This is a genomic window from Phyllobacterium bourgognense, assembly GCF_003337575.1.
Classification (GTDB): Bacteria; Pseudomonadota; Alphaproteobacteria; order Rhizobiales; family Rhizobiaceae; genus Phyllobacterium; species Phyllobacterium bourgognense.
In genome coordinates this window covers 1-57671 of record NZ_QPJM01000008.1, presented here as the reverse complement: position 1 = coordinate 57671, position 57671 = coordinate 1, and the positions used below count along the sequence as shown (strand labels likewise).

47 protein-coding genes and 1 pseudogene (1 of these 48 running past the window's edge) are annotated in these 57671 nt (G+C 57.2%); 25 read left to right on the top strand and 23 right to left on the bottom strand.

What is annotated here, in order from left to right; genetic code table 11:
• Window positions 1–627, bottom strand: the 5' portion of a protein-coding gene (locus tag C7476_RS14970; RefSeq protein WP_114430721.1) for an RrF2 family transcriptional regulator. The gene continues 21 nt to the left of window position 1, outside the view; the window shows 627 of its 648 coding nt (coding positions 1–627); it begins with the start codon at window positions 625–627; its stop codon lies beyond the left edge, outside the window.
• 354 nt (window positions 628–981) lie between these two features.
• Between C7476_RS14970 and C7476_RS14965 the strand changes: the two genes are divergently transcribed.
• The 3 genes from C7476_RS14965 (at window position 982) to C7476_RS14955 (ending at window position 3154) form a co-directional block, all read left to right on the top strand.
• Window positions 982–1737: an SDR family oxidoreductase gene (locus C7476_RS14965; protein WP_114430720.1), complete on the top strand. Its 756-nt coding sequence runs from the start codon at window positions 982–984 to the stop codon at window positions 1735–1737.
• 78 nt (window positions 1738–1815) lie between these two features.
• Complete coding sequence (locus tag C7476_RS14960; RefSeq protein WP_425373989.1) at window positions 1816–2253, top strand: cupin domain-containing protein; 438 nt, start codon at window positions 1816–1818, stop codon at window positions 2251–2253.
• Between the two features lie 148 nt (window positions 2254–2401).
• Window positions 2402–3154: an SDR family oxidoreductase gene (locus C7476_RS14955; protein ID WP_114430719.1), complete on the top strand. Its 753-nt coding sequence runs from the start codon at window positions 2402–2404 to the stop codon at window positions 3152–3154.
• Window positions 3155–3450: 296 nt separating this feature from the next.
• Here C7476_RS14955 and C7476_RS14950 read toward each other — a convergent pair whose 3' ends face one another.
• The 4 genes from C7476_RS14950 to C7476_RS14935 all read right to left on the bottom strand — a co-directional run bounded on the left by C7476_RS14950 (window position 3451) and on the right by C7476_RS14935 (window position 8397).
• Window positions 3451–4602: a helix-turn-helix domain-containing protein gene (locus tag C7476_RS14950; RefSeq protein ID WP_114430718.1), complete on the bottom strand. Its 1152-nt coding sequence runs from the start codon at window positions 4600–4602 to the stop codon at window positions 3451–3453.
• Window positions 4603–4868: 266 nt separating this feature from the next.
• Complete coding sequence (locus tag C7476_RS14945) at window positions 4869–5915, bottom strand: AI-2E family transporter (RefSeq protein ID WP_245426363.1); 1047 nt, start codon at window positions 5913–5915, stop codon at window positions 4869–4871.
• Window positions 5916–6091: 176 nt separating this feature from the next.
• Window positions 6092–6583, bottom strand: a complete 492-nt coding sequence (locus tag C7476_RS14940) for a DUF1269 domain-containing protein (RefSeq protein WP_114430716.1) — start codon at window positions 6581–6583, stop codon at window positions 6092–6094.
• A gap of 149 nt (window positions 6584–6732) precedes the next feature.
• Window positions 6733–8397, bottom strand: coding sequence for an alpha/beta hydrolase (locus tag C7476_RS14935; RefSeq protein WP_114430715.1), 1665 nt, complete (start codon window positions 8395–8397; stop codon window positions 6733–6735).
• Window positions 8398–9003: 606 nt separating this feature from the next.
• On the opposite strand from C7476_RS14935, the gene C7476_RS14930 reads away from it, so the two are divergent.
• The 3 genes from C7476_RS14930 (at window position 9004) to C7476_RS14920 (ending at window position 13725) form a co-directional block, all read left to right on the top strand.
• Window positions 9004–10554 (top strand): AbgT family transporter, encoded by a 1551-nt coding sequence (locus C7476_RS14930; RefSeq protein ID WP_114430714.1) that lies wholly within the window; start codon window positions 9004–9006, stop codon window positions 10552–10554.
• Between the two features lie 41 nt (window positions 10555–10595).
• Window positions 10596–11807 carry a M20/M25/M40 family metallo-hydrolase gene (locus C7476_RS14925; RefSeq protein ID WP_114430713.1) on the top strand — a complete coding sequence of 404 codons (1212 nt, stop codon included), beginning with the start codon at window positions 10596–10598 and terminating at the stop codon, window positions 11805–11807.
• Window positions 11808–11892: 85 nt separating this feature from the next.
• On the top strand, window positions 11893–13725 hold the full coding sequence (locus tag C7476_RS14920) for an SLC13 family permease (RefSeq protein ID WP_114430712.1): 1833 nt from the start codon (window positions 11893–11895) through the stop codon (window positions 13723–13725).
• 2 nt (window positions 13726–13727) lie between these two features.
• On the opposite strand, the gene C7476_RS14915 is transcribed toward C7476_RS14920, so the two are convergent.
• Window positions 13728–14411 (bottom strand): GntR family transcriptional regulator, encoded by a 684-nt coding sequence (locus C7476_RS14915; RefSeq protein ID WP_245426362.1) that lies wholly within the window; start codon window positions 14409–14411, stop codon window positions 13728–13730.
• A 180-nt stretch (window positions 14412–14591) separates the two neighbouring features.
• On the opposite strand from C7476_RS14915, the gene C7476_RS14910 reads away from it, so the two are divergent.
• From C7476_RS14910 to C7476_RS14875, 8 genes and pseudogenes are all read left to right on the top strand, one after another.
• Complete coding sequence (locus C7476_RS14910) at window positions 14592–15653, top strand: 4-hydroxythreonine-4-phosphate dehydrogenase PdxA (protein WP_114430710.1); 1062 nt, start codon at window positions 14592–14594, stop codon at window positions 15651–15653.
• 67 nt (window positions 15654–15720) lie between these two features.
• Window positions 15721–16705, top strand: a pseudogene (locus tag C7476_RS14905) (Bug family tripartite tricarboxylate transporter substrate binding protein).
• Between the two features lie 58 nt (window positions 16706–16763).
• Window positions 16764–17264, top strand: a complete 501-nt coding sequence (locus C7476_RS14900; RefSeq protein WP_114430709.1) for a tripartite tricarboxylate transporter TctB family protein — start codon at window positions 16764–16766, stop codon at window positions 17262–17264.
• Window positions 17265–17300: 36 nt separating this feature from the next.
• A complete protein-coding gene (locus C7476_RS14895) occupies window positions 17301–18824 on the top strand; it encodes a tripartite tricarboxylate transporter permease (RefSeq protein ID WP_114430708.1) in 1524 nt (507 codons plus the stop codon).
• 25 nt (window positions 18825–18849) lie between these two features.
• Window positions 18850–20244, top strand: a complete 1395-nt coding sequence (locus C7476_RS14890; protein ID WP_114430707.1) for a flagellar biosynthesis protein FlgA — start codon at window positions 18850–18852, stop codon at window positions 20242–20244.
• Between the two features lie 190 nt (window positions 20245–20434).
• Entirely contained in the window at window positions 20435–20950 is a 516-nt protein-coding gene (locus C7476_RS14885; RefSeq protein WP_114430706.1) for a Holotricin-3 precursor, read from the top strand.
• Between the two features lie 438 nt (window positions 20951–21388).
• Window positions 21389–22780 carry a sensor histidine kinase gene (locus C7476_RS14880; protein WP_114430705.1) on the top strand — a complete coding sequence of 464 codons (1392 nt, stop codon included), beginning with the start codon at window positions 21389–21391 and terminating at the stop codon, window positions 22778–22780.
• Window positions 22780–23436 carry a response regulator gene (locus C7476_RS14875; RefSeq protein WP_114430704.1) on the top strand — a complete coding sequence of 219 codons (657 nt, stop codon included), beginning with the start codon at window positions 22780–22782 and terminating at the stop codon, window positions 23434–23436. The genes C7476_RS14880 and C7476_RS14875 overlap by 1 nt, the downstream gene beginning before the upstream one ends.
• Window positions 23437–23476: 40 nt before the next feature.
• On the opposite strand, the gene C7476_RS28165 is transcribed toward C7476_RS14875, so the two are convergent.
• Window positions 23477–23956 (bottom strand): hypothetical protein, encoded by a 480-nt coding sequence (locus C7476_RS28165; protein WP_181872451.1) that lies wholly within the window; start codon window positions 23954–23956, stop codon window positions 23477–23479.
• 543 nt (window positions 23957–24499) lie between these two features.
• Between C7476_RS28165 and C7476_RS14865 the strand changes: the two genes are divergently transcribed.
• On the top strand, window positions 24500–25159 hold the full coding sequence (locus C7476_RS14865) for a sugar transferase (RefSeq protein WP_114430702.1): 660 nt from the start codon (window positions 24500–24502) through the stop codon (window positions 25157–25159).
• A 92-nt stretch (window positions 25160–25251) separates the two neighbouring features.
• Here C7476_RS14865 and C7476_RS14860 read toward each other — a convergent pair whose 3' ends face one another.
• The 4 genes from C7476_RS14860 to C7476_RS14845 are packed head-to-tail and all read right to left on the bottom strand — an operon-like array spanning window position 25252 to window position 30381.
• Entirely contained in the window at window positions 25252–27039 is a 1788-nt protein-coding gene (locus C7476_RS14860) for an ABC transporter ATP-binding protein (protein ID WP_114430857.1), read from the bottom strand.
• A 4-nt stretch (window positions 27040–27043) separates the two neighbouring features.
• Window positions 27044–28036, bottom strand: coding sequence for a glycosyltransferase family 2 protein (locus tag C7476_RS14855; protein WP_181872458.1), 993 nt, complete (start codon window positions 28034–28036; stop codon window positions 27044–27046).
• Window positions 28037–28084: 48 nt separating this feature from the next.
• Window positions 28085–29194, bottom strand: a complete 1110-nt coding sequence (locus C7476_RS14850; protein WP_114430700.1) for a glycosyltransferase family 2 protein — start codon at window positions 29192–29194, stop codon at window positions 28085–28087.
• Window positions 29191–30381 carry an acyltransferase family protein gene (locus C7476_RS14845; RefSeq protein WP_114430699.1) on the bottom strand — a complete coding sequence of 397 codons (1191 nt, stop codon included), beginning with the start codon at window positions 30379–30381 and terminating at the stop codon, window positions 29191–29193. The genes C7476_RS14850 and C7476_RS14845 overlap by 4 nt, the downstream gene beginning before the upstream one ends.
• A gap of 409 nt (window positions 30382–30790) precedes the next feature.
• On the opposite strand from C7476_RS14845, the gene C7476_RS14840 reads away from it, so the two are divergent.
• Entirely contained in the window at window positions 30791–31039 is a 249-nt protein-coding gene (locus C7476_RS14840; protein WP_114430698.1) for a hypothetical protein, read from the top strand.
• A gap of 62 nt (window positions 31040–31101) precedes the next feature.
• Here the strand turns inward: C7476_RS14840 and C7476_RS14835 are convergent, their stop codons facing one another.
• The 3 genes from C7476_RS14835 to C7476_RS14825 all read right to left on the bottom strand — a co-directional run bounded on the left by C7476_RS14835 (window position 31102) and on the right by C7476_RS14825 (window position 35527).
• The gene (locus C7476_RS14835) at window positions 31102–32454 is read right to left on the bottom strand and encodes an SLC13 family permease (RefSeq protein ID WP_114430697.1); all 1353 of its coding nucleotides are present in this window, start codon (window positions 32452–32454) and stop codon (window positions 31102–31104) included.
• 116 nt (window positions 32455–32570) lie between these two features.
• Entirely contained in the window at window positions 32571–34097 is a 1527-nt protein-coding gene (locus C7476_RS14830) for a malonate--CoA ligase (protein ID WP_114430696.1), read from the bottom strand.
• The gene (locus tag C7476_RS14825; protein ID WP_114430695.1) at window positions 34094–35527 is read right to left on the bottom strand and encodes a malonyl-CoA decarboxylase; all 1434 of its coding nucleotides are present in this window, start codon (window positions 35525–35527) and stop codon (window positions 34094–34096) included. Before C7476_RS14825 ends, C7476_RS14830 begins: the two co-directional genes overlap by 4 nt.
• Window positions 35528–35785: 258 nt before the next feature.
• On the opposite strand from C7476_RS14825, the gene C7476_RS14820 reads away from it, so the two are divergent.
• Window positions 35786–36451 (top strand): GntR family transcriptional regulator, encoded by a 666-nt coding sequence (locus tag C7476_RS14820; RefSeq protein ID WP_114430694.1) that lies wholly within the window; start codon window positions 35786–35788, stop codon window positions 36449–36451.
• A gap of 277 nt (window positions 36452–36728) precedes the next feature.
• Here the strand turns inward: C7476_RS14820 and C7476_RS14810 are convergent, their stop codons facing one another.
• Genes C7476_RS14810 through C7476_RS14800 form a run of 3 tightly spaced genes read right to left on the bottom strand, consistent with a single transcriptional unit; the run spans window position 36729 to window position 39676 of the window.
• The gene (locus C7476_RS14810) at window positions 36729–37484 is read right to left on the bottom strand and encodes an ABC transporter ATP-binding protein (RefSeq protein WP_114430692.1); all 756 of its coding nucleotides are present in this window, start codon (window positions 37482–37484) and stop codon (window positions 36729–36731) included.
• Window positions 37478–38545, bottom strand: a complete 1068-nt coding sequence (locus C7476_RS14805; RefSeq protein ID WP_114430691.1) for a FecCD family ABC transporter permease — start codon at window positions 38543–38545, stop codon at window positions 37478–37480. Before C7476_RS14805 ends, C7476_RS14810 begins: the two co-directional genes overlap by 7 nt.
• Window positions 38546–38548: 3 nt before the next feature.
• The gene (locus tag C7476_RS14800) at window positions 38549–39676 is read right to left on the bottom strand and encodes an ABC transporter substrate-binding protein (RefSeq protein ID WP_425373992.1); all 1128 of its coding nucleotides are present in this window, start codon (window positions 39674–39676) and stop codon (window positions 38549–38551) included.
• Between the two features lie 128 nt (window positions 39677–39804).
• On the opposite strand from C7476_RS14800, the gene C7476_RS14795 reads away from it, so the two are divergent.
• The 8 genes from C7476_RS14795 to C7476_RS14755 all read left to right on the top strand — a co-directional run bounded on the left by C7476_RS14795 (window position 39805) and on the right by C7476_RS14755 (window position 48960).
• Window positions 39805–40611, top strand: coding sequence for a class I SAM-dependent methyltransferase (locus tag C7476_RS14795; RefSeq protein WP_114430690.1), 807 nt, complete (start codon window positions 39805–39807; stop codon window positions 40609–40611).
• A gap of 526 nt (window positions 40612–41137) precedes the next feature.
• On the top strand, window positions 41138–42271 hold the full coding sequence (locus C7476_RS14785; protein ID WP_114430688.1) for a transporter substrate-binding domain-containing protein: 1134 nt from the start codon (window positions 41138–41140) through the stop codon (window positions 42269–42271).
• The gene (locus C7476_RS14780; RefSeq protein WP_114430687.1) at window positions 42268–42849 is read left to right on the top strand and encodes an ANTAR domain-containing response regulator; all 582 of its coding nucleotides are present in this window, start codon (window positions 42268–42270) and stop codon (window positions 42847–42849) included. Before C7476_RS14785 ends, C7476_RS14780 begins: the two co-directional genes overlap by 4 nt.
• Entirely contained in the window at window positions 42849–43697 is an 849-nt protein-coding gene (locus C7476_RS14775) for an ABC transporter permease (RefSeq protein ID WP_114430686.1), read from the top strand. Before C7476_RS14780 ends, C7476_RS14775 begins: the two co-directional genes overlap by 1 nt.
• 1 nt (window position 43698) lies before the next feature.
• Entirely contained in the window at window positions 43699–44619 is a 921-nt protein-coding gene (locus C7476_RS14770) for an ABC transporter permease (protein ID WP_114430685.1), read from the top strand.
• Between the two features lie 27 nt (window positions 44620–44646).
• On the top strand, window positions 44647–46266 hold the full coding sequence (locus C7476_RS14765) for an ABC transporter substrate-binding protein (protein ID WP_114430684.1): 1620 nt from the start codon (window positions 44647–44649) through the stop codon (window positions 46264–46266).
• Window positions 46267–46336: 70 nt separating this feature from the next.
• Window positions 46337–47281 (top strand): acetamidase/formamidase family protein, encoded by a 945-nt coding sequence (locus C7476_RS14760; RefSeq protein WP_114430683.1) that lies wholly within the window; start codon window positions 46337–46339, stop codon window positions 47279–47281.
• Window positions 47278–48960, top strand: coding sequence for an ABC transporter ATP-binding protein (locus C7476_RS14755; RefSeq protein ID WP_114430682.1), 1683 nt, complete (start codon window positions 47278–47280; stop codon window positions 48958–48960). Before C7476_RS14760 ends, C7476_RS14755 begins: the two co-directional genes overlap by 4 nt.
• 51 nt (window positions 48961–49011) lie before the next feature.
• Here C7476_RS14755 and C7476_RS14750 read toward each other — a convergent pair whose 3' ends face one another.
• The 6 genes from C7476_RS14750 to C7476_RS14725 form a co-directional block, all read right to left on the bottom strand.
• The gene (locus C7476_RS14750; protein WP_114430681.1) at window positions 49012–50871 is read right to left on the bottom strand and encodes an ABC transporter ATP-binding protein; all 1860 of its coding nucleotides are present in this window, start codon (window positions 50869–50871) and stop codon (window positions 49012–49014) included.
• A gap of 6 nt (window positions 50872–50877) precedes the next feature.
• The gene (locus C7476_RS14745) at window positions 50878–52665 is read right to left on the bottom strand and encodes a gamma-glutamyltransferase family protein (RefSeq protein WP_114430680.1); all 1788 of its coding nucleotides are present in this window, start codon (window positions 52663–52665) and stop codon (window positions 50878–50880) included.
• Between the two features lie 22 nt (window positions 52666–52687).
• Window positions 52688–53566, bottom strand: a complete 879-nt coding sequence (locus tag C7476_RS14740) for an ABC transporter permease (RefSeq protein WP_114430679.1) — start codon at window positions 53564–53566, stop codon at window positions 52688–52690.
• Window positions 53563–54510 carry an ABC transporter permease gene (locus tag C7476_RS14735; RefSeq protein ID WP_114430678.1) on the bottom strand — a complete coding sequence of 316 codons (948 nt, stop codon included), beginning with the start codon at window positions 54508–54510 and terminating at the stop codon, window positions 53563–53565. Before C7476_RS14735 ends, C7476_RS14740 begins: the two co-directional genes overlap by 4 nt.
• A gap of 74 nt (window positions 54511–54584) precedes the next feature.
• Window positions 54585–56093 (bottom strand): ABC transporter substrate-binding protein, encoded by a 1509-nt coding sequence (locus C7476_RS14730; RefSeq protein ID WP_114430677.1) that lies wholly within the window; start codon window positions 56091–56093, stop codon window positions 54585–54587.
• Window positions 56094–56198: 105 nt separating this feature from the next.
• On the bottom strand, window positions 56199–56930 hold the full coding sequence (locus C7476_RS14725) for a FadR/GntR family transcriptional regulator (protein ID WP_114430855.1): 732 nt from the start codon (window positions 56928–56930) through the stop codon (window positions 56199–56201).
• Window positions 56931–57671: the final 741 nt, after the last annotated feature.

Genomic DNA, 57671 nt, shown 5'->3' with positions numbered 1-57671 from the left:
TTTCTGGCCGCCCCGTACTCTTCTCCTTGAACTGTCCTTGACTGCCGAAATACGCGTAGCTTCGCGGTTCACCGCGCGATTGTCGAGCCACGCACCCACATCTTCTCCAAACGCTGCCGGAGCCCGCCGATCGAAGGCCCCGGAAAGGTCTTCAAGCGTCGTGCGCGCCATTTCCTGGCGCATGCTTTTTTGGGCGCGAAGCATCACAGCGTGAATACCGCAGACGCCGCTGGTCATCCACGTGGGCGCATCACCAGCAAACAGAACGCAATTCTTGCGGACGTCCTTACAGTCGAAAACATTCTTACGGCCATCTATGGCATCGACAATATCGAGCACTGTGATTTTCCGTGGCTCTTTGGCGAGCCTATATCCGCCATTGATGCCGCTGGTCGAAACAACGATTCCGGCCTTTTCAAGCCGTGGCATAATTCTCGCCATCAAGGTAACGGGAACCCCCTGCAATTCGGCAAGATCACGGCTGCTTACAGGCGTTGCGCGCGGCTGGATCAAATACATCATGCAGTGGATGCCATATTCGACCGTGGCCCCATACAGGCTTGGCGGACGGGCGCTGTGCGTCGCTGCATCAACGCGGTCCCTGGGCTTTGTCGCGTTTGTGTTCATAACACCTCATCTACACGTACGCGTTATAAAACGCCAGCGTTTTTTGGGCAACAGATGCGCAGGCTAGCATTGATATCATCGCACACCTGATAAGGACGAACTTCGTGATCAAATCCGATGGCGCCATAGCCCTTTGCCTTATTTGGGACCTGCGCAGACATGTCGCGGCGATCAGCTGATTGCGTCGCTCGGCAATACCCGTGTCACGCGTTCCTAGACTTGAGGATGGGTTGACTAAACCCGGCGATTAGAGCGACCGCCCCCCTGCACAATGGAATGATTTTGTCTCCCCAGCCATTCTCCGAAGCGATAAAGTCATCCGGCCCCAAAGGGCCCACAACGAGGAGACAAATTATGAAAATTGTTATTGTCGGTGGAACCGGGCTCATCGGATCCAAGACCGCCGTACGTCTGCGCAATAAAGGCCACGAGGTTCTTGCCGTATCACCAAACACTGGCGTTAACACCATCACCGGCGAAGGCCTGGCGGAAGCGCTGGTCGGCGCCGAGGTTGTCGTTGACCTTGCAAATGCGCCTGTATGGGAAGACAAGGCTGTGCTCGAATTTTTTGAAACATCGGGCCGCAACCTGCTCGCTGCAGAAGCCAAGGCCGGCGTAAAGCACCACATTGCGCTATCCATCGTCGGAACGGAGCGGTTGCCGGAAAATGGTTACTTCCGGGCCAAACTGGCCCAGGAGCGGCTCATCAAGCAATCGCCGATTCCATACACGATCGTCCATTCCACCCAGTTCATGGAATTTCTGAAAGGCATCGCTGATGAAGCGACAGTCGGCACCGTCGCTCGGCTTTCGCCAGCATCTTTCCAGCCGATCGCATCGGACGATGTTGCCGATGCAATGGCAGATGCCGCTCTGGGCAAGCCGCTCAATGGCACGATCGAGATTGCCGGGCCCGAGCGCGCTCCGATGAACGAGATCGTTGCCCGGTATCTGAAAGCCGCCAACGATCCGCGCACGGTCGAGGCGGATGTCCATGCGCGTTATTTCGGATCTGAACTCAACGACCAGTCGATCGTGCCCGGTGACGGTGCGCGGCTCGGCAAGATCAGCTTCGACGATTGGTTCCGTCAGTCCCAGCAGCCGAAGTGAGCCCCGTGTGGCGAACACCTAGGGCACGTGAGCTGTTGGCCTCAGCGTAGTAGAGGTCGATACGCGTGCACAACGCACATGCATCCAAAACCAAAAGGGATTACAACAATGAAATCTGGATTCTTAACGCTCGTTGTGTCGGCTGCAATTGGCCTGCTTGGCACGTTGCCGGTCATTGCCGCTGAAGATGCTGCAAAGGTTAAGCCCCTCATGCAAAAGGACCTGCCAAATTATCCTGGCAAGGAGGGGCTGATGATATCGGTCGAGTATGAGCCCGGAGGTTCCTCGCCTATCCACAAACACGATGCAAATGCATTCGTCTACGTTTTGGAAGGCTCGATCGTGATGCAGGTCAAGGGAGAAAAAGAAGTCACGTTGTCGCCGGGAGACACCTTCTACGAAAGCCCATCTGACATTCACCTGATCAGCCGCAATGCGAGCACCTCTAAGCCGGCGAAATTTATTGTTGTGCTGCTCAAGAACAAGGACGCTCCGGTCGTCATGCCGGTGGAGTGACAATCCATGCGCCTTGTTCGCCACGGATTGGCATGAGGCTAAGCTTTATCGATGTCGGAGTGCCTATCAGAACACTGCTCCGGCATCATTTGCGATCTGAGCGGCGGATCACGTTGAAGCCACTCAACACGACAGCGGGAGCAAGCTGATGAAAATTACGGTCATCGGAGCGAGCGGACTCATCGGAACGCGACTTGTCGAGAAACTTCGACAGATGGATATCGAAGTGGTCCCGGCATCGATTTCTTTCGGGGTCAACAGTGTCACTGGAGAGGGCCTCACGGCCGCCATTTCTGGAGCTGATGCCGTTATCGACGTCACCAACACCCCGTCATTTGGCGACGATTCCGCCCTGGAGTTTTTCAAGTCTTCCACCCGGAACTTGTTGAATGCATCAGCAGGTGCAGGCGTCAGGCACTACTTGGCGCTTTCCGTTGTGGGAACGCCGCGCCTTGTCGAGAGCGATTATTTCCGCGCGAAAATGGTGCAGGAAAATCTCATCAGGGCATCAAGGAGGCCCTATACTATCCTCCATTCCACTCAATTCTTTGAATTTGTCAGCGGTGTGATTGATTTGGGAGCAGATGGAAATGGTTTTCGGCTTCCATCTGCATCTGTAAAGCCCATAGCTGCCGACAATGTCGCTGAAATGCTGGCCGAACTGGTAGTAGGCGCTGCAAGGAACGACACGGTGGAGATCAGCGGACCCGAGCAGTTCGGCCTCGATGAGATTGCGCGTGTGTATCTCACAGCAAACGAGGATACGCGCCAGGTGATTAGCGACGATAGCGTGCCCTATTATGGTGTCGAACTAAATGATGACACACTGCTTCCACGCAGCGACACGCATGTCGGTTCGATGCGCTACGGCGACTGGCTGTACCGCTCGATGGCCAGTTAGAGCTGCCGTGTTGACCGCGGCACAGATGATTGATGCAGTGGTTTATCCGGTTTCACGAGCGTCGAACCTGACCCTGTCCGACGAGAAGATTTGTCCTGAACGCGCCTCAGCTATCAGAGTATCATGAACGCAAGCATCAACTTCCATGCCACCAGAACCAGGACGATACAAACTATAATAATCGTAGTGCCACGCAACATAACACGACCTTCCGATGAAACTGTTGTTGTCAAGTATAACCAATGACGATTTACCAGGATAGTGCAGGGTCCCAGCGGTTGATCGTGTGTTGCAGATCAACCGTGAAGCTTGCGTAGCAGCAACCCTAGCCGTTCTTCAGGGGCTGCCGTGGCGATCTCGCCCGTCGGCCTGCTCGGCACACCGCTCTTGCGGCCGGCTCTCACTTCGCTTGGCGTATAGCCGAACTCCCGCTTGAATGCCCGGCTGAACTCGGCGCCATCACTGAAACACCGCTGCTCAGCGATCTCGATAATACGACGTTTGTCGTTCGGGTCCGCCAACGCTGCGTGTGCATCGAGGAGACGCTGGTGCTGCAGGTAATGCATAACGCCGCCGAATGGCTCGAACATCCGATAAAGTCCTGTGCGTGAAATCGCAAGGTCGCGCCGCAACGCATGCGCATTGAACGATGGGTCGAACAATCTGGATTGCATTATGCGGCGTGCCTTGTCGAGCAACACGCGGGCGATAGGCGTTTGAGCCGTCTCGATATTGCCTGAAGACGGCAGCAGGCACGCCCGGATCATCGCCTGCGTCGCGCCGACGAGTTCAGGCAGATTGTTTGTCTCGACCGCTGGCAGCCGCTTGGCTAGTCCGATGAAGTAGTCGGACAATAGCCGGCCCATCGCCGTATCGACTGTGGAGAATTCGGAAGCGGCGAGGACATGTGCCAATTCCGGATCGGAGTCTCGGGGAACAAAAAGCATCAGCATTTCGCTATTTGTTACACGCCCTTCAAACCAACGCCCCAAGGAATGGACCTGTACTATACCGGCGCCGCCTTGAAAGCTTCCTGCCGGACCAATGGTGCTGATCGATCCGTCGAGTGGAATGGTCAAAGTCCAGTGATCGAGCGCTTGCCTGCGCGTGTGAGCAGGGACACTTGCGAACTCGAGTGCGCCCGTTCGGATCCGCGAGAACACCAGACGGCCGAGATCCCAGACCGTTTGCTTTCCGTCAAAGCCACGGGACCTGTCCCTGCGTTGGCCAAATTCGAGCATCGACGAGAAGCTTTTGCACCAGGAGTCATACTGTTGATCAACAGGCACGCCGCTGGTGTCAAACGTGAAAGCGGGAATAGAAGATACGCTGGAAGATGTCCGCTTCGGTTGGCAACGAGTGCAGTTGACGGCAGCGGCTGCTGCTGCCCGTTGGAAGTTTTTGTCGAGCGTCGCATCCGCTGGCGCGACCTGATCATGAGCGTTCATGATTTCACCATTCGTCGTACCAGAACGAGGTGCAAACAGGTTGGCGTTGCCCTGCTGCTTGAGCCGGCTATGGCGATACTTCGATCCATTTTTACTGGGGGAAGTACAGGCATGGATGCTCCAATAAAGCCACCGGAAGTGGAAATCACGCAGTATAAATGCTCGTTTTGAAAAGAATGTCACAGGCGCTGCCGTCTGTTCAGTACGTAACTGTTACGAAACGGGTTGCGCAACTGGTGGTGTCTCCACCTGTAGACATTTCGAAACTAGGTAGGAGCTTTGTCGGAGTGGTCAAAAGACGTGGCGGACAGCAACACGGCAATCCATTTCGCCACGGACGATTTCTCGCAGTAGATGATGAACGCGATGAGAATGGGGACGCCAATGAATGCGCCCGGCACACCCCACATGAAGCTCCAGAAGAATACCGAAAAGATGACGGCGAAAGGCGAGATCGCCAAGGATGCGCCCGTTAACAGGGGTTCAAGATAGCTTCCAATCAGGAACTGGATCAGGTTCAGTCCGGCAAACACAGCCAGGGCCATCTGCCAGGAATCAAATTGGCCTATGGCAAAAAGCGTCGGAAGGACAGTCGCTACGAATGGTCCAAGGAACGGTATATAGTTGAGGGCGAAGGCAATTGCGCCCCAGGCGGCAGCCAGTTCGAGGCCGGCGAAGGAGGCGAATGCCCAGACAATCAATCCGGTCGAGATGCTGGCAAACGTACGCACAAGCATGAACCGGCGCAGCTTCCTTGATATTTCGCGATTGGCATTAAGCATGTTCATGCCCTGCGGTTGCAGGGCGGGGGAGCCAAGACGCTTGCCAAAGTCCTCCATTTCCAGGAGGCCGAGCATGACGAAGACAAAGACCAACAATGCGGATCCCGCAAAGCTATTGAGGCGTCCCGCTAGTCCCTGCGTAAGGCCAACCAGCCATGTTACGTCGAAACGGTCGGCGAGTGGACCTGCGATGGCAATGCCGTGTTCTTCCAGCCAGTCGGTCCAGTGGACATAGACATCCTGGAATCTGCGGGCATTGACCAACAGCCATTGGCCAAGCTTGCTCAGGCCCCAAGTCACTGAGGAGCCGACGGCGACGATAAGGAAGATTGTTGCAGAAAGTGTCACGAGCAGAGCAAGGAGTTTCGGTATCCAGCGCTGCAATCTGATCTGGAGCGGCGCGACGAGTGCGATGATGAACAGGGAAAAGGCGAGCGGAACGAAGATTGCGTGTCCGACGCGGAGCAGTCCGAGAACGAGGATACCGGTTGCAAGATAGCCGATCATCGGTTTTGCATCTAGAACTGCCATGTCCTGCTTACCCGCCCCTCTTACCCAATAATCCCGGTCTCGCCGCAAGCGCTGGGCGAAGACTTTTACCCAATGGTTTAAGGCCATTTGCCCGACGGCTCCGCAAACCATCTCGATTTCTAACTGGACGATGGAGCCTGCGGTTTAGAGATGGACTGTGCCCTACTGTTAAAAGGTCACGATGTGGCCTTTTGCAGAGCGTCGCGCAGAACCTGCTCCTTGGTTTCATCCAACGACGTTTTGAGAACGATACCGCCGTAGTGCGAAATATCCTTCAGCACCTTGTCGGCTGTCATCGATTGCACGAGCACGAACAGTACGGCATTTCCGGGCTGAATGTTTGCCGCGAGATCCTTCATGAAGGTGTCGTTGATACCGACGTCGGTCAACGCTCCGCCGAGGGCGCCCGACGCCGCACCCACCGCGGCGCCTATCAGCGGATTGAGAAACAGGACGCCAATCAGCAGGCCCCAGAAGCTGCCGGAAACCGCGCCGGCTGCTGTCGTGCTCACCATCTGGTTGAGCCTGATCTTGCCGGCGTCCGTTTTGGTGGCGATGACAGCATCGCCGAGTGTGATCAGGTACTCTTTCTGGAGTTCGAGCAGGCGATTGCGCACCTCCTCGGCTTTTGGTTCGGTCGGATAGACGATCGCAATCAGGTCAGACATATTGCCTCCATTTCTCCACGGTGTCGAACGCGGGACGCGCTGCAAAAAAACTATATCGTGCCCGGCACGTCGAAGAGATTAGCCCTGAATCCCACGGCTATGCATTGTGTTTCTTTTTCCGTCGGGGCGCTCGTATCTTGGCCAGGTGATCAGTCACTTGGAGGTGGATAGCCGGTGCTTCGCGACCGTTCGAAGAAAAAAGCCTTCAGGCGCGAAATATCCTCTGGCTGTATTCCTTGCGGATCGGTAACGGCAATCCAGCCGTCGATATAGTGCTCAGGGGCATAGACATGGCCATATCCCATCGGCGAGGTCGTGGCGATTGCCATGTCGAACAGCAGCTGCAGCATGGTAACGCCCGGAATCCAGCGCAGACTTGGCGAAACATCCGGGCCACGCGGGTTCATCATCCATTCCGGTTCCCGGTAGAGGGCGTGAAAATCAAAGAACGTCACGGGATCGCTGGCATATTGCAGATAGACTATGCGAATGGGTCCCCAGACGGCATCTGGGATATCCAGGGCGTTGTTCTGATTGGTAAATCGTATGATTGAACCGTCGCGGAAACGCGGCAGCCATGCTGGCGAACCGGGATACCGGTCGGCGGTTATGGAGCTCCAAATGCGGCTCTGAAAGGGTGGGCCGCTCCACAGGGCACCTTGAAAAGGATCGCCGATGATATCGTAGAGATGCGTCGAAAGTTCGGAATTCATCGCTCCGAGGCTCAGACCGTACAGGTATAGCTTGGGACGGCTCTCGCGCGGAAGCGTAACCCAGTGACGGTATACCTCGCGAAACAGCGCTTGACCTGCCTCAGCGCCATAGCCGGGTTCCACAAGCAAGGATAACCAACTGCTGAGATAAGAATATTGCATGGCGACGCTGGTGATGTCGCCGCGATGAAGGTACTCGACGGTGTCGATGCCCTCGGGGTCGACCCATCCTGTTCCCGTCGGAACGATGACAATCAACGCTGATCGTTCAAACCCGCCATCACGCTTCAATTCTTCCAGCGCGAGGCGCGCTCGTTCATCGACGGTTTCCGCGGCATTCAAACCCACATAGACCCGAATGGGATCAAGCGCCTTTGCGTTGAAGAAATTGCCGATCTGCGCACCTGTAGGCCCGGAAGCGATGAAGGCGCGCCCCTGCCGTCCCAGCCCCTGCCAGTCGAGGATCGATCCCGGGCCGCCAGGTTTTGTGGGGTCCAAAGGAGGTGTCGAGCTGTCATCGATCATGGCATCGAGTTCGCGAAAGGATGTGTCGACCATGCGCAAGACGACTTTGAACAAGACACCCTGTGCCACCGACCAGAAGAGTGCCACCGCGAGCATGCCGCCAATGACCTTGGACACACGGCGCGGCACGATCCGGTTCAACCAGCTCGAGAAAATCTGGAACGTCTGCCTGAAGAGGCGGGCGAGCAGAATGACCACTAGAAAAATGCCGAGTGCGATGGCCGCGAGTTCGATAGGTTCCACACTTCCGACCGGCCCAAGCCCCATGAGACTTCGAACGGTGTTTTGCCATGCGGCGGCCCTCCACAGGAAAACCCCGGCGGTTCCGATGCACAGAATGACGGCAATCCATTTGGCGGTTTTCTGAACCCGCGCTCTTGGCACTGGAATTTCCAGATGGTGCCAAAGCCAAACAGTTGCCACGCCCACGCCATAGCCGAGCGCTGCACAAAATCCGGAGAGCGCCCCCTGAACGAGATAGGAGCGTGGCATCAGACTGGGTGTAAGGGATGCGGCAAAGAAAAGAATGCCGAAAAGCAGACCAATGGCGGAGAACGACTTTGCCAGGATCGACATATAAGCTCTCAAATCGCGTTCCCCTCAACCGACGGCGTGGCGCATCGACTCGCTGCCTCGTCGAATAGTGATGTCAATTCCAAGTGGTGTCACGCCGTTATTGAGCATCTATTCGTCCAAACGCTGCGTTTATGCGTTGATGAAGCGATGGCCATTGATCAGACGATCCAAAACAGGCGAGATTCCGTCGATGCGGATCGCTGTATGAACCCTCGGGAAATTTGAACTGAGAGCCTGGTTTTGGGATTCCATGCCTATCACAGATATTTAGAGCACCCCTATATTCACACCATTGCGCTGCGGCGCTTGTCGCACGCCTCGAACGGATAATCTTCACGGAGGGATAGAGGAGGTGTTTCAGTTTCACCTTTCGGCTCGTCGCTCGATGACTGAAAGAGCCAGAATCGGTACCCAATCCGGTCATTGGCGGTTCAATTACCAACGATTGCTAAGATGCTTTGGCGGATGTCGCGGAAGGGCCATTGACCATAATTTTTCGTCTTGGCGACCACAGATTGAGCAGACCGGCCAAGAAACCGCGCCATCAGCACCTTAATGACCTGTGTGCAATTGGCCGCAAACGGTCGGCTTAACGGGAGACTTGAAATGGCCACTGCCAATACTGCGCCAAAGACCGTGATGCAAAGACTGCTGGACGGCGTCGAGAAAGTGGGAAACATGGTTCCCCATCCCGTCATCATCTTCCTGATCCTGATCGGCATCGTGATTGTTTTGTCGGCTGTGCTAGGTGCTTTCGGGGCGGCGGTCAGCTACGATCGCATCAACCCTGACACGCACCAGATCGAAACGGCTTCAACGGAAATACGCAGCCTCCTGAACGTGGAAGGCATCCGCTTCCTCTACGCCTCGCTCATTCCCAACTTCATGAGTTTCACGGCGGTGGGGCTTATGATCGCCGCCATGATCGGTGCGGGTGTAGCCGAGGAATCCGGTCTGGTCACAGCATTGATACGCAAGCTTGTCATTGTTTCGCCGCGCTGGGCGCTGACCTACATTCTGGCGTTCGTGGGTATTCTCGCAAGTATTGCAGCCGATGCAGGTTACCTGGTGCTCATCCCGCTTGCAGGGGTTGCCTATCTGGCGGTCGGGAGACATCCGCTGGCTGGTCTGGCGCTCGGTTTTGCGGCGGTAGCCGGCGCTTTCACCGTCAACATGCTTATCAAACCTCTCGATGCGGTCCTCGTGGAATTCACCAACGATGCGGCACGGCTGGTCGATCCCGCGCGATCGATCGGGCTGGCATCGAATGTCTGGTTTTCCATCGCATCGGTAATTTTCCTGACTTTCATTATCGCATTCATCACGGACCGCATGATTTCGCCACGGCTGGGAGACTACAAGCCGGAGGCAGCGGCCGACGGAAGCATCCCGGATCAAGGAGCCACGCTGTCCGAGCAGGAATCACGCGGTTTAAGGTTTGCGCTCTATGGACTCATAGGCCTTCTGGTGGTGTTCTTGCTGTTGACGCTTCCCAGTGGCGCGCCGTTGCGCAATCCTGAAACCGGCGAACTGATCGGTAATTCCCCATTCATGAATGGGCTGATCGCGCTCATCATGCTCATGTTTCTGGTGACAGGGTGGACTTACGGTATTGGCGCCGGCACTTTGCGGACATTATCGGAGGTGATCGCCGCCATTGAGAAGTCTATCAAGAATATGGGCGGGACAATCTTCCTGTTTTTCGTCCTCAGCCAGTTCGTCTCCTATTTCACTTACACCAACATAGGCACCGTTATGGCACTCAGCCTTTCCGGCGCACTGCAGGCGGCGAATATTGGAGCCCTGCCACTGCTGATCGGCTTTATCGTCGTTGTCGCGATCATCGACCTGTTGCTGACCGGCGCAATCGCAAAGTGGGCAATCTTCGCGCCCGTCTTCGTGCCGCTGCTGATGAAGCTTGGCGTCGAGCCGGAGGCTGTGCTTGCGGCCTATCGTGTTGGCGACTCGCCGATGAACGCGATCACCCCGCTGAACGCCTATTTTGCGCTCGTCGTCGGCTTCGCCCAGAAATACGACAAGTCCGCGGGCGTCGGCACCATAGTCTCGCTGATGCTGCCCTATGTCGTTTTGATGTTCGTGCTGTGGACGGCTCTCTTTGCGGTCTGGAAGGCACTCGGGCTGCCGTGGGGCCTGTAGAGAACCGTCGGACATATCATCGATTACAACACAATGATCGGATGGATATCATGAACAACAACGCTATCCCCCTCGACGTCGCCGCGGCGGAAGATCACCTGATGCGGTTCCTCTCGGTCGAAGGCGTAACCGGGCAAGAAGCCAACATTGCCGCTGCGGTCAGCGACGCTCTGCAAAAGGTCGGCGTGCCGGCATCGGCCATTCGTTTCGACGACGCCAACAAACGTATTCCGCTACCGACGGAAACGGGCAATCTGATCGTGGATCTGCCTGGAACACGTCCAGGTCCGAGGCTTCTCTTTTCCACGCACCTCGACACCGTGCCGCTCTGTGCAGGAGCAAAACCGCGTCGCGAGGGCGACCGTATCGTCTCGGATGGCACTACTGCCCTTGGCGGCGATGCCCGGACCGGCGTCGCGGTTCTCGTCGTGGTCGCCGAAACGCTTATCAAGAATAAGCTGCCGCACCCACCAATCACGCTGCTTTTTACTGTACGCGAGGAAAGCGGGCTGCATGGTGCACGGGAGCTCAACCCCGCCGCGCTTGGTGGCGCGGTCATGTGCATCAATGTCGATGGCCAGATGGCATCCGACCTGATCATCGGCGCCGTCGGCCAGGAGAACTGGGAAGTAGAAATCACCGGCCGCGCCTCGCATGCCGGTGTTGCCCCTGAAAAGGGCATATCGGCAACGATGGTTGGAGCAATGGCGCTTGCCGAAGCGCGGCGGGCTGGCTGGTTCGGCAAGGTCGTCAAGCCGGACGGCCGCGGCACCAGCAATGTCGGCATCTTCGGTGGCAAGGACAACAAACCCGCGGGCGACGCGACCAATGTCGTGACCGACTATGCCTTCATCAAGGGTGAGGCGCGCAGTCCCGAATCCGCCTTTGCAACGAAGATCGCCAAAGGTTATGAAGAAGCATTCATCAAAGCACAAAGTGAGGTCACGGATGACGCGGGCGACACCGCGGCGCTGAAATTCAGCCATGTGACGTCCTATCCGCCGTTCGAACTCGGTAAGGACGCTCCGATCGTAAAGCGTGCGACAAGGGCATTACAGATGCTCGGCATGGAGCCACAATATGTATTCTCGAATGGCGGCCTGGACGCCAACTGGCTCGATAAGCATGGCGTTCCTACCATCACCATCGGCTCCGGCCAGGCAGAGATCCATACCATCAAGGAATATGTCAACCTTCCGGAGTTTGAAAAAGGCTGCCGCATTGGTGTCCTGATGGCGACGCTCGATGAGTAGAGCCCTGCCAGGCGGTCTGGCTTGCGCGGTTGACGTGTCCGATCAGTTGGACAGCCCGATCAGGGCCAGATGAGGAACTGAGCGATTGAGCCCGATAGCCTATACAGCCACCATTATAGCCGTTGCCGTGGTTTTGTTCGTCTGGAACAAGTTGCCGGTCGTCGTTGTGGCCATGCTGACCGCGTTGGCCCTGTGGGCGACCGGCGTGCTGACGATTAGCCAGGCGCTTGGTGGCTTCGGTGATCCCGCGGTTATTTTCATAGCGTCGCTCTTTGTCGTCAGCTCCGGGCTAGAGGTGACCGGAGTCACCGCCTGGGCCGGGCAGTTGCTCATCCGTGGTGCCGGCGAAGAAAGCCGGACGCGCCTTTTGCTGCTGAAGATGGGGCTGGTTTCGCTGCTGACGGCGCTGATCAGCGTCAACGGCGCTGTCGCAGCTCTCCTGCCGGTGGTGGTTGTGATCGCCGTTCGCCTCAAACGCAATTCGTCGCAATTGCTCATGCCGCTGGTTTTCTCCGCGCATGCCGGCTCGATGCTTGCGCTGACCGGAACGCCGGTGAACGTGCTGGTTTCCGAAGCGGGCTTTGACGCGGGGGTGGGCGGCTTCGGCTTCTTCGAGTTCGCACTTGTCGGCGTGCCGCTCCTGGCCGGAACCATGGCGATCATCGTGCTGTTCGGCAAGCAGCTGCTTCCCGAACGCAACGGCGCAACCATGCCAGCCGATTTCAGCCGTCACGCCAAAACATTGGTCGAGCAATACGGGCTCGCCAGCGGGATCTACCAGTTGCGGATCCGTGCAAGCTCACCCTATGCGGGCGTGCCGCCATCGCAGGTCGAACTATCCGCGCATCCCGACCTGCAGCTCGTTGCTATACAGGAGGGCGAAACGGCCGGGCCCTTGCGCAAGCCCCTGGTGGCCGAGGGCGACCATCTGCTGATACGCGGTGAAAGCGATGCGGCCGCGGCATTTGCGGCGCAGATGCATCTTGCGTTTCGCGATGAAAAGGCGGCCGGCCAAGGCGAGGACACGCTCTTCAATCGCAGTTCCGGGCTTGCCGAAGTTGTTATCCCCCCACGCTCAGGCCTTATTGGGGAGAAGGTTTTTCCTGGCATGGTCACCGAAAGTGGTGACCTGATCATTCTGGCGGTGCAGCGCCCGGGCCTGGAAACCGCCGCCATCAAAGCCAAGGGCGCAGGCGGAATCGAGCTGCAAGCGGGTGACACCATGCTGCTGCAGGGAACCTGGAAAGCTCTTGACGTTCACCTTGACGATCCTGACGTCCTGGTGGTCAATTCGCCGGAGTTGGTTCGCCGTCAGGCCGTCCCCATGGGCCCCGGCGCCCGCCATGCCATTATCATCCTGATTGCAATGGTTTTGCTTCTCGCGACCGGTATTGTGCCGCCGGCGGTATCCGGACTGCTTGCTGCCGGTGCGATTATCCTGTCAGGGATCATGAATGTCGAGCAGGCCTATCGTGCGATCGGCTGGACGACTGTCATCCTCGTGGGTGCGATGATGCCGCTTTCCACCGCGATGGTGGAAACCGGAGCGGCAAAACTGATGGCCGAACATCTTGTCAATCTCGTCGGCGATGCCGGACCCGTAGCGCTGCTTGCGGGCCTGTTCATCCTGACGGCGATAATGGGGCAGCTCATCAGCAACACCGCAACTGCTTTGATCGTCATCCCGATCGGTGTGGCCGCTGCCACGGCGATGGGTGTCTCGCCCCGTCCGGTACTGATGAGCACAGCGGTGGCAGCGGCAGCGGCGTTCCTGACGCCGATCGCCACGCCCACCAACCTGATGGTTATGGGTCCGGGCGGCTATGCCTTCAGCGATTATTGGAAACTCGGCTTGCCACTGCTGATCTGGTTTTTTGTGGTTTCGGTTTTCATCGTGCCGCTGATCTGGCATTTCTGATATCACACGACAGACTTTACCCGTTCCCAGCCATTGACAAGGTGAGTGTCGAGCTCGCGGGCTAAAGTCTCGGCGTCGCGTGCTTCGAGCGCTGCGATAATCCTTTCATGCTCCGCGACGGCTCCCGCCCACCGTTCCGCTCCCTCGTGCCCGATGAAGCGGATGCGCTTGACACGCGATTGCAGCAATCCGTGCACTTCGGCCAGGGGGGCATTGTTCGCCAGGGCTACAATCCCCGTGTGTATCTGTTGGTTTACCTTGTAATATTCGAGCCGTTCAGCAGCTTTGTAGTGTTTTACCATGGCATCATGCAGCGACCGCAACCGCGCGATGCCTTCCTCGCTTGCCACCGCGCATGCAATGCGTCCTGCAAGCATTTCCAATGATCGCAAGACAATGAGCATATCCTCGACATCCTTGGCCGAGAAGCGCTTGACCACGGCCCCTCGGCTCGGCACCAGTTCCACCAATCCTTCGCTGGCCAGAAACTTCAGAGCCTCGCGTAGCGGTGTGCGCGATACGCCCAATTCCTCCCCAAGCTGGGTTTCGTAGATGCGCTCGCCCGGCTGCAGGTCTCCTTCGATGATCATGTCCCGCAAACGCGTGACGATTTCTCCATGGAGCGATTGACGCGAGATGGTGGCAACGGTCCGTCGTCCATTGGTCTCGATCATGTCCGATGCCATGGTGTGTCTCCCCTTCATACCGCCGCCCCAGGGGCGAGTCGGTTCCTTGCATCATTTTTGCACCGCTCGAACAGAAATGATACTGCCTTCATACGTTATTTTTTATACTGTATACAAAATGCTTGCATACAGAAAGATTTGTTTGTAGTCCTTTTCGCATCACTGAGAGGAGGAGTTTTCATGGCGAACGCCAAACCAGCAGCCACTGCCGAGGCTGTGCGACCCGTTCTGGCGCTTGCCATGGGCGATCCGGCCGGGATTAGTCCGGAACTGACCGCACGCATGCTTGTGCTGCCGGAACTCAGGGAGGCCGCGCATTTCATCGCCGTCGGCGATCGTCGCATCCTGGAGGAGGGGGCTGCGATCGCAAATGTCGATCTCGATCTCGACTATCGGTCGGCGAGTGATTTTTCGACCGGACTCTCGGAGCGGCCAGTCTTCGTTGACCTTGGCAATCTCGATCCCAAGGATGTTGTGCGCGGCGAGGCAACACTTGCGGGTGGTCTGTTTGCGACTGAAAATTTTCGCTTCGCTCTCCATCTGGCCGACAAAGGCCGCGTTGACGGAATCTGCTTCACACCCTTCAACAAGAAGGCGATGCGCTACGCCTATCCCGGCTACGACGACGAGATTCGATTTGTCTCCGATGTCCTTTCATTCAACGGCAAGATGCGTGAGTTCAACGTGCTCGAACGTATCTGGAATGCGCGTGTCACCTCGCATATCCCGCTTTCCGCCGTTTCCGCCCACATCAGCATCGATGCTATCCTGGCGGAGGTCGAGCTAACGGCCGCCTGTCTGCGCCTCGCCGGCATCGGCAACCCCAAAATCGCAGTCGCGGGGCTCAATCCGCACGCTGGCGATGGCGGCAGTTTCGGAATGGAGGAAATCGAAGTCATCGAGCCTGCCGTCGCCCGTGCGAAGGCTGCCGGTTACGCTGTGGATGGGCCTTTTCCTGCAGACACGGTATTCCTGCGGGCCTTGAAGGAAGGCTTCCACGCAGTTTTGACCATGTATCACGACCAGGGTCAGATCGCCATGAAGATGATGGGCTTCGACAAGGGGGTTACAATGATGGGTGGGCTGCCATTCCCGCTCTGCACCCCGGCACACGGCACAGCCTACGATATTGCCGGCCACGGCGTTGCCGACGTCGGCGCCTCGCGCGAGGCCGGGCTATTGGCGGCGAGGATGGCCACGCAGCAAATCGCCTCGAGGGAGGCGGCGCGCAATCTGCGTTAACGAGGACAGCACCGTGCCGCCGGGTAGGAGCATGCGGCGGGCGGTATAGCAACAGGGAGGAATTGATATGTTGAAACAAATCGCATTAACACTGCTCGCGATGACAGCCGTCGCTCCGGCAATGGCCTTCGAACCGACAAAACCAGTCGAGTTCGTTGTCACCTCCGGGCCAGGTGGCGGCACGGACAACTTTGCCAGGACGGTTCAATCCATCATCGCCAAGCATAAATTGATGGAGGCACCGGTCGTTGTGACCAACAAGGGTGGCGGCAGCGGCGCCGAGGGTTTCGTCTACGCCGCCGGTTACAAGGGCGATCCTTACAAACTGACATTCGGCACGAACAACGAATATCTGTTGCCGAGTGTTGCCGCTGTTCCTTACAAGCCGGAAGATCTGACGCCGGTCGCCGCACTCGCGCTTGACGAGTTCCTGGTCTGGGTGAACGGCAAATCCGAAGTCAATGACATCAAGACTTTCGTGACGGCAGCAAAGGCCGAGCCGAAAGCAATCCAGTTCGGCGGCAGCCAGTCCAAGGACACGGATCAGATTCTCGTCTCGACCATAGCGGAGACGACAGGGGCCGAGTTCCGCTACATTCCGTTCAAGAGCGGCGGCGAGGCAGCAGTTCAGCTGGCTGGGGGCCACATCGACGCCAATGTGAACAATCCCAATGAGAACCGCGGCCAATGGCAGGCGGGAATGGTGAAGCCGCTATGCGTCTTCCGGCCCGACCGTTTTCCCAAAAGCGAGCCTGTGCATGACGGCAAGGGCTGGAGCGACATACCGACATGCGCCGAGGCCGGGCTCGCGATTGACAGCTACCGCATGCCGCGCACGGTCTGGTTGCCTGCGGGAGTCGGCGAGGACGCCGTGACATTCTATCGCGACGTTCTGAAGAAGGTCTCCGAGACCCCGGAATGGGGCCGACTATGTGGCCAAGACTTCGCAAACGTCGCAGTTCCTCGCTGGCGGTGACTTTACCAGCTATCAGACCAGTGATCGCGAAAATGTGCTCAAGGTGCTCAAGCGTGAAGGCTGGCTGGTCGAGTGATCTGATCGCGAGGCGCTCGCGTTGGGCGCCTCGCGTTTGATGGCGGATGGAGGAGAGCATGGCCGATTTGCAAAAGGGATATGTATCCCGCAGGACGATGGAAATCGTAACAACCTTCCTGACCGGAGGCGCCGGAATCGCCATCTGCACTGCGTCGTGGCGAAGCGGGGTCGGCTGGAGTGATACGGGACCCGAGGCAGGTTATTTCCCCTTCATCGTCGGTAGCCTGGTCATCCTCGGAAGTATGGTTACCCTCTTGCGCAGCCTCTTCTTCTACAATCACGAAGGTGAGGTTTTTCTTGATATCGAACGGGCCAAACCGGTCCTTGGGTTTTTTCTGCCTATCGTTGCCTTCATCATCATATCGCTGCTCCTTGGTCTCTACGTCGGTACGGCGCTCTACATCTTCGGCTCCATGAAATGGCAGGGAGGCTACCGGTGGTGGATATCGGCCTGCGCCGCGCTCGCCGTTTCCGCACTGTTCTATCTTGTTTTTGAGATCGGCTTTCAGGTGCCGCTGCTCAAGGGGCCAATCGAAGCTTGGCTCGGAATTTACTGATCCTGCAATTGCCGGGACGCCTTGGAGGAGATGCCGATGGGAAATTTCAGCTACCTGATGGATGGATTTTCGACCATCATCACCGGTCACCACATTCTTATCATGATCATCGGGGTCATGCTGGGGATCCTCGTTGGTGTACTCCCGGGCCTCGGTGCGCCGAACGGCGTGTCGCTGCTCCTGCCGCTGACGTTCACGATGGATCCGATCTCGGCCATCATCCTCCTGTCCTGCATGTATTGGGGCGCGTTGTTTGGTGGTTCAACGACCTCGATACTTTTCAATATCCCCGGTGAACCCTCATCTGTGGCAACGACCTTTGATGGCTATCCTATGGCAAAGAACGGGCAGGCAACACGGGCGCTGACGCTTGCGTTCATGTCCGCGGGTATCGGGGCATTGGCCGGTGTGATCATGATCACCCTGCTTTCCACCTGGGTTGCCGGTTTTGCATTGCAGTTCTCGTCGCCGGAATTTTTCGCCGTTTATTTTCTGGCATTCGCCAGCTTCATCGGAATGAGCGGAAATGCACCGGCCAAGACTCTTGTCACGATGATGCTGGGCTTTGCCTTTGCCACCGTTGGCATGGATACGATTTCAGGCGGATTGCGCCTTACATTCGGCATTCCGGATCTGATCAAGGGGGTCTCCTTCCTCGTGGCGGTCATGGGGCTTTTCGGTATTGGCGAGTTGCTGCTGACCACCGAAGAAGGCTTGCGGTTTGATGGCATCAAGGCGCGGGTCAGGATCGTGGATGTGCTGAAGGCGTTAAAGGAAATGCCCCGTTACAGCTGGTCGATCCTGCGTTCAACGGTGATTGGCATCTGGATGGGGATCACGCCGGCCGGCCCGACGGCGGCCTCGTTCATGAGCTATGGCCTGGCGCGGCGGTTTGCCAAGGACAAGTCCGGATTTGGCAAGGGCGACCCTCGCGGCATCGTCTCGCCCGAGACGGCCGACCACTCGGCAGGTACAGCGGCGCTGCTCCCGATGCTTGCCCTTGGCGTGCCTGGCTCGGCAACGGCGGCGGTGATGATGGGAGGGCTGATGATATGGGGGCTGACACCCGGACCCATGCTCTTTATCGACCGACCGGATTTCGTGTGGGGTCTCATTGCGTCGATGTATCTTGGCAACGTCGTCGCCGTTGTGCTGGTACTTGCCACGGTTCCGATCTATGCGTCCATTCTGCGCGTACCCTTCTCGATCGTCGGACCGGTGATCGTGGCCATTATCTTTTCAGGGGCCTATCAGATAGCCAATTCAACCTTCGATATGTGGCTGGTGCTCGGCTTCGGCGTACTCGGCTACCTGTTCAAGAAACTGGACTACCCGATCGCTCCGCTCGTTCTCGCCATGGTCCTTGGCGACAAGGCTGAGGATGCTTTCCGCCAATCCATGCTGATGTCCAACGGCTCCTTATCGATTTTCTGGTCGAACCCGCTGGTCACTGGAATCATGGCACTGGGGCTGCTGATGCTTCTCTGGCCGGTATTTGCGAACGCAGTCGGCGTCCGCAATCTCCGGCGCCGTGCCGCAGGACATTCGGCGAAGGTTTAAGCGCCGTACCGAAAGGATCAACACCGTGAATTATCATGATTATTTTGGCCATGCACCACGGCCCATCGGCGTGTGCATCGTAGGCACTGGCGGGTTTGGCCGAAGTTTCCTGGCCCAGGGCAGGCATGTTCCTCTCCTCGATCTGCGCATCGCCGTCGATGTCGATGTCGCTACGGCTGCCGCGGCCATGAGGTCCGCCGGCTTCGAGGAGGTCGCTGAATGCCGCAGCACGGACGAGGCCAGGCGGGCCTGGGAGAATGGCCTGTACATTGCTGCCGAAGACGTCGCGCACATCGTCGATTTGCCATTTGATGTGCTGGTCGAATCGACGGGGCACCCGGAAGCCGGTGCACGTCATGCCGAGCTGGCAATTGCTGCCGGCAAACATGTCGCGCTTGTATCGAAAGAGGTTGACAGCGTTATCGGGCCCGGCCTGGCTCGAATGGCATCGCAAAGGGGAACAGTGGTTACTCCGGTCGATGGCGATCAGCCCAGCCTGCTGATCGGCCTTGTTACATGGGCAGAGGTTCTGGGCTTCGAAATTGTCTGCGCCGGAAAGGCCAGCGAGTATGATTTCCTCTTCGATCCTCTGACGCAAACGCTTACGAGCAATGGCGTCACTATCGATGCTCCCGGCTTTGCCGATCACATTGAACTTGGCCAACGTGATGTCACCGAAATTGCCGCCGCCCGGTCACGGTCGGCCGCCGCATTGCCGCAACGCGCGGTTCCCGATCTTTGCGAACTCGTGGTCGTCTCCCATTCGATCGATCTTGTCCCCGACCGCCCAGACCTTCATTGTCCTATAGCCCGGATTTCGGAGGTGCCAACATTCTTCTCCGCGCAGACAGATGGGGGGCTCTTGAAGGGCGAGCGCCGAATGGATGTTTTCCATTGCCTGCGCTTGCCTGGCGAAGTCAGCTTTGCCGGCGGAGTCTTCGTCGTGATTCGGTGCCGCGACACGGCGAGTTGGAGCCTTCTCGCTGAAAAAGGCCATGTTCTAAGCCGCAACGGAGCGACGGCGATGGTCTACCTCCCGCGCCACCTTCTCGGGCTTGAGGCGGCTACCAGTGTCCTCGAAGCAGGTCTGAAGCTTCGCTCCAGTGGGTCACGGCACCCGCAACCGCGTTTCGATATCGCCGCCATCGCGGAAGCCGATCTTGGCAGCGGCAGAATACTGGCTGCGACGGGACACCACCATGCCATTGAACAGGTATCGGCCGTCCTCGTTCCTGCGGATCGGCTCGCTGCCGAGCGACCAGCTCCGTTCTATCTGGTGGCCAACCGCAGACTGATCCGCCCGGTGAAGGCGGGCGATGCAATCCGGCTCGCGGATGTGGGGCTGGAAACCTCACACCTTCTTGGTTTGCGTCAGCAACAGGATGCCCACTTTTTCGGGCACGTACACGACGCAAAGTAAATCTTGAAAGAACAAAAGGCCCCAGTTTGACCCGCTATGCCGCCAACGGCGAGGTCGACGAGCCTACACGCGTTAGGCCTATTGATTTTTACTGGTAGGTCTTTAGTCCGATTTCTCGTTCCCCGAAGAAGCCTATGTTTGGATCGTCGGTCCGGCTCTGTCGGCATGCAATTCATTGAGGAGGTGGATAATGGTTCAATCTAAAGTTGGTATCGTCGCAGCAGCGTGTCTTGGTTTGTTTTTTGCCGGCGCAATGTGTGCAACCACAGATCACTTCAATCCCGTAGGTTCGGCATTTGCCAAAAACGGCGGTGGCAATGGTGGCGGCAACGGCAATGGCGGCGGTAAAGGAAACAACGGTGGAAGCCATGGCAAATCGTCCGAGCGCGGCAATTCTGTAAATGCCCACGACAAAGCCAAAGTCGAGAAATCATCCCTGGACAGCGACGACGATAAAACTGGATTGGGTCCGCTCAACGCTGCGCATGCGTCTGCACGGGCAAGAGAGCGGGCCGCACCGAACTCTTCCGTAGGCAAGATTGCGACCTATGAGCGCAGCCGGGAAGAGGCCTTGGCGCTGACTGACCCTGCACTGCAGGAGGAGGCGCTTGACGATGCGGTTGCACAGCTTGAAACCGCCTTTGGCCGCACGCTCACCCCGGCACAGGTCGATCGCATTGATGCATTGCTGGATGCGCGCCAATAGGATCTTAAAGGATCTATACTTGGGTAATCTTTCGACAGCGGCCTTCGGGTCGCTGTTTTCACAGGGAGCTGACACGGCGTCATGTTCAGTTGGGAAGAATTCCAAATCTTCATCTTATGAACGCAGCGGCCATCGAAAGTAGCGTCAACACAGCGAGCTTTCGAACAAGAATGCCGCGGAATATTGAACGAGGCACGCGGCGAAAACCAACCCATGCACAATTTGCACGATGGCAGACATTGCGCTAACGGTGATCACGCGACACATCGCGGTAGAACGAAACTCGTGGCTCGCGACCGCTATGGGCAGACCGGTGCTGCGACCGCATGGGTACCCAGAATGGAGATTGACAATGAACGCATCGGGTTATCGGTGCTTAACTGACATTCGAATATCGCCTCGATCAAAGGGCTTTGAGCCAACCCAACGTACACAGCCATGAATCTGCTGACCCGCTGGAATTCTCAGTCTCTTGCAAGGCAGTTTCTGCTCATTGGAGGGTTAGTCTCGGTGGGTGCGATGATTTTGATTGGCGCTTTTGTCGCGGGCTTGATTGAAGCTGCCGTTACTCGTAATTCGGCGGCGGCAACCGCCTTGTATGTGGATAGCGTTGTCGCGCCCATTCTTCCCGACATGCAAACCAATCAGATGCTCGACGAAACCGTTACGCGTGCGTTGGATGAGACGTTGGGGCAGGGGGCGCTGGCTGCGAGGCTCATGTCTTTCAGACTCTGGCGAAGCGACGGGCTGGTTCTGTATTCCAACGACAAAAAGCTTATGGGCAAACGCTTTGCCGTCAACGATGACCTGAAGACGGCGTTTGCTGGCAAGATGGTCGCTAATTTTAACAAGATTGATGACGTGGAAAGCGAAGCTGAGCGGGCGAGCGGCAAGCCGCTTCTGGAGATTTATAATCCGGTCCTCCAACCGTGGTCGGGCAAAGTGGTCGCCGTATCGGAATTTTACGAGATAGCTGACGAATTTCAACACAGTTTGGATCAGGCGCGCCTGCGCAGCTGGCTTGCTGTAGCCTTCTTTACACTGGCTTTTTTTCTGGTCTTGTCCGTGATCGTGTTGCGCGGCAGCAAGACCATCGACGACCAACGCAGGGACCTAAAGCAACGGGTGAGCGAGCTTTCCGATCTGCTGCTGCAAAATAAGAGGTTACATGCGCGTGTCCAACGCGCCTCTCAACGTGCGGCGGCACTGAATGAGAGCTATCTCAGGCGCATAGGGGCGGATATCCATGACGGCCCCGCGCAACTCATGGCGTTCGCTGCGCTGAGGTTGGACAGCGATGTCCTTGTCAATCCTGCCGTCTCGGAAGAAACGCGTGAAGTTGAAGTGATGGCGATAAAGGAAAGCCTGGACGAGGCGATGCGTGAGATCAGGAACATCTGCGAAGGCCTCGTGCTGCCACATATAGAGGCGGCCGATTTGCCGGAAATCATCCAACGGGCGGTCAAAGCCCACGAGTATCGCACCGGGTCGAGCGTCGATATATCGATATCAGGCACGCCGGTGCAGCTTGAACCTTCGGCAAAAATTTGCATTTATCGGTTTATACAAGAAGCTTTGAACAACGGCTTCCAGCATGGTGGAGGCATTGAACAACGGGTTGTGGAAACTTTCCGGGATCAGCGCGTTGTAGTCGATGTTTCTGACAGCGGGCCGGGTTTCGATCCTGCCGATGTCTGTCGTAGCGGTATTGGACTTGCCGGACTAAGGGACCGGGTGGAAAGCCTTGGCGGCCATTTCACAATAGAGTCTTCGGCACGAGGCACTCGGGTACGGATGTCACTGAATTTGGACGGACTGGAGCAGGCGTAATGACGGGACTACGTATTGCAGTGATTGACGATCATCCATTGTTCAGGGAGGGGGTCAGGCGCAGCCTCAGCGAAATCAACGGCTTTCAGATCGTTGGAGAAGGCTGCACAAAGGAGGACGCGATCCGGATTGCCCGGGATCACAGCCCGGACGTTATTTTATTGGACATCTCCATGCCGGGGGGAGGTTTGGACGCGGTCTCGCCGATCCTTGATCATTTCCCCGACCAAAAGATCATCATGCTGACTGTATCAGAGAGGAGCGACGACGTGACGAAGGCTCTCAACAGCGGCGCGAAAGCATATGTCCTTAAAGGCGTCGGCTCACGGGCGCTGGCCGAAATAATCCGGGCTGTTGCTTCTGGTGAAGGTTATGTTTCTCCGGCTCTATCGGCCCGGATGCTATCGGATCTGTCATCCATATCCAATGCGCCCAATAGGACCGATCCGATCTCCGAACTCTCAAGTCGCGAGTATGAGGTCTTGGATCTTGCTGCGTCCGGATTGAGCAACAAGCGGATTGCGCTGAAGCTCGACATTCACGAAAAAACTGTAAAGCACCATATGGGGCGCATATTTGCGAAACTCAATGTCACGAACAGGACCGAAGCCGCGATGGCGCTGCGTGACGCCGGTCACGATATCCGCCTGGTATGATTGGTCAATACAGGGGCGCACCCGGCGTGGGTGCAAACGATCAGCGGACGAACGATTGTAATCTCGATTGATCAGAATTTGTTGCTGTGCGGTTTATGATTGTGCGCCCCTTTGCATCCTTCATCATGTAGCGCCCGGCCTCAATCCTTTCGGTCATTCCATTCTTGTGACGAACTTCAATCGAAGTGCCATCGACTGCCACTTTTTCGCGGGTCACGGCAGTGCCCTTGTCCTCGCCGCTCTGGCTCGCATTGTCGTTTTTCCCGTTCTTGCCGTTGTTACCTTTCCCATTGCCGCCGCCACTGCTTCCACCGTCGCCTCCGTTGCCATTGCCGCCGCCCTTACCACCTCCATTGCCGCCTCCATTGCCGCCGCCATTATTCCCATCTTTTGCCCATGCCGATTGTGCGTGCAAACTCAGGGATTGACCATCGAGGGTGATTTCCAAGGGCGTCGCCACCAACGTTGCAGCTACGCAAGCGCTACAAAGAACGCGAGTCAGTCCAAAACGGGTATGCATAGTGCCTCCTGAAATTCTGTCCTCATAACAGAGGCAAGACAAAGAAAAAGTCTGGTCTCTGTTGCGGCTCAACGCAACTGCAGTCGCAGAAATGGCGGACCTCACAGGGCTCCCTTGCAGTTGGCGCTCGTGTCAACACCGTACTGTTCCATACCAAACGATTGCCTCGAGGTATTCCGACTTTGGTCTGATCATCGATTATCATAAGTCTCATCCTTCGCTGGTCTGAAGTCCGGGGCGGAACGTGACTGTCTTGGGACATTTGGAGCGTACCGCTTTGTGACGCGATGGTGTGCTGGGTGTTTGCGACCTGGTTCATCGAGTGCCCACGGCGACCAAATCTATTCATTGCCGCACGGCAATCGGACTTTGGTCTGATCTTGGACTTGGCATAGGTCTGACGCCTCCTAGGGCTGAAGCCCAACCGTGGAACGAAGTCGCCAGTCCCGGGTTGGCGTCGGGCATTACCGCGCATATGAAGGGTTGGTTTAGCCATCCAAAACACGAAGCCAGCTTCTTGAGAACCACTCGAAAGGACTTCTTGTGACGACGAAAATAATTCGACAATCCGAAGAACTTGAAAAACTTCCCATCGGAGGGCTCTTGAAACGATCGTTCGATGTGCTTGCCGCGATCCTTGCCCTCATCCTTCTCAGCCCGCTGTTCATACTGCTCTCCTGTCTGGTTAAATTGTCGGACGGTGGGCCTGTTTTTTATGGCCATCGCCGCATCGGGCGCGGCGGGAATCCGTTCTATTGCCTCAAGTTCCGCACCATGGTTACCGACGGTGATGCCATCCTTGAAGCCCATTTCGCTGCAAATCCGGAGGCACGTGCGGAATGGTTGGCAGCGCGAAAGCTGCAGGTCGATCCACGTATCACCACAGTCGGCTTCGTGTTGCGGAAATTGAGCCTCGACGAACTACCCCAGCTGGTTAACATTCTTCGCGGCGAGATGAGCCTGGTTGGGCCGCGTCCTGTAGTGAAGGACGAGATCGAACTCTATGGTTCCGCCGCAACCTACTATTTCAAATCACGCCCGGGCCTGACTGGTGTGTGGCAAATCAGCGGGCGCAATGACGTGAACTATGACGAGCGCATCGCTTTCGATAAGCAGTACGTCGAAAACTGGTCCTTTCAGAAAGATATCATAATCATTCTCAAGACCATTCCTGCCGTATGCGCGTCTCGCGGGTCGTATTGATACGGCTTGGTGGGCCGGATAGAATCGAGTTCCAGCGCGCACTGCAAGGGGAAACGGGACCCGCCAAGAGAAAAGACGGCGAATTGAGCGCGTCAGACCTTTCGATGCTCATGCTCATAGAGTTGGTCCATACTCAGCGAGGCTACTTCGGCAAATGGAGCCTGGGTTTTCACGCGACCCCCGCTGAGGACCACAACATCATCGCAAAATGCAATGGTGCTCCGATGATGACTGATCACGATCGTTGTACGCCGTCCTGCCCTCGACTTCAGCGTCTCGACGATTGCCGCTTCCGAAAGACCGTCCACAGCATTTGTTGCTTCGTCCAGAATCAGTATTTCGGGGTCGCGCACCATTGCTCTTGCCAATGCAATGCGCTGCCGTTGTCCGGCAGACAGATTGACGCCTCTGTAGCCAACGATCGTCTGGTATCCATAAGGCAGGTTTTCTATAAACTCGTGTGCCTCGGCCAATTTCGCTGCGCCCTCCGCTTCTGCGGCTGTCGCCAGGTCTTGCCCGTAGGTGATGTTCTCTAAAATCGTACCGTCCACAAGTTCCAGGTCCTGGCTGGCCAACGCAATCTGGCTTCGCCATTGCATCGGATCGATCTGGCTCAAGGGCACGCCATCAACGATGATATGCCCCTCATCCGGCTCCACAAATCTGCATAAAAGGTTTACGACAGTGGTTTTGCCTGCACCTGATCGCCCGATGATTGCTGTCGAGCAACCGCTGCGGATTTCGAAGGTCGCGGAATGCAACACCGCGGCGCGGGAACCTGAACCAGGGTATTTAAAGGTCACGCCGTCGAATTGCATCCGTTGACGTATGCCTTGGGCGGGCTGCGTGCCCGATGGAGGTTCTGGCTTGTCTGATGAATCGAGCAACCATCTCACTTCTTCCAGTGAACCGCTCCAACCCTGGATCTGGCTCCATGACAATTGCAGGGCACGCATATGTGGCTGCAGGCGGTAGAGCAGGACGATGAATGCGACGATGACCGGAAAACTCACGTTCGCGAACCATGCGACCACGACCACTGCCAGGAAAAGCATAGCATGCAGGACCTCGGTCAGCGGCGGCAGTGCCCCCTGGCGGGTTTGGAGAACGAAGCCGGCCCGGCGAACGGCGTCCGATGCTTTGTCGAACACCGCCTTTTCACGCCGCTCCTGCCCAAAGATACGGATCAGCCGCCCGGCATGCACGAGGTGGAGCATTCTGGATGCAAGTTCGCTATTGAGCGATGTGACGCTACGGCTCGGGTCTTTCAGACTGGCGGAAAGAACGGCATGCGCAAGTTGGACCAGCGCCAGACCCAGCGCCACGAACACTGTCATCGGCCAGGACAGAAGCAGAAGGAACCCCAGCAGAATGATCGCCGCCGACGCGCTCACAATCGACGCGAGGACGGTCTGGATGGCATCTGAAGCCCGCCACGACTCGTTGGAGATGATATTCAGCAGTCGCCCGGGACTCTGTTGCAGGAAGAAAGGGTATCCTATGCTCAGGAGCTGCTGTGAGAGCGCGCTTCGAATGGAATGGCTGGCTTTACCGTAGATGTAGGTCGTGAGCACCGTGTTTGAAAATGCCAAAATGTTCTTCAGCGTGATCAAGGCGAGGACGATCACCGCGATGACAACGAGCCGTTCTCCATCATCCAACCCCGATCCGACTTGTTGGAAGACAGCAGAGAGGCCGCCCATCCCCGTGTCATTCTCGTGGCCGGCAATGATGCTCAGCATGGGAATGACGAGACCGATACCGGCGCCTTCGAGCGCAGCGCTGCTCAAACCGAGGATGACCACAGCCGAAAGCAGGGGCAGTTGGCGCCCCAGCGCGTCTCGGAGCATCCGCGTGCCTGGCAATACGAATTGCAACATCATGTCACCTTAGCTCAAGAGTTGCCTGTTTGTCTTGGCGCACCTCGCGGCGACGCCACGGTTTTGTCAAACGAAGACCGGCGAACGCGGCAGCGCCAAGCAAATTCATGAACACAATTGGCCAGTGCGACAGGTGCAGATCAGGGTCGAATTGAGGGCCGCCGAAAAGCTCCCTGCAAGCCGACCTCACGGACCAGAAGAAGTGACGAAGCAGCCATGGCGCGCATCGGATATGCTTCACGTAAAGCCCCCCGTTGCCCAAGCTGTAATTTCGGTGGAGCCTTTCGACATCCTGGCGAGAGCTTCGTCCGTGGTGGTGGTAGACAGTCATGTCAGGCACGTACTCGACAGGGACGTTGAGCTGAAATGCGCGTATCAGGTAGTCGGTGTCCTCTGCGGCCCGCAGCGGTGCACCCGCGCCGAGCAGCTCGTCGAAACGGCCGATACGGGCCGCGACATCGCGATGCATCGTCATGTTGCAGCCCACCACGAAGCCGCCGGGATGGACATCGCGTGTAAGCCGCGCGCGCGTCGGCGACCGCTTGATCGTGAACGGTAAGTCATTGGCGTTGCCGAGCTCAACGCGTCCACCGCGGATGACCAAAGGTTCACCGGTCGCATAGTGACGTTCCAGGTCAATGAGATAGCCACGATGAACTACGCAATCGTCGTCGATGAAAATAACGATATTGCCCCGCGCGTGCCGCAGCCCGGCGTTGCGTGCTGCGGCTAAGCCCGGACGGGCTTCCGATAGCAGGGTGATTGCGATGTCCGAGGTCGCGGCCACGCCGGTCACGTATTCTCGCGTGCTGTCCGTCGAGCCGTTGTCGACAACGACGAGTTCGCTCGTAAAGGCAGCATGAGACCGGCACGCCGCCTCGATTGATCTAATACAGGCCGCAAGTGCCGCGGCACGGTTTCGCGTACACACAATGAAACTCGCATGCACCGGTTTTTCTGACTCCGGCGTAGCTGTTGTTGACAGGGCATGCGCCATCTTGAAGCTGTGTGGGGCGGTCTGGTGGAGTTCGGTATCCATTCTAGCTCAGCCGATCAGGTCAGAACGGGGAAGGACGGTCGCAGCGGGTACGGACTGCAAATACCGGGATAATGCGTCGACGCGCTTGTTGGCGGCAATTGAAATGCCACTGAACCACGGCATGTAGGCACCGGGGAGAAGACTATATCGTTCGCGGCGCCGGATGAGCCCCCATTTTTGCGTTCGGGTTAAGAACTCATGCGTGAACTCCGGTCGCTGTTCATCGCTGATGAGCTGATAGAGAAAGTAGAAGAGGTTCAATGTGCCTTCTTCATAACTTGGCCGTGTCGCCGCGGGTTGTGTCGAGATCTTCTTTTCGAGCCCCAGGATACATTCCGCAACCTGCTGAACACTTTTCGTCGTCACGGCGTCGGCGATGTCGTCGAAAACATCAGAACTATCGACCAAACCTTCTCGCTCGAGATTCTCAGCGACGATTTTCAGATGCGTCTTGCGCATTTGTCGCTTGTGTTTGTTTGTGACGCTTTCGCCGTGGATACGGTAGGCGACCAAACTTTCACCGATCATTGCCGCTGAAAAGCGATCCGTAATCCGTCTGAAAAGATCGAAATCTTCGGCGTGCACATAGCGGGCGTCATAGAACAGCATCTCAGCCGGGATAACTTGTCTGTTGTAGACCACGGTCGAGTGCATGAAGATTGTAAAGAACTTCGATAATATCCCCAAACTCGCCCATTGGTAGAGCGGATCAAGCGAGCCCCGCACGATACGGTCGCCGATGAGCGTGTCGATAGCCGTACCGCAGATTGCCAGGTGCGGTTGCTCCTTAAACACCGAGACTTGCCGCGACAGACGAGTCGTGTAGCAGACGTCATCGGCATCCATCCGGGCGACAAGGTCACCCTTGGCCAGAACCAGGCCCTCGTTCAAGGTCGCGATGAGTCCACGGTTCTCTCGTGAGACGATGGATATACGACCGTCGGCCTTCTGGTATCGCTGCAGAATCTGCAAGGAGCCATCCGTTGAGCCGTCATCGATCGCGATGACCTCCAGACGCTCGTGGTCCTGACGTAGAATACTGGCGAGCGCCGCGGCGAGGTAGGGTTCGCCGTTATAGACAGGTAACAGGACGGAGACGAGTGGAGTGCGCGTCATGGTTCACCGGGGCCAGTTCGTTGACGATTGAGGGTTTGGGAGAACGTCGTTGTCACCGAATGATGGTGCAGATAAGCGGGACTCCCCGGGTCTTTCGTCCCATATAGCCCTTGAGCGGAGCTGCGCTCTTTTGGAACCACGTAGGGGAAGAAATCTTTTAGTGCGTTGATCCGCTTTTCCAGGACCAGCCATGAGATCGAAGCGAGCGTCAGTGTGCCGGCACCTGCAATGAGGAGCCGGCCAAATCCTTGCTCCGAGACATTAACGGGTATCCAGGGCTGAGCCTTGACGATCAACGCAAGAACGATCGCGTGAAAAAGGTAAACGCCGTAGCTGATGCGACCAAGGGCAGTCAGTGGCCGGCATTCAGCCAACCGGCCCAGATAGCCGCCCAATCCTGCCGAACAGCAGCTCACAATTATCACCAGCGGGACGAGAGGAAGAACCTCAAGACCGATCCAGCGTGCCCAATCCAGCGTCATGGGCATCGGCATCGGTCTCAGCCACAACAAAATGAGAAAGGCAGCCGCGAGCGGCACCGAGCTCATCGACATCCATCGGGGCAAGGGTGCGGTCCTCGATTGCCACGCTGCGAGCAATGCACCGGATGCCAGTGCGTCCATCGATGCCGGAGGAAGCAGATCACGCGCGAGAGAAGGCGTTCCCGTAACAGGCCAGTAGAAGCGAAATGCTAACGAAAAGAGGATGACGCCAATACAAATCCGTTCGATCGAACGACGCGGTGCCAACAGAATAATCAACGGCCAGATGATGTAGAACTGCTCTTCGATACTCAGACTCCAGGTGTGACATAAGATCCACGGCGTCCACTCATCGCGAAGGGCATACCAGAAATTCGAAAGGTAAAACGCATGCCAGGCCAGCACGCGTTTGGATTCCTCCAGGCCCGCCAGCCAGACGAAGCCCAACATGCCAAAATATGGGGGAAAAATGCGCAATGCCCGGCGAATGTAAAACGACTTGATTGCCGCAACGGGTTCGAATTCTGCGGCGGAGCGCGCTTCCAGGAGAAGCCGCGTAATCAGGAACCCGCTCAGCACGAAGAACAGGCGCACCCCGACGTGGCCCCAATAGGAGCCATCGGCAGCAAAAAAATGCGCATACAATACCATGGCGACGGCAACGGCTCTCAGACCGTCCAACTGCCGATAACGCACATTCGACATCGGGATCCTTCAGCGTTCAGCTATGCCGGCAATCTCCTGGGACCGCGCCAACCCTCCAACCAGCGACGGTTCTTGCCGAGTGGCCTCCCTCGTTGACCCAACAAACAAGCTCTCGGGGCGTGATCACCCCACTAAAAAAATCAGCCGCGACGTACCAAAGCTTCATTCGGCACAGAACATTGGGGCAGCTCGTATTTGGCACGTGGCACAAAGAGCAAGGTGCTGCCTGCCTCCCAAATCTTTCCATAGCAAACATTGGTCGCACCGTAATCAGACTTTGGTCTGACTACGGTCCGGCATAAGTCCGGCGCGGTCCAATCGAAGTTCGACGCAATAATCTGCGACGAATCAGGTCCTTCCGCCAACGAGATCGGTAGGGGACGCACTTTCTAGACCTTGAAGGCGCATAATGCCTCTTCGGGTACATGGCGCGGGTCCGCGTTGGGTTGTGACCTTGGTTGCACGTCGTAAATGGACCAAAATGCCCAATCGAATCAAAGTTCTATTTGCCGCCGTTGCTGCGATTGTGGAATTCGTGGAACCAATCGAAAATTGTCAAAAATCAGCTGTTGTCAGCGTGCTCAACGGAACGCATCTGGCATTGGAGAATGTGTTAAGCCTTTTCGGTGGCGCCCCGGCGATCGACGGTTACACCTAGACGTTTTGCAACAGGTGAGGCGCGGAAGGGGACCGCCCGCGCCATTTTGCCCGTGTCTATGGTCAGATAGTGCCCGGGACGACAAGAACGAGCCAGGCGACAACGGGGCCAATGATAGCAATCAATGCACTATAGATGAGCAGCTTGCGCAGGACATCATCGCGCTCGGCTTCAGGTGCATTTGCCACCACAAGTGCGCCGTTGGTCGAAAACGGGCTTGTATCGACGATTGTGGTCGAGATCGCGATGGCGGCAACAACACCGATGGCGCTGATGTGTCCCTGCATGAGAAAGGGGACGGCCAGCGGAATGATCGCGCCCAGCAGTGCGGTCGATGAGGCGAAGGCCGAAACGATCGCGCCGGTGAAACACAGGAGCAGGGCGGCCAGAAGCGGCATGCCGAGACCAGAGATGCCGGATGCCACATAGTCCACCGTACCGGCTTTCTGCAGTACACCGACATAGGTGATGATGCCGGCGATCAACAACACGGTTGACCAGCTGACCTTGTCGATCGCAGCTTTTTGCGTTTTAGGCGACAGCAGGGCCAGGGCGACGGCGACGGTGATGGCGACAAGGCCCACGTTGAATTTGAAGACGAGGGCACCGATGGCAAGCGCTGTCAGACCGATCAACGTCAGCAGCCGTTCGCGGGTCAGACCTTCGCTAGACGGAATGTGCGCGCCGGAAGGTGAAACGTCGCTGCGGTGATAGGCTGGAGAGGCCGGCGTGCCGCCATGGCCGACGATTGCGCGCGATGCTCCCGCCAGGTGCGTGTCCGGATCCGGCCCCGACGCGGCGGCCTGCTCACGCAGGCTCTTCCAGCCGCCGAAGACGAAGAACACGACAATGGCGATGGCTAGGTTGAAGAAGAGGCTCGAGAGAAACAGCGATGTCGGGCCATAGGGCAAGCCCGCCTTCTCGACGATCTGGTTGGTGATGCCACCATAGACGCTGATTGGCGAAAAACCACCTCCCTGGGCGCCGTGGATGACCATCAGTCCCATCATGACCGCGCTGATGCGGTATTGCGCGGCAAAACGCAAGGCGACCGGAGCGAGAATAGCGACGGCCGCCGGACCGAGTGCTCCAAAGCCTGTAATGATCGCTGCGACCAGGAACATGACCCAGGGTATGAGCGCCATATGTCCGCGCACCAGCTGGACGGCCTTCTCGACCAGCCAGTCAATCGTTCCGTTATTTTGGGCGATTGCAAACAGGTAGGTAATACCGACGAGCGTCAAAAAAAGATCGCTGGGGAAACCGGCGAAGATATCATTGGGTGACAGTCCCATGATCAGGGAACCGACGATGAAGGCTGCCGCAAACGCCAGCGCACCCATATTGATGGGCAGCAGGGTTGCGATAACGAACATGCCAATCAGCACAAGAATGGATAAAATCTCGATATTCACGGCAATAATCCTCCCTCTACGGCGCGCCAGAGACGGCCGTCTCTTCCTCATGGACGTGGCGTGAGCCTTACGCCTCGTTCGCGGCGGTCATCCTCCCGATGGCAACCTTGCTCGCTTCAATCATCGCCTGCGCGAGCGGTATAAAGATTGCAATACCGCTCGCGCAGGACGTTTTTCTGTACCTTGCCCATTGTGTTGCGCGGCAGGTCGTCAACAAAGATGATCTGTTTTGGCTGCTTGTAACGTGCAAGACGATCCCCAAGTGCATCTCGAATAGCCCGTTCATCAAGGCTTGACCCGGGCTGTTTGACCACGATGGCAGTAACCCCTTCGCCAAAATCAGGATGCGTCACGCCTATGACCGCGCATTCGACAACGCCGGGAAGCTGGTCGATCTCGCTCTCGACTTCCTTTGGATAGATGTTGTAGCCGCCGGAAATCACCAGATCCTTGCCGCGGCCGATGATGTGGACATAGCCTTGCGGGTCTATTTTGCCGAGATCCCCCGTGAGGAAGAAACCATCGTCGCGGAATTCTGCTTTTGTCTTTTCCGGCATGCGCCAATAGCCTTTGAAGACATTCGGCCCCTTCACTTCAATCATGCCGGTCTCATCTTGCTCTAGGATCTCGCCGGTTTCGGGTTCGCTAATGCGCAATGTGACACCTGGAAGCGGGAAGCCGACGGTCCCGGCCATCCGCTCACCGTCATAGGGATTGGAAGTGTTCATGTTGGTTTCCGTCATGCCGTAGCGCTCGAGGATGGCGTGGCCGGTGCGTTCTTGAAACGCGCGATGGGTATCGGCCAGAAGCGGTGCCGAGCCGGAAATAAACAGCCTCATATTGGCCACGACCTGACGGTTCAGCCCTTCATGCTGGAGCAAGCGGACATAGAAGGTTGGAACACCCATTAAGGTTGTAGCACGCGGCATCAATGCCAGGATTTGCGCTGGATCGAACTTCGGCAAAAGAAACATCGATGCGCCGGAAGTTAAAATGACATTCGTGGCAACGAAAAGTCCATGGGTGTGAAAGATGGGCAGTGCATGGATCAGCCGGTCGTCCGGTGTAAAGCGCCAGCAATCCCTTAGGGTCAAGGCATTCGATAACAGGTTCGCATGGGTAAGCATCGCGCCTTTCGACCGGCCGGTTGTGCCGGAGGTATAAAGGATAGCGGCAAGATCATCGGCCATTCTGGCAGCTTCAACAAAATCCGGTGTCTCATCATTTGCGAGCTCGACCAACGATCCGCCGCCGCGTTCATCCAGTGTTTCGACAAGCGCCCCATATTTGGACGCGATCGTCTTGATGCCGTCTGCAGCCTTGGGGTCGGTCACGATAAGGCGCGGCTCGGCGTCACTGATGAAATAATCAAGCTCTGCCAGTGTGTAGGCCGTATTCAGAGGCAGATACACAGCCCCGCAGCGGATACAGGCCAGGTAAAGCATCAGCGCCTCAGCGCTCTTTTCCACCTGAACGGCAACGCGATCGCCGGGTCTGACGCCAAGCGTATCGATGGCGCCTGCGATCCGGCCCGACCACTCAACCATGTCGCCATAGGTCCAGCGACCCTCTGCGGTTTCGATGAAAACGGCGTCATCGGCAGCGATTGAACGACGAATGGCGTCAAACAGATGATTGCTCATGAACTCAATTCCTTGCTGTTCGCCTTGTTCTTGGGCGGCTGTTTGTCTTTCGTGTTCGCCCCCTTCGCAGAAGCAAGGCTGCGGGCCGGCCTGTCGCCGCGCAGCAATTTCTTGACGGCCGGTGCGGCCACGATCTCGTTGCGCTGGGCAAATGCTTCGTGATTGGTTTCGATGTCGTCGAGTTTGTAGAGGTAATTGACCATGAGACCGTGCGCCTGCCGCATCGCACGGCTTGACGTGTCGCCAAGAAAATTCATCCGCTCCAGCCGCGCACCATTGCCAAGGTGAAAACGGGCAACGGGGTCGATCGGACGTCCATCTGCTGTGCGCCCTTTGAGGAAATACGACGCGGCGGCGGGCATCAATATAGTCTTCACGGCCGCTGACCTTAGCGGATCATTTGCCCATTCGGCATCGTCCAGCGCGGCCAGGGCGGCCTGATCGGCCGCACTCAGTGTATCCGAGTGTTCCTTGCGTCGTTCACGTGTCAGCCAGCCAGAAAATCCCGGAACCGGTGAGAGTGTGACGAATGTATCCAGCTTGGGAAGGTCCCGGCGCAAATCTTCCACCACCTGCTTGATGAGGAAATTGCCAAAGGAGATGCCGCGCAGGCCCGCCTGACAGTTTGAAATAGAATAGAAAACGGCGGTTCTCGCATCCTGTGCCTGAATGGGCGCGCGCGTCTCATCGAGGACGTCGGTGATGGTCGCGGGAATGGCCTTCGTCAGCGCCACTTCCACAAAGATGAGCGGGTCATCCGCGAGCTGCGGATGAAAAAAGGCGAAACACCTCCGGTCGGCAGGCGCAAGCCGCCGGCGCAATTCATCCCAGTTGCCGATCTCATGCACCGCCTCGTAGCGAATGATCTTTTCCAGGATATGGGCGGGTGTCGACCAATCAATAGGGCGCAGGATCAGAAAACCACGGTTGAACCAGGAGGCAAAGAGGTGGGCGAAGTCGGCATCGACGGATTCAAGATCTGCCGTATCGGCCTTAAGGCTCAATAGCCGCTCACGCATGCCAACAAGCGTGGATATGCCGTTGGGCGCGAGATTGAGGCGCCGGATCAGCTCCTGCCGGCGCGGTTCGGCCGCCTGATGAAGTTCAAGCACCGCGCGTGGGGTCCGCGCGGCGCGATAGGTCTCAATCGCTGCGTCGAGCCTTTTTGAATCCGCTCCGAACGTGTCGAACAGCAGAACCATGAACTTGCGCTGGTCTTCATCGCTCAAGCGCGACCACTGCTGCAGGATTTCTGCCGCCAGCGCCATGCCGGACGCTTCGCCGCGGCTCGATAGCAGTTTTTCACACAGGCCTTCGAGGCCCGAAATGCCATGGGAGAGGCGCTCCTCACGCGGGGCGAAGGCCCACAGCTTCCGGCCCCGCTCCGTTATTGTCTGCACCATATCGCTGAAGAAGGTCGTACCCGTCATTGTATGACTCCGATCCGCAGGATTCTTGATTACCAAAGTAGATATGTTGCATCCACATTCTCCCGAACGCCCTCCGGCGCTGCTCGGGCCCTGCTATTTGTAAACGGGATAATGTGACAGCATTTGCATAGCCCGGTCATTGGTCATTCGTTTGTTCCAATCCATGCTCTGGAATGATATATAATGTTTTACCCATCTTGTGTGCAGAGTCAACTATTTTGTATACAAGAATGGACGTATTGCATTTGACGAGGGATCATGACCGAAAACATCGTACAAAAACTGCGGGATGACATCGAAAACGGTATTCTCACCAATCAGTTCGCCCCAGGAGACAGACTGGATGAGATGCAGTTGGCGAAGCAATTCGGCGTGTCGCGAACGCCCGTCCGCGAAGCGTTGATGCAGCTCAGCGCCATCGGCCTGATCGAGATTCGTCCTCGGCGCGGTGCCGTCGTTGTCGAGCCCGGACCGCACCGGATCTATGAAATGTTCGAGGTGATGGCGGAATTGGAAGGAATGGCCGGGTCCCTCGCCGCACGCCGCCATACGGACGCGGACCGGACCGAACTGCTTGCCGCTCACGGCCGATGCGAACAATCCGCCAACGCCGATGATGCGGACGCCTATTACTATGACAATGAGCTGTTTCATCGGGCCATTTACATCGCGAGCCATAGCAGCTTTCTGATCGAGCAGTGTAGCGCGCTGCATCGCCGCCTGCGCCCTTATCGCCGCCTCCAGCTTCGGGTGCGCAATCGTATGAAAACGTCATACAGCGAGCATGCGGGAATCGTCGAAGCCATCCTTTCCGGAGAGGCGGAACGGGCCCGTACCCTGCTTAGGCAACATATCGCCGTGCAGGGTGATCGCTTCAGTGATTTGGTTGCAACGCTGGCGCAGCGCGAAGCGCGCGCAGGCTAGTGACAAGCGTTGGCCCCGGCCTCAAATCTATATTTTTCCACCAGGGGCAGGGCGTAACTCTCCACGACAAACATCTTCGGCTATCCTCGGAAAAGAGGACAGCCTACCAATCGCTGGATTTTACTGCGCCAGGCAAAATGCCGGCGGTAGATTTTGTCATCGCCCGCCCAGGGCGTTGGAACGCTCTTCATACCCAAACGCTGGAAATGTATGGTAACGGACTCTTCCATGCCGCTGACCGAAGGCTGCAGGTTGCGGAAGATTGATTTTGATTTCCCTAAAGGATGGAGTGGTCGACGATGACGACCGGCTTACCATGCGAGCACGCCTCTACCCGCGCCTCGACCCGGTAGATATCGCGCAGCATGGAACCGGTGATCACATCGCGGGTCAGGCCGCTGGCCACCATCGCGCCCTTGGCGATGACGATGGTGTTTTCGCAATAGCGCAGCGCGTGATTGAGGTCATGCAGGGCAATCAGCACCGACATACCGGACTTTCCGGCCAACGACCGCATGAAGCCCAGCACTTCGATCTGCCGAAAGAGGTCGAGCGCCGAGGTGGGCTCGTCCATCAGCAAGATTTCGGGCTTGCGGACAAGCGCCTGGGCAATCGAGACCAGCTGGCGCTGCCCGCCGGAAAGCTCGTCAAGGCCGCGAAAGGCAAGGTCGTCGATCCGCAGGGACTGCAGGACGCGGTCAATTTCCAGAAGCTCGCTATCGCGCACGTTCCAGCTTGAGCCTTGCTTGCTGGCGAGCAGCACGGATTCATAGACCGTCAGGACAGAATTGGCGCCAGTGTCCTGCGGCAGGTAGCAGATGGTTTCCGGACCTTTCAGTGTATCAGACAGGACAACCGTTCCCGGCCCTGAAGCGAGCCCGGCGATGCGCTTGAACAAGGTGGATTTGCCCGCGGCATTCGGACCGATGACGGCGGTGATAACGCCGCCATGCAGCACATCGGTATCGACGTCCGACAGCACGACGTGCTTACCGTATTTGGCGCCGACGCCCTTGAGTGTCAGACCTACCAAGCCCGCCTCCGATTGGTGAAAATCAGAATGAAGAAGAAGGGTACGCCTACCAGCGCGGTAATTACCCCGATCGGCAGGATGGCGCCAGGAATGAGTGTCTTTGACACGACAGATGTGGCCGACAGAAGCAACGCGCCACAAAGCACAGACGCCGGCAGGAAAAACCGCTGGTCTTCACCCACCAGCATACGGGCGATATGCGGGCCGACCAGGCCGACGAAACCAATGGTGCCAACAAAGGAGACCGGAATAGCTGCAAGCAGGCTAACTGTCATCATTGTCTTCAGCCGCAGTCCACGTACATCAATTCCAAGGCTTGCCGCCTTGTCTTCACCCAGCCGTAACGCGGTCAGCGCCCAAGCCTGCCGTGCAAATACTGGAAGAGCGAATAGAAGTACTGCGCCAGTAATATACACCTTCGGCCAGGTAGCTTTGGTGAGGCTGCCCATGGTCCAAAAAACGACCGCTGCCAGCGCCTGTTCCGAGGCGAGATATTCGAGGAGTGACAAAAGCGCATTGAAGGTGAAGACCAGTGCGATGCCGAGCAGCACGATGGTTTCGACCGTAACACCGCGCATGGTCGAGGCGAAGTGAATGAACAAAGCCGCTGCCATCGCCATTAGGAAGGCATTGATAGGGATCATGAACTGAACGGCCGTCGGAAAGAGCGCCACCCCGCCAACAAGTCCAAGCGCCGCGCCAAATCCGGCGGCAGCGGAAATACCAAGCGTAAAAGGGCTTGCCAGCGGATTGGCGAGAATAGTCTGCATCTGCGCGCCAGCAACCGACAGCGACGCGCCGACAGTCACGGCCATCAGTGCGATCGGCATCCGGATATCCCAGATGACGACGCGAAGCTGATCGCTGACCGAACCGGGATAGAACAGGCAGATCAGCACTTCTTTCAAACTGTAATTCGCCGGCCCCAGTGCCATGTCGATAGAGACGCTGAAGAATAGCGCCGCCACCATACCGCAGATTAGGACGATCCGGCGAAAAGCCAGGGCGCGGTATTGGGCTCCCCCTGTTGTCGTTTCGCGCTGTTCGGCGACAATGGCCATCGGTTATTCGCCGCTCAGGGAGACGAAATAGCCGGGCATGTAATCCAGCGGCAGGAAGCGCGCATGCAGCTCCTTGAAAGTGGCTTCCGGATCGAGATTTTTGAACAGTTCCGGATGCAGCCATTTGGCAATCTCCTGGATCGCCACGAACTGATACGGGTTATTGTAGAACTGGTGCCAGATGGCGTGGACATTGCCGTCCTTGACCGCCTTGACGCCGGTGAATGCCGGGCGCTTGGTCAGGTTCACAAGCTTGCGGTGTGCTTGCTTGAGATCAGCACCGTAGCCGACGCCGACCCAGTTGCCACCTGGAACATAACCCTGCCAATTGCCACCGGTGATTATGATCTGATCGGGATTGGAGGCGATAATCTGTTCCGGATTTACCGCACCAAACGTGCCAGGTATGATGTCCTTGGCCATATTCGTGCCGCCGGCAATTTCAACCATCTTGCCGAAATTCTCATTGCCGAACGACATGCAGCAATCGTCGGAAAAGCCTCCGGCGCGTTCGATGAAGACGACCGGTCGAACAAGGTCGGTCTTGGCAAGCACGTTCGTGACCTTGGCGATGCTGTCGGCGCGAAACTTGATGAAGTCCTCGGCCTTGGTTTCCTCACCAAGCAGCTTGCCCATGATTCGCATACTGGCTTCGGTGTTTTCCATCGGTTTTTCGCGGAAGTCGATATAGACGAGCGGGATACCGACCTTGCCGAGCTTTTCGATATAGCCGGACTCTTCGGTCGAGGTCTTTGCATCAAGGTTCATGATGATGACGTCGGGCTTCAGTGAAACCGCCTGTTCGATGTCGAAGGTGCCGTCCTTCATGCCACCGAAGGTCGGCAGTTTTGCGATGTCCGGATATTTGGCGAGGTAGGCAGCATAGCTTTCCGGATCGGCCTTCGACAAATCATCCCGCCAGCCCACGACGCGCTTGAAGGGCGCATCCCGGTCCAGCGCGGCGACAAAATAGATCTGCCTGCCTTCACCGAGAATGACATTCTCGACCGGGACGCTGACCGCAACGTCACGGCCGGTTATATCTTTAATAATGACCTTTTCACCGGCCAGCGCGGTGCTGGAAAACATCGCGCCGAAACCCACGACGATCAGGGCCGCCCTACCGATCATACCCATCATTTCCTACTCCACTCGAGAAACTGTGGGCTTGGTAGGTATCATGACATTGACAGTCAAGATTTATCTTTTAGAAGCTTTCCAGAAATTAAAAGGCAAACTGCAATGCAAGGCGGCCATCCATGACCGATAACCCCCGTCTCTCGAACTATGACCTGCGCGAGGAAATTAAAGCCTACTGGTCGGCGCGGGCGGCAACGTTCGATCAATCGCCTGGACACGAGATTTTCTCCGATGCAGAACGCGCCGCATGGCATCGGCTGGTCGTCAAGCATCTCGGCAGGGGCAATGGCCGCTCGGCGCTGGACCTTGCCAGCGGTACCGGCGTAGTCTCGCATCTGATGGACGATCTCGGCTTCAAGGTGACCGGATTAGATTGGGCCGAACCGATGTTGGAGCGCGCCCGCAACAAAGCGAAAATCCGCACCCGAAACATCACCTTCCGCATGGCCGACGCCGAGAACACCATGGAACCGGACGATCATTATGACGCGATCATTAACCGGCACCTGGTCTGGACGCTGGTGGATCCGGCAAGTGCCTTTGTAGAATGGCTGCGGGTTCTAAAACCCGGCGGCACACTGCTGGTGATCGACGGCGATTTCGTCAACACGACGATGTTTGAGCGAGCATTGATGACGCTCGCCGGATGGGGGCAGCGTTGCAGACTTTTGAAGAGGGACCCGCTGAATGCTCCGCCCGGCATGATGGAAACGCATCGCAACATCATTTCGAGGATCTATTTCTCAAACGGTGCACGCGCCGAAACTGTCGCCCGCCTGCTGGCTGCGGCCGGGTTCGAAAATATCGTCATAGATATCGATCTGAGCGAAATTCACCACACGCAGGCCAGGCACTGGAACATCCTTAAAGGGTTGGCCCGGGCCACCCAGCACCGATATGCCATTCGAGCGGACAAGCCATTCTAGGCGAATGCGAAGCATTGGTGCTCGAACAACGGCTGACGAAAGTCATTCAGAGCACCGCACTTGCAGGGGCACTTCGATAGCCTCGGTATGTGATCCCGAATCGCATAACGGCTCCTCTGGAACCGGATCCGCTTAGGATGTTGACGCCAGCTCTGAGAAACAGCCGTCACGACTCATCCGCTGCCCAGTATTGTCGCCTCGAACTTCGACTTCGGCTTCGGGATCCGGTATGTGCGATCGGAATTATGTTTGACGGGTATCGTGAGCATCCGGTTTGACTGAAACCGCGCTAATATCAGCTGTCGCTCTAAACTCTGTGAGCGGTTTTCGGTGTCGATGCACCAAGCCCGGGCACTGGTCGATTCCCACTTGACAACAATTGCCTGCCCGTATTTTAATCGTGCCTGCAGATTGTGCATAGCTTCTGCAATCACATGACTTTCGATGGTCGACGGGCAGTTTCGCCCCATGACGCCCCGTCTTGGACGGGAGCAAGCGTCGTGGGGTTTTTCGTATTGGCAGGTTAATGGACGCGGTGAGAATCGGCATTCTTTATTCGACTACGGGACCCTATGGCGCGATGGGGCGTGAATCCCGCGACGGTGCCGAATTTGCGATCGAAGAGTTGGGCGCTGGGCATGGCGATTCGATCCAGCCAATTTTCATCGATCCGCATGGCATAATCCCGGAATATCTCGAAGGCGCTCGTGCAATGCTGCGCGATTCCGGTTGCCGTCACATCGTTGGAACGATCACGTCTCTGGCGCGCAAGGAAGTCATTCCGCTTGTCGAAAAATATGATGGTCTGCTTTGGTATATGTGCCCCTATGAGGGCTTCGAAGCCAATGAGAACGTCATCTATACCGGCGCCTGTCCCAATCAGCATCTTATTCCCCTGTTCGAGTATCTCCTTCCCCGCTATGGCAAGCGGCCCTACCTCGTCGGCGCCAATTATGTCTGGGGTTGGGAGATGAATCGGCTCTCGCGTGAACTGATCAACGAGTCAGGGGGTGAAATTCTTGGCGAGCGCTATTTGCCGTTCGAAGAAACGGCGGTTGAACGCATCGTCAATGACATCGAACAGCGCAGGCCAAGTTTCGTCCTCAGTAATCTTATTGGTCCGGCAAGCTATGCTTTCCTGAAAGCTTTCAAGCAGCTTGGAGATCGCGACCCGGCCTTCAAGCCCGAGAACTGCCCCGTTGTCAGTTGCGATCTGACGGAATGCGAACTCGGCGAAGTCGGTCGCGGCGTTGCCACGGGACAATTGTCGGCAGCTTCGTACTTCGACAGCCTTAACTCGCCCGAAAATCTGGCGTTCAAGGCGCGCCTCGCAAAGCGCTTCGGGACGGAGCGGCGCATCTCCAATTTCTTTGCCAGCGCCTATTCGGCTGTAAAAATGTGCGGCGAGGCCATTCTGGCCGCAGGAACGGACGAGCCACGAATCGTTCGCCGCAGATTGTCGGGAGCACCTCTGTCGACAGTACATGGCACTATTCGCATCGATGGCGAAACCAATCATGCGGCGCTGCCATTTCATCTCGGCCGCATCACCGCCGATAATGGTTTCGAAATCATCGCCTCGCAGCCTGCAATCGCAGCTGACCCCTATCTGACCGGACGCCGGAGGCGCTCAGCACCGAAATTGCGGATCGTGTCATGAAGGAGACGCCGAACTTCACCGGTTGGCGGGTTACCGTCCTGCATCGTTCCGACGCCACGACGGAGCGGCTGACGCGTCAGTTGAAGCTGTTGGGTTTCCACGTGACAGTCCAATGGATACCGCTCGATGCCGACGAACTGCCAGACGTAATTCTGGTTGATGCCGATCAGGGATGGAACGATCTTCTGCCTTGGAGCGGCGCCGGTGCACCCCGGCCGGTTGTCGCATTGCTCGGATCGGAAGCGCCGGGCCGCATCGCCTGGGCGATGGAAAACGGTTCTTGCACGATCATATCCAAGCCGATTACTGCGTCTGCGATCTATCCTGCACTGGTTATGGCAGTGAGCATCCACAAGGAGCGTGAAGCGGTTCGCAACAGACTGTTGCACCTCGAAGAGCGTATTCGCCTGCGCCCATTGGTTCATGCCGCGGTACAGAAAATCATGGCGGCGCGCCAGATCGACGAAGAGCATGCCTACAGCATCTTGCGCAACTGCGCGATGCAGAAAAGGCTTCCGATGGAACAGGTCGCCGCCTCGATCGTCGGTGGCGCAGATCCCCTGCCGGAGGCCGGTTGATGCGGGTGCTGAAGGCCATGTTGCGCCAGCCGGCAGCGCTTTTCGGGCTCATCGTCGTTGTGGTGGTTGTGGCAATGGCAATCGCAGCGCCCCTTATCGCGCCCTATAGTCCTGACAATCAGATGTTCGACGGGCTGACGCTTGAAGGGGCTCCCATGCCGCCAAGCGACCAGTTTCTGCTTGGAACAGATACGTTGGGGCGCGATCTGTTTTCGCGGCTGCTTTTCGGTGCTCGCACTTCCTTGGTCATCGGTCTCGTCGCCAACGGAATCGCCGTCGCGATCGGATTGTTCATCGGCATTCTCTCCGGGTATTTGCGCGGCTTCGTTGGCGGGCTGCTCATGCGCTTCACAGATTTGATGATGGCGTTTCCTGCCCTTCTTCTCGCCATCGTACTCGCGGCACTGCTTCGACCCAGCCTGTGGATCGTCGCGATGGTTATTGCATTGGTGAATTGGGTGCAGGTGGCGCGCATCGTCTACACGGAAACACGAGGGCTGGTTGAACGGGATTTCATCCTTGCGGAACGTTCGCTCGGTGCTGGACATTTCCGTATTCTGTTCATGCACATTCTCCCGCATCTGATGCCGACAGCCATTGTCTGGGGAACACTCGGCATAGCGACAACGGTGCTTCTGGAAGCGACGTTGTCATTTCTTGGCATCGGGGTGCAGCCGCCGCAGCCGTCCTGGGGCAATATCATCTTCGAAAGCCAGAGCTATTTTCAAGCGGCACCCTGGCTCGTGTTCTTTCCTGGCGCAATCATCCTTTTGACGGCACTTTCATTCAATCTCGTCGGTGATGCGTTGCGCGACATTCTCGATCCGACGCAGCGCGGGCGTGGCTGATATGGCACTCCTTATCCTGCGCCGCCTCGTGCAAACCGCTCTGATCTTGCTTGGTGTGGCGGCAATCACCTTCCTGCTGCTTTATGCCCTGCCAGCTGACCCGGCACGCATGATTGCAGGCCGCAGTGCGACGGCGCAGACGGTTGCCAATATCCGCCGCGAACTTGGTCTCGACCAACCACTCCTTGTTCAGTTCTGGGCCTATCTGCAGGGTATCGTACAGGGCGATCTTGGCCGCTCCTATGCGCAAAAGACAGATGTAGGCTCGTTGATAGCGGCCCGTATCCCGGCCACACTTGTTTTGATGGCGGCGGGAATTCTGGTCGAAGTCTTGCTCGGTCTGACGTTTGGCATCATTGCGGCGCTGCGCCGGGGCGGAGCTGTCGACAGGGTTGTCATGATGGCGTCGTTTGTTGGTGTTTCCGCTCCCCAATTCGTTGTTGCCCTGCTTCTTCTTTATGTTTTCGCAGTGACACTTGGCTGGTTCCCGATGAGCGGTTTCGGCACGCCAGCCCATGTGGTTTTGCCGGCGGCGACACTCGGTATTCTTGGCGCGGGATGGTACGCCCGCATGGTGCGCTCGGCCATGATCGACGTTCTCAATCAGGATTACGTCAGGACCGCGCGGGCCAAAGGCCTGTCGTCGGCCCGTATCATCCTCCGGCACGCTCTTCCCAATGCGATGCTGCCCATCATTGCGATGATCGGAATCGATATCGGCCAGTTCATGGGCGGCGTTGTGGTTGTCGAGGCCGTTTACGGATGGCCCGGTATCGGTCAACTCGCCTGGCAGGCGATCCAGCAGGTCGACATCCCGATCATCATGGGCGTGACGCTCGTTTCGGCGCTCGCCATCGTTCTCGGCAATCTCGTGGCGGACATTATTGCACCGCTTATCGATCCGCGCATTCGTGCACGCTGAATTCCAACAACCAAAAAGGGGAACAAAATGTTCAAAAGCTGGCTTAGAAACACAACAATTGCGACGGTACTGGCACTCACGCCACTGCCTTCGTTTGCACAGGATACGCCGCAACAAGGCGGCGATATCATCGTTACCTATAAGGATGACATCGCCACCCTTGATCCAGCGATCGGTTACGACTGGGTCAACTGGTCGATGATCAAGAGCCTTTATTCCCGGCTGATGGATTATGAACCAGGGACGGCCAATCTGATTCCATCGCTCGCCGAGACCTTCGGGGTTTCGGATGACGGCCTCACTTACACGTTCAAGCTTCGCAAGGGTGTGAAATTTACAAACGGCCGCGAAGTCGTGGCCTCCGACGTGAAATATTCAATCGAGCGGGCTGTAAATCCAAAGACTCAAGGACCCGGCGCTGGTTTCTTCGGGTCGATCAAGGGGTATGAAGACGTCACAGGTGGCAAGACGACCACATTGGAAGGTATTGCGGCACCGGACGACTCGACTGTCATCTTCCACCTGTCCCGTCCTGACGCGACCTTCCTCCACGTCCTTGCAATCAATTTTGCTTCCGTCGTTCCGCACGAAGCAGTCGAGGCAGCGGGCGGCGATTTCGGCAAGAAACCTGTCGGCTCCGGCACCTTTGTTCTCAAGGATTGGACAATTGGTCAGCACCTCGTCTTTGAACGCAATCCGGAATATTTCGTCAAGGACATGCCGCACATCGACAAGTTTACGGTCGAAGTGGGTCAAGAGCCGCTTGTGGCACTGCTACGGCTGCAGAAGGGCGAAGTCGATATCGCCGGCGATGGCATACCTCCGGCAAAGTTTCTCGAGATCAAGAACTCTGCCGATGGTCCGAAGATGATCGTCGATGGCCAACAACTTCAAACCGGCTACATTACGTTGAACACGAAGGTAAAGCCCCTCGACAATCTTAAGGTTCGCCAAGCGCTCAACATGGCAATCAATAAGGATCGCATTACGCGTATCCTGAACGGCCGTGCGACGGCGGCGAACCAGCCGCTTCCGCCACTAATGCCGGGCTATGACAAGAGCTTTACCGGCTATGCCTATGACGTTGAAAAGGCCAAAGCGCTGCTGGCGGAGGCAGGGTTCCCAACCGGTTTCGAAACCGTGCTCTACTCCACCAACACAGATCCACAGCCGCGTATAGCGCAGGCGATTCAGCAGGATTTGGCGGCTGTCGGCGTGAAGGCGGAAGTTCGCGCGCTGGCGCAAGCGAACGTTATTGCTGCAGGCGGGACCGAGGGTGAAGCACCCATGATCTGGTCTGGCGGCATGGCCTGGATCGCAGACTTTCCGGACCCGTCGAATTTCTACGGACCAATCCTCGGCTGCTCCGGCGCTGTACCCGGTGGCTGGAATTGGTCCTGGTATTGCAATCAGGATATCGACAAGCGGGCGGTTGCTGCGGATTCGATGTCTGATCCGGCTAAGGTGGCCGAACGCTCAGCCACATGGGGCAAGATATTCACAGACATCATGGCCGATGCTCCATGGATTCCGCTTATCAACGAGCGGCGCGTCGTTGCCAAGTCGCTACGCATGGGCGGTGCCGACAATATCTATATCGATCCAACCCGCGTCATCAACTACGACGCCATCTACGTGAAGCAGTAATCGCCTTCGTGTGATCCCCGGGGCGTAAAAAGTCCCGGGGAATGATATTCAATTTTCTGGAGAGCTGCCCATGTGCGTTGCCTGCACCCACACCATCCATCGTGCGAGACATCATTTCGGCTGGAACCGCGACTTCGAGCCTGCTCTTGTCGCCAAGGCCGGCGAGACGATCCATTTCGAATGTCTGGACTCCTCCGGTGGACAACTCGGCAAGGGTGCGACGCTTGAAACCCTTTCCAATCTCGACTTCGGCAAGATCAACCCTGTTACGGGCCCAGTCTACGTGGAGGGTGCCAAACCCGGTGATGCGCTGAAGGTCACACTTCGCCGCTTCGTGCCTTCAGGCGTCGGCTGGACGGCTAATATTCCAGGATTCGGTCTGCTTGCGGATCAGTTTGCAGAACCGGCTTTGCATATGTGGACTTATGACCCGGTCGCCATGACACCTTCGCTTTATGGTCCGGGCGGACGCGTTCCCCTGAAGCCCTTTGCCGGTACAATCGGTGTTGCTCCTGCGGAACCGGGATTGCACTCGGTGGTGCCACCGCGGCAGGTCGGTGGCAATATGGATATCCGCGATCTGACGGCGGGCGTAACGCTTTATCTTCCGGTGGAAGTCGAAGGAGCGCTGTTTTCCATTGGCGACACACATGCGGCGCAGGGCGATGGCGAAGTTTGCGGAACGGCCATCGAAAGCCAGATGGAGGTCGAAGCCACTATCGAACTCGTTAAGGACGCCCGGCTGAAAAGTCCAAGGTTTACGACGACACAGCCGGTCACCCGCCATCTCGATGGTGCGGGCTATGAGGTGACGACAGGTGTTGGGCCTGATCTTATGACAGGCGCACGCGAAAGCCTTATGCGTATGATCGATCTGCTCGGGGTTGAGCACGGTATGAGCCCGATCGATGCCTACCTGCTCTGCTCGGTTTGTGGCGATCTGCGGATCAGCGAGATCGTTGACGCGCCCAACTGGGTGGTTTCGTTCTACTTCCCGAGGATCGTGTTCGCGTGAAATTGGTTGCACCAGCATCCGTGCCAGTCCTGTCAGTACGAGACCTGTGTGTGGACGCCCGCACGCCGGAAGGCAGGCGGCGTGTTCTCGAGGACGTTAGCTTTAATCTCAATCCCGGCGAGACTTTGTGTATCGCCGGGGAGTCGGGATCTGGTAAATCCGTAACGTCGCTGTCAATCATGCAACTATTACCCAAGGCATCGCTGCAGATTGCATCAGGCAGCATCCAGCTCGGCGATCGCGAGCTGACCAAGCTATCCGATCGTGCAATGCGGAGCGTACGCGGCGGCGATATAGCCATGGTTTTTCAGGAACCGATGACGTCGCTCAATCCTGTGCTTTCAATCGGAACACAACTCATCGAAGCGATCCGCGAGCATCAGGCGGCCGAAAGCGGCAAGGCTGAAGCGATAGCCCGGCAAATGCTCGACGCAGTCCACATCACCGAGCCCGGCCGCCGCCTGACGCAATATCCGCACGAACTCTCCGGTGGCATGCGCCAACGGGTCATGATAGCGATGGCTCTTTCGTGCAGACCGAAGGTCCTGATTGCCGACGAGCCGACGACAGCGCTTGATGTCACGGTACAGGCGCAGATCCTCAAACTGATGCGGGAATTGAAGCAGGAATTCGGGGCGTCGATCATCTTGATCACCCATGATATGGGCGTGGTCGCCGAGATGGCCGACCGTGTTGCGATCATGCAGAACGGGCGGATCATTGAACAAGGCAGTGCCATGACGGTCTTCGACCGTCCGACCAAGCTCTACACGCGACAGTTGCTTGCCGCCGTCCCTCGCCTTGGTGCCCATGCGGGGACGGACGGACCACCGCGCGTCGGTTCTGAAGTTGCGCGCGTGGAGGTGCCAGACCGTTCGCCAGTGCTCCTTGCGCGCAATCTCAACGTTACTTATGGAAGTCCGACGCGTTGGCTGTTCAAGGGCAAGCCACCTGTTTCCGCTGTTACAGATGTATCATTCGAGCTTCGTCCGGGCGAAACGCTCGGCCTTGTTGGTGAAAGCGGCTCGGGCAAATCGACGACCGGCAAGGCCGTGCTTGGCCTGATCCCATTCACGGGTGATGTGGTGATCGATGGAAAGAATATTGGCGGTCTGAGCGCACGCCAGATGCAGCCCATCCGACGCTCGGCGCAGATGATCTTTCAGGACCCTTATGCTTCGCTGGACCCGCGTATGGCTGTGGGCGCTGCGATAGCAGAACCACTGATCATTCACGGTCTCGCCGACAAGAGCGAGCGAGACGATCGTATCGCCGAACTGCTCCGCCGTGTCGGTCTGCAGGCTGACGCCGCCAGCCGCTATCCACACGAGTTTTCCGGAGGTCAGCGCCAGCGCATCTGCATTGCGCGCGCTCTTGCCTTGGAGCCAAAGCTCATCGTTGCAGACGAGAGCGTGGCAGCGCTCGATGTTTCGGTGCGGGCTCGCGTTCTCGATCTGATGCTCGAATTGCAGGAAACGATGGGGTTGGCCTACCTCTTCATCTCGCATGACATGGCCGTGATTGAGCGTATGTCGCATAATGTCGCCGTCATGAGAGCAGGCCGGATAGTCGAGATGGGCACGCGACGCGAGGTGTTCGAATCGCCAAAGGACGAATACACCCGCGCGCTGATGGCTGCCGTTCCCATTCCCGATCCGCGTGCCCGCCAGATAATCTGAATTGAACGATGCTGCTTGCGCGGTATTCCGATTAGTTGGCTATCGATTTCGTCACTCGACTTGAACGAGGTGTCCATTCGACACCTCACAATATTTGCGGACCGGCGGCAAATAGTCGACGGACCGAACAGGGTTTTTCAGTTCATCGGTCGCAACGTCGCGCTTGATCGCGCGGCGCGCGGGATCGGGCACGGGCACCGCAGCCATCAGCTTTTTCGTATAGTCGTGCTGGGGATTTTCGAACACCGCGGCGCGCGGGCCAATTTCAACGATTTCGCCAAGGTACATGACGGCGACCCGGTGGCTCACGCGCTCGACCACGGCCATATCGTGGGAAATGAACAGGAATGCCAGATTGAAGCTCTGTTGCAGATCAAGCAGCAGATTGACCACCTGCGCCTTGATAGAAACGTCGAGTGCCGAGACGGACTCGTCGGCAACGATGACCTTTGGATCAAGAGCGAGCGCACGCGCGATGGCGATACGTTGACGTTGGCCACCGGAGAACTCATGCGGATAGCGTTTCATCATATCCGCGGTCAAACCGACACGTTCGAGCAGGTCGACGGTTTTGTCCTGCGCTTGTTTCTTGGTTCCAAGCCTGTGGGCAATGAAGGGCTCGGCGATCGTTGCGCCGACACTCATGCGTGGATTGAGGCTGGCGAAAGGATCCTGGAAGATCATCTGGATGCTCTTGCGCATATTGCGCAGGCTCGCCTGGTCAAGAGTGAGTACATTGTAGCCATCGAGATAAACCTCGCCACTGTCGGGTTGCACAAGCCGGGTGATCGAGCGGCCGGTTGTGGATTTTCCGCAGCCGGACTCGCCGACGAGGGACAGGGTTTCACCCTGAAACAGATCGAAGGAGACGTTTTCCACTGCGTGGATGGCGCCGGACTTGCGCCCGAACAAGCCGGAGCGGATATCGAAGCGCGTGGTGAGGTTCTTGACTTCGAGGATGGGTGTTTTGCGCTTGTCGACTGTATCGGCGACTTCGGTCGGGACGGTGGATACGCCGGTGGTAACATCGACGATCGGAAACCGCAGCGGCCAACGGCTGTCCTTCATCGAACCCAATCGCGGCACAGCGGAAAGCAGGGCGCGGGTATACGGGTGTTTGCCGCGATGGAAGATATCATCGGTCGGGCCGCTCTCGACTGCCTCACCGCGATACATAACGATTGTGCGGTCGGAAATCTCCGCGACCACGCCCATATCATGGGTGATGAAGAGAACGGCCATGCCTTCCTCTTCCTGCAAAACCTTGATGAGATCGAGAATCTGGCCCTGAATTGTTACATCCAGTGCCGTTGTAGGCTCGTCGGCAATGAGAAGTTTTGGCCGGCTGGCGAGGGCCATGGCGATCATCACACGCTGGCGCATACCGCCGGAAAACTGGTGCGGATATTCGTCGAACCGTGATGAGGCGTTGGGGATGCGCACTTTTTCCAGGAGCCGTATCGTTTCGGCACGCGCGTCGGCCTGCGACAGATTGCTGTGGCAGGTCAAAGCTTCCGATATTTGCCGGCCGATGGTGAAGATGGGGTTGAGACTGGTCATCGGTTCCTGAAAGATCATCGACGCGTCATTGCCGCGTACATCGCGCATCTGCTTGTCCGTGAGCGACAGAAGATCCTTGCCGTTCAGCATGATCTTGCCATTGATGCGGCTCGTACCCTTGGCGAGGAGCCGCATGATGGAGAGTGAGGTGACGCTCTTGCCCGAACCGGATTCGCCAACGATGGCAACAGTCTCGCCGGGCATGACGTCAAACGACACGTTGCGCACCACGTTTTTCCAGTCACCATCAACGCTGAACGACGTGGACAGTCCTTCAACTGACAGGACAGGCTTGGGCCTGGCAATGTCGGTCGTATTTTCCGGCACGGTGGCTGCTAAAGTGTTCGTCATCGTCGGCTACCGTCCTACTGCATAGGCTTGCATCAATCTGGGTGTAGCTGCAGCGCGTAATAAACCGTCTGCATCGCGCTTGGCGGCGGTCATACGCCCCACCGTCCAGGGATCGGCCACAGTGATTTCGTGACCCTTCCGGCGCAGTGCGTCGAGTACCTCCGCTCCGACACCGGCCTCAACGGTGATGTTGCCCGGCTGACTGGTGCGGGGATAAAAGCTGCTGGGAAAATGTGTCGTATGGAACAGCGGCTGGTCGATCGCCGCCTGAAGATTCATTCCGTGGTGGACATGGCGCAGGAAGAACGGAAGCTGCCATTGATCCTGCTGGTCGCCGCCGGGCGTGCCAAATGCCATGGCTGGTCGGCCCTCAAAGAGCGCAATCGTCGGGGTGAGGGTGGTGCGCGGCCGCTTGCCCGGAGCAAGCGACGTCGGCAGACCCTCGCTCAGCCAAAACATCTGGGCGCGGGAGTTGAGGCAGAAGCCGAGGCCGGGAATAGTGGGCGACGACTGCAACCAGCCGCCGGACGGCGTTACCGACACCATGTTCCCCTCGCGGTCGATGACATCGATATGGACCGTATCGCCCCGCTTTTCCGATAGATGTGCCATCGTCGGCTCGTAGACGGGACCTTTCGTCGAACTCATGCCACCCAGCATGGCCATCGTCAGATCATATTGCGTTTCGAAGCCCGCGATTGTGCCAGGCCGAAGCTCGATTGAAGCCTCAGCGGATATCAGCTTTCGGCGCTCATCGTTGTAAGTGTCGGACAGGAGGTGCCGCATCGGAACCTCACAGAAAGCCGGGTCGCCGTAGTAGACTTCCCGGTCGGCATATCCCAGCTTCATGGCTTCTGTCACCGTATGGATGAAGTCGGCGCCGTTCGGATCCATGGACGCGAGATCGAAACCCTTCAGAAGGGCGAGCGACTGCAGGAGTACAGGACCCTGGCCCCAGGGGCCTGTCTTGGCAATATTCCAGCCGTGATAGTCGTAAGTCTGAGGCTCTTCGACGGTAGCTTTCCAGTTCGCCATGTCATCGGCCATGAGCACGGCTTTGTGCCGATTGCCGCTTGCATCCATGACCTCGGCGTTTTTCAGGTAATCGGCAATCTTTTCGGCAACGAAACCGCGATAGAAGGCATTGCGCGCCGCGTCGATCTGGTCTTCGCGATTTTTCCTGGTTTCGGCTTCGGCAATGATGCGCTTCCAGGTTTCGGCAAGGACCGGATTCCTGAAATTGGAACAAGGCTCGGGTGCACTGCCGCCAGGCAACCAGGTTTCAAAGGATGTCGGCCACTCCCTGCGAAAGAACTCGCCCAATCCATCGATGGTGGCCGCCACACGCGGAAGAACGGGGTGACCGTTTGCGGCATAGTAGATAGCCGGCTCAAGAACATCGCGGACGGAAAGCGTGCCATAGTCGCGAAGCATGAGCATCCAGCCGTCGAATGATCCGGGAATAACAGTGGCCAGCAGGCCATCACCGGGGATGAGGTCAAGTCCTTCACCCTTGTAGTGGTCGATGGTAGCACCCGCGGGGGCCGGTCCCTGCGCGCAAATGACCTCGACCTTGTCCTTTTTCTTCGAATAGATGATGGCCGGCATGTCGCCACCGGGACCATTCAAATGTGGTTCGACGATCTGGAGTGCGAAACCTGTTGCAACGGCAGCGTCGAATGCGTTGCCGCCCTTTTCCAGAATGCTCATGCCGACGGCGGAAGCGATCCAGTGCGTTGAGGTGACGACGCCGAATGTCCCCAGGATTTCGGGCCGAGTCGTAAATGCGGTCATAGGAAGTTTCCTTTTTGAATATTCATGCTTCGCGCGGATCGAGGGCGTCGCGCAAACCGTCACCAAGAAGATTGAAGCCGATAACGACCAGGAAGATTGCCGCACCCGGCCACATTGCCATCCATGGGGCTTGCGACAGGAAGTTTTTGGCCACGTTGAGCATCGAGCCCCAGCTCGGAGCAGGGGGTTGTTGCCCCAGGCCTAGAAACGACAGGCTGGCCTCGGCGATGATTGCGGTCGCGATTGTCAGGCTTGCCTGAACCAGAAGCGGCGAGAAGACATTCGGCAGGATGTAGCGTGTAATGATCTGGTAGTGACCGAGACCGATGGACCGGGCGCCCTCCACATAATCTTCTGTCTTCACGCTGAGGACCTGACCGCGGGTCAAACGCACGAAAAGCGGCATCGCCGACAGACCGATTGCAATCATCGCATTGAACAGGCTTGGCCCAAGAAAGGCAGCGAGCGCGATCGCCATAATGAGAAATGGCATAGCGAGGAAGGCCTCGGTGACGCGGGAAATGATCATATCGACCCACCCACCGAAATAGCCGGACATCAGGCCGAGAGGAACGCCAATGGCCACTGCGATACCGACCGAAAAGACGCCTGCCATCAGCGATGCCCGGGCACCCCAGATCATGCGGGAGAGAATGTCGCGGCCGATGTCATCCGTCCCCAGCCAATGTGCCGCCGATGGCGCCTTGCGGATTGCCGACCAGCTTGTGGCCATGGGATCGGCGATAGGCAGCAGCGGCGCAATGACGGCAAGAGTCACGAAAAAGACAATGATGACCAGCCCCACAACGGCACTTTTGTTGGCCTTGAGCTTTCTCCAGGCGCGATTGCCGGAACGCATGTGCTTGGGGGCTGTCTGCAGGGTTTGTTGCAGCATCGTCATAGCGCAGCCCTCATTCTGGGATTGAGCAGGACGTAGAGCACATCAGCGACGAGGTTCATCAGGATGAAGCCGATCGCCGTACACAGAACAACGCCCTGGACCACCGCATAATCGCGGTTGAAAACAGCATCGACGATGAGCTTGCCAAAGCCGGGAATGGTGAAAATTTGCTCCGTAAGGACCGCGCCTGCAAGCAGCTCTCCGAAGAGGAGGGCGGTGAGCGTGACGATCGGCAGAAGCGCATTGCGAAAACTGTGCTGCAGAATGACCGCCTGTTCGGAAACGCCCTTGGCTCTCGCCGTGCGAATGTAGTCGGAGCGCAACACGCTGAGCATGGATGACCGCGTGTGCCGCATCAGGGTGGCGGCAAGCGCCAGCCCTAGAACGAAGGCAGGCATGATCATTGTCTGCAGGGATCGTACGGGATCGCTGAAAAACGGCTCATAACCCGAGGCAGGAAGCCAGCCAAGTTTAACCGAGACAAGTAGGATGAGCATGATCCCCATCCAGAAATTCGGCACCGATAGACCTGATAGCGCAACGATATTGGCGACATAGTCGATCCAGGTGTTTTTCTTCACCGCCGCCAGGATGCCGATGGGAACGCCGATGGCGAGCGCGAATATCATTGCCATGATCGCAAGCTGGATCGTGACCGGGAGCTTTTCCGCAATCAATGAAAGCACCGGCTGGTTGGTCCGCAGCGAAATGCCGAAATCACCCTGGACCACTGCGCCAATCCAATAGAAATACTGATAGACCACTGGATCGTTCAGACGATACTTGTCACGCAGGAATTCGATCACCTGCGGGTCCCGCTCCTCACCCGCCATTGCCAGAATTGGATCGCCTGGCAGAAGCTTTTGCAGGGAGAACGCAAAGATCGATATGATGATCAAGGTCGGTATGGCGAGCAACAGCCGCTTTCCGATGTAGGTGTACATGGCTTGCAATCCTGAGGTGTTGATCGGCATTCCAGCGCGGCTGCAATTACGGCAGCCGCGCTATACCGATTTGACTAGCCGCTCTTCTTCACGCCCTGCAGACGGATCATTCCGTCCGGATAGGGGACAAAGCCTGTTACGCCCTTCTTGAACGCCCAGATGTAGGACTGATGGCCAAGATAGATGACCGGCATATCGTCGTTCAGGATCTTTGCAGCCGCGTCGTACTTTTGCTTGCGCACCGCATTGTCAGTCGATTTGCGGGCATCGTTGAGAAGAGCGTCTACTTCCGGATTGCAGTATTTTACATCGTTGATGCCGCCCTTGCAGGTGACGAACTGATGCAGGTTGCCGTCCGGATCGACACGGCCGGACCAGTCGGAACGGCTGAGCTGGTAGTTACCTGCGGTCTGCTCCGACAATAGCGTTGCGAATTCCGTTGCCTTCAGCGTGACATTGAAACCGGCTTCCGCGACCATCGACTGGATAATCTGCATCATCTGCATCGCAACCGGGTTGTTGGGTACCTGAAGCTCGATATCGAGTTTCTCGTGCCCGGCTTCCTTCATCAAGGCCTTGGCTTTTTCAACATCGCGAGCCGGCACAGGTATATCCTTGTCGAACCAGGGGCTGTTAGGAGCATAGGGCTGGTTGCCGGCGACAGACGTCCCTTCATAGACGACCTGGTTGACGGCCTCACGATCGATGGCGAGCGAAAATGCCTGCCGCAGCCTCTTGTCCTTGCCGAAGGGATTATCGGCACGCGGACCATTGGCAATATTGGCGTAAAGAGCCATGTAGCCGATGTTGATCGTATCGGCATAATTCAGGCTGGAATCGCTCTTGACCGCATCCAGATCACTTGCGGCCAGCCGTTCCAGCATGTCCAGATCACCCGACTGGAGGTTGGCGAGGCGAACAGTCGTATCGGGAATTGGCAGGAAGGTTAACTTGTCGATGAAGATGTTGGCGGCGTTCCAGTATTGCGGGAACTTCTCTAGAACGATGCGATCCTGCTGGACGCGTTCGACGAACTTGAACGGCCCGGAACATATCGGCTTGTTGCCGAAATTCGCACCCATTTCCGCGGCGGCTTTTGGCGAAACCATCATGCCGGCGCGATCGGAAAGCTGGGCGAGCAGCGTCACGTCCGGACTGTTCAGCGTGAACCTGACCTGATAATCACCGATCGCCTCGACCGTCTTGACGGAGGTGAGTTCGCTCTTGCGCCGGGATTCCGGCAGTGTTTTCGAACGTTCGATATTGGCAACGACAGCTGCCGCGTTGAACGGCGTGCCGTCATGGAATGTCACGCCCTGGCGAAGGTCCATGACAAGTTCCGTACCGTCTTCCGACCATTTCCAGTCAGTCGCAAGCTGCGGCACGATATCGAGCTTCTGGTTGACATCGACGAGCTTGTCGCACAGCGCCGTGTATACGATGCGGCCAACAAAGGTTCTTGACTGAGCCGGGTCAAGGACATCGGCATCATCCTGGAGACCGATTTTCAACTCGGTAGCAAAGGCTGGAAACGCCAAAATCGCTCCCACCACAAGCGTCGCAATAAATCTCGCCGTTTTCATACGTTAAACTCCTCATTGTGAGCGGTTGCATGCGCTCGGTTGTTCCATATTGAATGCCGATTGTTTTCTCGGTCTTTTGGTGACGGCGCCGTTGAAAGCGCGTTCCTATGATGCGTCGCTCAGAACACCCTTTCCGGCGGTGTCCATTGACGTCTGGCGGATCAACCGTTCTTGCAGCATCAGAAGATGCTGACGCATGGCTTCGCCGGCTTTTGCTGGATCATGTGCAGCGATTGCATCGATGAGCGTTGCGTGTTGAGCGTGAGAGACCGACAGGGTGTCGTTGGCGCTGCGCGCTTTTTCGCGAATAAGCCGCCAGGCCTCGTCCTGGCGAACTTTGTTGATCACATCGAAGATCGTCAGAAAGAACTGGTTGCCGGCACTCTGGGCGATTTGCCGATGCAGGGCGCCGTCCCACAGCTCACGCGAATCGGAGTCATCGCTTTCGCGTATCTTCAGCGCGAGTTCCCGCATGCGGGTTATCTCATCCTTCTTGGCGCGCATTGCTGCAAGTTGTGCCAGCTGCGGCTCTATCCTGAGGCGGACCTCCATGATTTCCATGAAATTGGTACCGGCAACGATAGTTTCGACGTGATTGGCCCAGTCATCCTGCTCGCGGCCGGCATAGGTGCCTGAGCCTTGGCGACGCCAGATTTGACCCTCGGCTGCCAATACTTCCAGCGCACGCCGTATAGAACGGCGGCTCACTCTGAACATGAGCGCCAGCGCCCGTTCGGTGGGTAATTTTCCATCACTATCGAGTTGATCAGACGCCAAGAGACCGCGCAGGCGCTCGAGCGCATAGTTTGAATTTTCCTGGGACTGATTAGTTGCCATGCGGGTAATGGTTCGAACCAATTGTGATATTGGTTCAGTCGAAGTCATTTTTAGAGCTGCGTCAAGGTATTTTTTGAGCATATTCGATTTTGCTCAATTTCTGTGCAGTCGATCATTCCGGTGGCGACCGTCCCTTGTGCTGGCGCCGGTCCAGGCAGAAGCCTGAGTGGGCCACGCACCAGCAAGAATGAACGCGCTAGCGGTGTTGGTAGCGACCATGCTGTTTCGGGGGACGAGGAAGTTACGATGAGGCTACGAGTACCGGTACCAAGGGTCGTTATAATAGCGGTGGTTATCCTGATGCAAACCGTACGAATGGAATGGGCGGACAGGGAACTAGATCTGCACCGGTTCTGCTCGATCTGTCTGGCAACGGTTTAGATGTCGATACCGTGTCGGCATCTTCGCACTTTGTCGATTTTGACGGCGATGGCTATCTGCATCACACGTCCGGCTGTTAAGGTGGACTTGTTGCGCTCATCCGCGACAAGTAAAGGCTCGCGATCCCCTTCGCCAACTCATCGAAATCAAACGCCCTTTCTGGCGACTGTACGATGTCCAGCCGCAAACAAGATCATAAAATCTCGAAAGTGCAGCGGTTCGATATGGGAGGGACTATACCAGAGGGGAGTCCGCTATTGGCGCAAAGCATGTGTAATCGGGCGGTCCCCCCAGGGACGAGCTCCCACTACTATCCCGGCTTGACCGAGATGAAGGGAGATGACGATGTTTTATGCTGCT

Bases quoted from the DNA above. Each gene is read 5' to 3' on its own strand.
- C7476_RS14965 (WP_114430720.1), top strand. From the start codon at position 982: ATGAAAATTGTTATTGTCGGTGGAACCGGGCTCATCGGATCCAAGACC.
- C7476_RS14960 (WP_425373989.1), top strand. From the start codon at position 1,816: ATGCATCCAAAACCAAAAGGGATTACAACAATGAAATCTGGATTCTTA.
- C7476_RS14955 (WP_114430719.1), top strand. From the start codon at position 2,402: ATGAAAATTACGGTCATCGGAGCGAGCGGACTCATCGGAACGCGACTT.
- C7476_RS14950 (WP_114430718.1), bottom strand. From the start codon at position 4,602: ATGAACGCTCATGATCAGGTCGCGCCAGCGGATGCGACGCTCGACAAA.
- C7476_RS14945 (WP_245426363.1), bottom strand. From the start codon at position 5,915: ATGGCAGTTCTAGATGCAAAACCGATGATCGGCTATCTTGCAACCGGT.
- C7476_RS14940 (WP_114430716.1), bottom strand. From the start codon at position 6,583: ATGTCTGACCTGATTGCGATCGTCTATCCGACCGAACCAAAAGCCGAG.
- C7476_RS14935 (WP_114430715.1), bottom strand. From the start codon at position 8,397: ATGTCGATCCTGGCAAAGTCGTTCTCCGCCATTGGTCTGCTTTTCGGC.
- C7476_RS14930 (WP_114430714.1), top strand. From the start codon at position 9,004: ATGGCCACTGCCAATACTGCGCCAAAGACCGTGATGCAAAGACTGCTG.
- C7476_RS14925 (WP_114430713.1), top strand. From the start codon at position 10,596: ATGGATATCATGAACAACAACGCTATCCCCCTCGACGTCGCCGCGGCG.
- C7476_RS14915 (WP_245426362.1), bottom strand. From the start codon at position 14,411: ATGGCATCGGACATGATCGAGACCAATGGACGACGGACCGTTGCCACC.
- C7476_RS14910 (WP_114430710.1), top strand. From the start codon at position 14,592: ATGGCGAACGCCAAACCAGCAGCCACTGCCGAGGCTGTGCGACCCGTT.
- C7476_RS14900 (WP_114430709.1), top strand. From the start codon at position 16,764: ATGGCCGATTTGCAAAAGGGATATGTATCCCGCAGGACGATGGAAATC.
- C7476_RS14895 (WP_114430708.1), top strand. From the start codon at position 17,301: ATGGGAAATTTCAGCTACCTGATGGATGGATTTTCGACCATCATCACC.
- C7476_RS14885 (WP_114430706.1), top strand. From the start codon at position 20,435: ATGGTTCAATCTAAAGTTGGTATCGTCGCAGCAGCGTGTCTTGGTTTG.
- C7476_RS14880 (WP_114430705.1), top strand. From the start codon at position 21,389: ATGAATCTGCTGACCCGCTGGAATTCTCAGTCTCTTGCAAGGCAGTTT.
- C7476_RS14875 (WP_114430704.1), top strand. From the start codon at position 22,780: ATGACGGGACTACGTATTGCAGTGATTGACGATCATCCATTGTTCAGG.
- C7476_RS28165 (WP_181872451.1), bottom strand. From the start codon at position 23,956: ATGCATACCCGTTTTGGACTGACTCGCGTTCTTTGTAGCGCTTGCGTA.
- C7476_RS14860 (WP_114430857.1), bottom strand. From the start codon at position 27,039: ATGTTGCAATTCGTATTGCCAGGCACGCGGATGCTCCGAGACGCGCTG.
- C7476_RS14855 (WP_181872458.1), bottom strand. From the start codon at position 28,036: ATGGCGCATGCCCTGTCAACAACAGCTACGCCGGAGTCAGAAAAACCG.
- C7476_RS14850 (WP_114430700.1), bottom strand. From the start codon at position 29,194: ATGACGCGCACTCCACTCGTCTCCGTCCTGTTACCTGTCTATAACGGC.
- C7476_RS14845 (WP_114430699.1), bottom strand. From the start codon at position 30,381: ATGTCGAATGTGCGTTATCGGCAGTTGGACGGTCTGAGAGCCGTTGCC.
- C7476_RS14840 (WP_114430698.1), top strand. From the start codon at position 30,791: ATGCCTCTTCGGGTACATGGCGCGGGTCCGCGTTGGGTTGTGACCTTG.
- C7476_RS14830 (WP_114430696.1), bottom strand. From the start codon at position 34,097: ATGAGCAATCATCTGTTTGACGCCATTCGTCGTTCAATCGCTGCCGAT.
- C7476_RS14825 (WP_114430695.1), bottom strand. From the start codon at position 35,527: ATGACGGGTACGACCTTCTTCAGCGATATGGTGCAGACAATAACGGAG.
- C7476_RS14820 (WP_114430694.1), top strand. From the start codon at position 35,786: ATGACCGAAAACATCGTACAAAAACTGCGGGATGACATCGAAAACGGT.
- C7476_RS14805 (WP_114430691.1), bottom strand. From the start codon at position 38,545: ATGGCCATTGTCGCCGAACAGCGCGAAACGACAACAGGGGGAGCCCAA.
- C7476_RS14800 (WP_425373992.1), bottom strand. From the start codon at position 39,676: ATGATCGGTAGGGCGGCCCTGATCGTCGTGGGTTTCGGCGCGATGTTT.
- C7476_RS14795 (WP_114430690.1), top strand. From the start codon at position 39,805: ATGACCGATAACCCCCGTCTCTCGAACTATGACCTGCGCGAGGAAATT.
- C7476_RS14785 (WP_114430688.1), top strand. From the start codon at position 41,138: ATGGACGCGGTGAGAATCGGCATTCTTTATTCGACTACGGGACCCTAT.
- C7476_RS14780 (WP_114430687.1), top strand. From the start codon at position 42,268: ATGAAGGAGACGCCGAACTTCACCGGTTGGCGGGTTACCGTCCTGCAT.
- C7476_RS14775 (WP_114430686.1), top strand. From the start codon at position 42,849: ATGCGGGTGCTGAAGGCCATGTTGCGCCAGCCGGCAGCGCTTTTCGGG.
- C7476_RS14770 (WP_114430685.1), top strand. From the start codon at position 43,699: ATGGCACTCCTTATCCTGCGCCGCCTCGTGCAAACCGCTCTGATCTTG.
- C7476_RS14765 (WP_114430684.1), top strand. From the start codon at position 44,647: ATGTTCAAAAGCTGGCTTAGAAACACAACAATTGCGACGGTACTGGCA.
- C7476_RS14760 (WP_114430683.1), top strand. From the start codon at position 46,337: ATGTGCGTTGCCTGCACCCACACCATCCATCGTGCGAGACATCATTTC.
- C7476_RS14750 (WP_114430681.1), bottom strand. From the start codon at position 50,871: ATGACGAACACTTTAGCAGCCACCGTGCCGGAAAATACGACCGACATT.
- C7476_RS14745 (WP_114430680.1), bottom strand. From the start codon at position 52,665: ATGACCGCATTTACGACTCGGCCCGAAATCCTGGGGACATTCGGCGTC.
- C7476_RS14740 (WP_114430679.1), bottom strand. From the start codon at position 53,566: ATGACGATGCTGCAACAAACCCTGCAGACAGCCCCCAAGCACATGCGT.
- C7476_RS14735 (WP_114430678.1), bottom strand. From the start codon at position 54,510: ATGTACACCTACATCGGAAAGCGGCTGTTGCTCGCCATACCGACCTTG.
- C7476_RS14730 (WP_114430677.1), bottom strand. From the start codon at position 56,093: ATGAAAACGGCGAGATTTATTGCGACGCTTGTGGTGGGAGCGATTTTG.
- C7476_RS14725 (WP_114430855.1), bottom strand. From the start codon at position 56,930: ATGGCAACTAATCAGTCCCAGGAAAATTCAAACTATGCGCTCGAGCGC.